General features: G+C 47.6%; 59 protein-coding genes and 1 pseudogene (1 of these 60 running past the window's edge). 34 read left to right on the top strand and 26 right to left on the bottom strand.

All coding sequences use genetic code 11. The features are described from left to right. The 14 genes in view from IT393_03260 to IT393_03195 are tightly spaced (at most 30 nt apart) and all read right to left on the bottom strand, a layout consistent with a single transcriptional unit that may run on beyond the window. Nucleotides 1–703: the 5' portion of a site-2 protease family protein gene (locus IT393_03260; GenBank protein MCC7201671.1), read on the bottom strand. The gene continues 428 nt to the left of window position 1, outside the view; the window shows 703 of its 1,131 coding nt (coding positions 1–703); the start codon lies at nt 701–703; its stop codon lies beyond the left edge, outside the window. Next, nucleotides 704–1,648 (bottom strand): tetratricopeptide repeat protein, encoded by a 945-nt coding sequence (locus tag IT393_03255; GenBank protein ID MCC7201670.1) that lies wholly within the window; start codon nt 1,646–1,648, stop codon nt 704–706. A 17-nt stretch (nt 1,649–1,665) separates the two neighbouring features. Next, on the bottom strand, nt 1,666–2,142 hold the full coding sequence (locus IT393_03250) for a cytochrome c-type biogenesis protein CcmH (GenBank protein ID MCC7201669.1): 477 nt from the start codon (nt 2,140–2,142) through the stop codon (nt 1,666–1,668). After that, the gene (locus IT393_03245) at nt 2,139–2,693 is read right to left on the bottom strand and encodes a redoxin domain-containing protein (GenBank protein MCC7201668.1); all 555 of its coding nucleotides are present in this window, start codon (nt 2,691–2,693) and stop codon (nt 2,139–2,141) included. The genes IT393_03250 and IT393_03245 overlap by 4 nt, the downstream gene beginning before the upstream one ends. Further along, entirely contained in the window at nt 2,693–4,645 is a 1,953-nt protein-coding gene (locus tag IT393_03240) for a heme lyase CcmF/NrfE family subunit (protein MCC7201667.1), read from the bottom strand. The genes IT393_03245 and IT393_03240 overlap by 1 nt, the downstream gene beginning before the upstream one ends. Before the next feature lie 30 nt (nt 4,646–4,675). Beyond that, nucleotides 4,676–5,128, bottom strand: a complete 453-nt coding sequence (locus IT393_03235; GenBank protein MCC7201666.1) for a cytochrome c maturation protein CcmE — start codon at nt 5,126–5,128, stop codon at nt 4,676–4,678. Between the two features lies 1 nt (nt 5,129). Then, nucleotides 5,130–5,633: a cytochrome c maturation protein CcmE gene (locus IT393_03230; protein MCC7201665.1), complete on the bottom strand. Its 504-nt coding sequence runs from the start codon at nt 5,631–5,633 to the stop codon at nt 5,130–5,132. After that, a complete protein-coding gene (gene ccsA, locus IT393_03225; GenBank protein MCC7201664.1) occupies nt 5,630–6,337 on the bottom strand; it encodes a cytochrome c biogenesis protein CcsA in 708 nt (235 codons plus the stop codon). Before ccsA ends, IT393_03230 begins: the two co-directional genes overlap by 4 nt. 6 nt (nt 6,338–6,343) lie before the next feature. Beyond that, complete coding sequence (locus IT393_03220) at nt 6,344–7,021, bottom strand: heme exporter protein CcmB (protein MCC7201663.1); 678 nt, start codon at nt 7,019–7,021, stop codon at nt 6,344–6,346. Then, nucleotides 7,008–7,685: a heme ABC exporter ATP-binding protein CcmA gene (gene ccmA / locus IT393_03215; GenBank protein ID MCC7201662.1), complete on the bottom strand. Its 678-nt coding sequence runs from the start codon at nt 7,683–7,685 to the stop codon at nt 7,008–7,010. Before ccmA ends, IT393_03220 begins: the two co-directional genes overlap by 14 nt. Before the next feature lie 6 nt (nt 7,686–7,691). Next, nucleotides 7,692–8,864: a geranylgeranyl reductase family protein gene (locus tag IT393_03210; GenBank protein ID MCC7201661.1), complete on the bottom strand. Its 1,173-nt coding sequence runs from the start codon at nt 8,862–8,864 to the stop codon at nt 7,692–7,694. Then, nucleotides 8,861–9,625 carry a prolipoprotein diacylglyceryl transferase gene (gene lgt, locus IT393_03205; GenBank protein MCC7201660.1) on the bottom strand — a complete coding sequence of 255 codons (765 nt, stop codon included), beginning with the start codon at nt 9,623–9,625 and terminating at the stop codon, nt 8,861–8,863. The genes IT393_03210 and lgt overlap by 4 nt, the downstream gene beginning before the upstream one ends. Nucleotides 9,626–9,628: 3 nt before the next feature. Beyond that, the gene (locus IT393_03200) at nt 9,629–10,366 is read right to left on the bottom strand and encodes a sulfite exporter TauE/SafE family protein (GenBank protein ID MCC7201659.1); all 738 of its coding nucleotides are present in this window, start codon (nt 10,364–10,366) and stop codon (nt 9,629–9,631) included. 2 nt (nt 10,367–10,368) lie between these two features. Next, a complete protein-coding gene (locus IT393_03195; GenBank protein MCC7201658.1) occupies nt 10,369–11,400 on the bottom strand; it encodes a cytochrome c biogenesis protein ResB in 1,032 nt (343 codons plus the stop codon). A 126-nt stretch (nt 11,401–11,526) separates the two neighbouring features. Between IT393_03195 and IT393_03190 the strand changes: the two genes are divergently transcribed. The 6 genes from IT393_03190 (at nt 11,527) to IT393_03165 (ending at nt 17,897) form a co-directional block, all read left to right on the top strand. Beyond that, nucleotides 11,527–12,534, top strand: coding sequence for an AI-2E family transporter (locus IT393_03190; GenBank protein ID MCC7201657.1), 1,008 nt, complete (start codon nt 11,527–11,529; stop codon nt 12,532–12,534). A gap of 9 nt (nt 12,535–12,543) precedes the next feature. After that, nucleotides 12,544–14,601 carry a thioredoxin domain-containing protein gene (locus IT393_03185; protein MCC7201656.1) on the top strand — a complete coding sequence of 686 codons (2,058 nt, stop codon included), beginning with the start codon at nt 12,544–12,546 and terminating at the stop codon, nt 14,599–14,601. 182 nt (nt 14,602–14,783) lie between these two features. After that, nucleotides 14,784–15,827 (top strand): porin, encoded by a 1,044-nt coding sequence (locus tag IT393_03180; GenBank protein MCC7201655.1) that lies wholly within the window; start codon nt 14,784–14,786, stop codon nt 15,825–15,827. A gap of 51 nt (nt 15,828–15,878) precedes the next feature. Then, nucleotides 15,879–16,331: a hypothetical protein gene (locus IT393_03175; GenBank protein ID MCC7201654.1), complete on the top strand. Its 453-nt coding sequence runs from the start codon at nt 15,879–15,881 to the stop codon at nt 16,329–16,331. A 35-nt stretch (nt 16,332–16,366) separates the two neighbouring features. Beyond that, on the top strand, nt 16,367–17,428 hold the full coding sequence (locus tag IT393_03170; GenBank protein ID MCC7201653.1) for a hypothetical protein: 1,062 nt from the start codon (nt 16,367–16,369) through the stop codon (nt 17,426–17,428). Nucleotides 17,429–17,444: 16 nt separating this feature from the next. Further along, nucleotides 17,445–17,897, top strand: a complete 453-nt coding sequence (locus IT393_03165; protein ID MCC7201652.1) for a hypothetical protein — start codon at nt 17,445–17,447, stop codon at nt 17,895–17,897. 21 nt (nt 17,898–17,918) lie between these two features. On the opposite strand, the gene IT393_03160 is transcribed toward IT393_03165, so the two are convergent. The 5 genes from IT393_03160 to IT393_03140 form a co-directional block, all read right to left on the bottom strand. Continuing rightward, nucleotides 17,919–18,749 (bottom strand): radical SAM protein, encoded by an 831-nt coding sequence (locus IT393_03160; GenBank protein ID MCC7201651.1) that lies wholly within the window; start codon nt 18,747–18,749, stop codon nt 17,919–17,921. Between the two features lie 90 nt (nt 18,750–18,839). Further along, a complete protein-coding gene (locus IT393_03155; GenBank protein MCC7201650.1) occupies nt 18,840–21,143 on the bottom strand; it encodes a vitamin B12-dependent ribonucleotide reductase in 2,304 nt (767 codons plus the stop codon). Between the two features lie 313 nt (nt 21,144–21,456). Beyond that, nucleotides 21,457–22,332, bottom strand: a complete 876-nt coding sequence (sucD, locus tag IT393_03150) for a succinate--CoA ligase subunit alpha (protein ID MCC7201649.1) — start codon at nt 22,330–22,332, stop codon at nt 21,457–21,459. A gap of 27 nt (nt 22,333–22,359) precedes the next feature. Continuing rightward, nucleotides 22,360–23,529 carry an ADP-forming succinate--CoA ligase subunit beta gene (sucC, locus tag IT393_03145; GenBank protein MCC7201648.1) on the bottom strand — a complete coding sequence of 390 codons (1,170 nt, stop codon included), beginning with the start codon at nt 23,527–23,529 and terminating at the stop codon, nt 22,360–22,362. Nucleotides 23,530–23,772: 243 nt separating this feature from the next. After that, on the bottom strand, nt 23,773–24,384 hold the full coding sequence (locus tag IT393_03140; protein MCC7201647.1) for a hypothetical protein: 612 nt from the start codon (nt 24,382–24,384) through the stop codon (nt 23,773–23,775). Between the two features lie 180 nt (nt 24,385–24,564). On the opposite strand from IT393_03140, the gene IT393_03135 reads away from it, so the two are divergent. From IT393_03135 to IT393_03085, 11 genes are all read left to right on the top strand, one after another. Beyond that, nucleotides 24,565–25,167, top strand: coding sequence for a TetR/AcrR family transcriptional regulator (locus IT393_03135; protein ID MCC7201646.1), 603 nt, complete (start codon nt 24,565–24,567; stop codon nt 25,165–25,167). A gap of 1 nt (nt 25,168) precedes the next feature. Beyond that, entirely contained in the window at nt 25,169–26,362 is a 1,194-nt protein-coding gene (locus IT393_03130) for an efflux RND transporter periplasmic adaptor subunit (protein MCC7201645.1), read from the top strand. Further along, a complete protein-coding gene (locus IT393_03125) occupies nt 26,359–27,561 on the top strand; it encodes an ABC transporter permease (GenBank protein MCC7201644.1) in 1,203 nt (400 codons plus the stop codon). Before IT393_03130 ends, IT393_03125 begins: the two co-directional genes overlap by 4 nt. A gap of 1 nt (nt 27,562) precedes the next feature. After that, a complete protein-coding gene (locus IT393_03120) occupies nt 27,563–28,273 on the top strand; it encodes an ABC transporter ATP-binding protein (GenBank protein MCC7201643.1) in 711 nt (236 codons plus the stop codon). 175 nt (nt 28,274–28,448) lie between these two features. Beyond that, entirely contained in the window at nt 28,449–28,994 is a 546-nt protein-coding gene (locus tag IT393_03115; GenBank protein MCC7201642.1) for a cupin domain-containing protein, read from the top strand. 1 nt (nt 28,995) lies between these two features. After that, entirely contained in the window at nt 28,996–31,038 is a 2,043-nt protein-coding gene (gene hyfB, locus IT393_03110) for a hydrogenase 4 subunit B (GenBank protein MCC7201641.1), read from the top strand. Then, a complete protein-coding gene (locus IT393_03105; GenBank protein MCC7201640.1) occupies nt 31,035–31,985 on the top strand; it encodes an NADH-quinone oxidoreductase subunit H in 951 nt (316 codons plus the stop codon). The genes hyfB and IT393_03105 overlap by 4 nt, the downstream gene beginning before the upstream one ends. Nucleotides 31,986–32,075: 90 nt before the next feature. Beyond that, entirely contained in the window at nt 32,076–32,741 is a 666-nt protein-coding gene (locus IT393_03100) for a formate hydrogenlyase (protein ID MCC7201639.1), read from the top strand. A 183-nt stretch (nt 32,742–32,924) separates the two neighbouring features. After that, nucleotides 32,925–34,373 (top strand): hydrogenase 4 subunit F, encoded by a 1,449-nt coding sequence (locus tag IT393_03095; GenBank protein ID MCC7201638.1) that lies wholly within the window; start codon nt 32,925–32,927, stop codon nt 34,371–34,373. Nucleotides 34,374–34,710: 337 nt separating this feature from the next. Then, nucleotides 34,711–36,372 carry an NADH-quinone oxidoreductase subunit C gene (locus IT393_03090; GenBank protein MCC7201637.1) on the top strand — a complete coding sequence of 554 codons (1,662 nt, stop codon included), beginning with the start codon at nt 34,711–34,713 and terminating at the stop codon, nt 36,370–36,372. Nucleotides 36,373–36,914: 542 nt separating this feature from the next. Beyond that, nucleotides 36,915–37,433: a hydrogenase gene (locus IT393_03085; GenBank protein MCC7201636.1), complete on the top strand. Its 519-nt coding sequence runs from the start codon at nt 36,915–36,917 to the stop codon at nt 37,431–37,433. A gap of 27 nt (nt 37,434–37,460) precedes the next feature. Here IT393_03085 and IT393_03080 read toward each other — a convergent pair whose 3' ends face one another. From IT393_03080 to IT393_03060, 5 genes and pseudogenes are all read right to left on the bottom strand, one after another. Continuing rightward, entirely contained in the window at nt 37,461–38,480 is a 1,020-nt protein-coding gene (locus IT393_03080; protein MCC7201635.1) for a Fic family protein, read from the bottom strand. A gap of 88 nt (nt 38,481–38,568) precedes the next feature. Next, complete coding sequence (locus IT393_03075) at nt 38,569–39,642, bottom strand: hypothetical protein (GenBank protein ID MCC7201634.1); 1,074 nt, start codon at nt 39,640–39,642, stop codon at nt 38,569–38,571. A gap of 302 nt (nt 39,643–39,944) precedes the next feature. Further along, entirely contained in the window at nt 39,945–40,235 is a 291-nt protein-coding gene (gene cas2 / locus IT393_03070) for a CRISPR-associated endonuclease Cas2 (GenBank protein MCC7201633.1), read from the bottom strand. 9 nt (nt 40,236–40,244) lie between these two features. Beyond that, nucleotides 40,245–41,278 (bottom strand): annotated as a pseudogene (cas1c, locus tag IT393_03065) (type I-C CRISPR-associated endonuclease Cas1). Then, complete coding sequence (locus tag IT393_03060) at nt 41,275–42,102, bottom strand: Bro-N domain-containing protein (GenBank protein ID MCC7201632.1); 828 nt, start codon at nt 42,100–42,102, stop codon at nt 41,275–41,277. The pseudogene cas1c and the gene IT393_03060 overlap by 4 nt, the downstream one beginning before the upstream one ends. Nucleotides 42,103–42,556: 454 nt before the next feature. Here IT393_03060 and IT393_03055 point away from each other — a divergent pair, with 454 nt between their 5' ends. The 10 genes from IT393_03055 to IT393_03010 all read left to right on the top strand — a co-directional run bounded on the left by IT393_03055 (nt 42,557) and on the right by IT393_03010 (nt 51,208). Beyond that, nucleotides 42,557–43,228: a carbonic anhydrase gene (locus tag IT393_03055; protein ID MCC7201631.1), complete on the top strand. Its 672-nt coding sequence runs from the start codon at nt 42,557–42,559 to the stop codon at nt 43,226–43,228. Between the two features lie 101 nt (nt 43,229–43,329). Further along, nucleotides 43,330–44,256, top strand: coding sequence for a thioredoxin-disulfide reductase (trxB, locus tag IT393_03050; GenBank protein MCC7201630.1), 927 nt, complete (start codon nt 43,330–43,332; stop codon nt 44,254–44,256). A 142-nt stretch (nt 44,257–44,398) separates the two neighbouring features. Continuing rightward, complete coding sequence (locus tag IT393_03045) at nt 44,399–45,943, top strand: TldD/PmbA family protein (GenBank protein ID MCC7201629.1); 1,545 nt, start codon at nt 44,399–44,401, stop codon at nt 45,941–45,943. Nucleotides 45,944–46,034: 91 nt separating this feature from the next. Next, entirely contained in the window at nt 46,035–47,537 is a 1,503-nt protein-coding gene (locus IT393_03040; GenBank protein MCC7201628.1) for a TldD/PmbA family protein, read from the top strand. A gap of 59 nt (nt 47,538–47,596) precedes the next feature. Further along, nucleotides 47,597–48,097: a hypothetical protein gene (locus IT393_03035; GenBank protein MCC7201627.1), complete on the top strand. Its 501-nt coding sequence runs from the start codon at nt 47,597–47,599 to the stop codon at nt 48,095–48,097. 2 nt (nt 48,098–48,099) lie between these two features. Then, nucleotides 48,100–48,399, top strand: coding sequence for a UPF0175 family protein (locus IT393_03030; protein ID MCC7201626.1), 300 nt, complete (start codon nt 48,100–48,102; stop codon nt 48,397–48,399). A 187-nt stretch (nt 48,400–48,586) separates the two neighbouring features. Beyond that, a complete protein-coding gene (locus IT393_03025) occupies nt 48,587–49,090 on the top strand; it encodes a YhcH/YjgK/YiaL family protein (GenBank protein ID MCC7201625.1) in 504 nt (167 codons plus the stop codon). 147 nt (nt 49,091–49,237) lie between these two features. Continuing rightward, a complete protein-coding gene (locus IT393_03020) occupies nt 49,238–49,846 on the top strand; it encodes a hypothetical protein (protein ID MCC7201624.1) in 609 nt (202 codons plus the stop codon). A 190-nt stretch (nt 49,847–50,036) separates the two neighbouring features. Beyond that, nucleotides 50,037–50,465 (top strand): rhodanese-like domain-containing protein, encoded by a 429-nt coding sequence (locus IT393_03015; protein MCC7201623.1) that lies wholly within the window; start codon nt 50,037–50,039, stop codon nt 50,463–50,465. Between the two features lie 26 nt (nt 50,466–50,491). Continuing rightward, the gene (locus IT393_03010) at nt 50,492–51,208 is read left to right on the top strand and encodes an NAD-dependent deacylase (protein MCC7201622.1); all 717 of its coding nucleotides are present in this window, start codon (nt 50,492–50,494) and stop codon (nt 51,206–51,208) included. Here IT393_03010 and IT393_03005 read toward each other — a convergent pair. Continuing rightward, on the bottom strand, nt 51,201–52,133 hold the full coding sequence (locus tag IT393_03005) for a glutathione S-transferase family protein (protein ID MCC7201621.1): 933 nt from the start codon (nt 52,131–52,133) through the stop codon (nt 51,201–51,203). The two genes, IT393_03010 and IT393_03005, sit on opposite strands and share 8 nt — an antisense overlap. 181 nt (nt 52,134–52,314) lie before the next feature. Here IT393_03005 and IT393_03000 point away from each other — a divergent pair, with 181 nt between their 5' ends. The 4 genes from IT393_03000 (at nt 52,315) to IT393_02985 (ending at nt 55,049) form a co-directional block, all read left to right on the top strand. Beyond that, nucleotides 52,315–52,542: a hypothetical protein gene (locus IT393_03000; protein ID MCC7201620.1), complete on the top strand. Its 228-nt coding sequence runs from the start codon at nt 52,315–52,317 to the stop codon at nt 52,540–52,542. Next, complete coding sequence (locus tag IT393_02995) at nt 52,539–52,763, top strand: DUF2283 domain-containing protein (protein ID MCC7201619.1); 225 nt, start codon at nt 52,539–52,541, stop codon at nt 52,761–52,763. Before IT393_03000 ends, IT393_02995 begins: the two co-directional genes overlap by 4 nt. A 69-nt stretch (nt 52,764–52,832) precedes the next feature. Continuing rightward, nucleotides 52,833–53,729 carry a polysaccharide deacetylase family protein gene (locus tag IT393_02990; GenBank protein ID MCC7201618.1) on the top strand — a complete coding sequence of 299 codons (897 nt, stop codon included), beginning with the start codon at nt 52,833–52,835 and terminating at the stop codon, nt 53,727–53,729. 9 nt (nt 53,730–53,738) lie between these two features. Next, nucleotides 53,739–55,049: a M48 family metalloprotease gene (locus IT393_02985; protein MCC7201617.1), complete on the top strand. Its 1,311-nt coding sequence runs from the start codon at nt 53,739–53,741 to the stop codon at nt 55,047–55,049. 106 nt (nt 55,050–55,155) lie between these two features. Here IT393_02985 and IT393_02980 read toward each other — a convergent pair whose 3' ends face one another. Further along, nucleotides 55,156–55,806: a methyltransferase domain-containing protein gene (locus IT393_02980; protein ID MCC7201616.1), complete on the bottom strand. Its 651-nt coding sequence runs from the start codon at nt 55,804–55,806 to the stop codon at nt 55,156–55,158. A gap of 113 nt (nt 55,807–55,919) precedes the next feature. On the opposite strand from IT393_02980, the gene IT393_02975 reads away from it, so the two are divergent. The 3 genes from IT393_02975 to IT393_02965 all read left to right on the top strand — a co-directional run bounded on the left by IT393_02975 (nt 55,920) and on the right by IT393_02965 (nt 57,460). Further along, on the top strand, nt 55,920–56,099 hold the full coding sequence (locus IT393_02975) for a hypothetical protein (protein ID MCC7201615.1): 180 nt from the start codon (nt 55,920–55,922) through the stop codon (nt 56,097–56,099). 417 nt (nt 56,100–56,516) lie between these two features. Continuing rightward, nucleotides 56,517–56,789 carry a hypothetical protein gene (locus tag IT393_02970; GenBank protein ID MCC7201614.1) on the top strand — a complete coding sequence of 91 codons (273 nt, stop codon included), beginning with the start codon at nt 56,517–56,519 and terminating at the stop codon, nt 56,787–56,789. Further along, entirely contained in the window at nt 56,759–57,460 is a 702-nt protein-coding gene (locus IT393_02965; protein ID MCC7201613.1) for a hypothetical protein, read from the top strand. The genes IT393_02970 and IT393_02965 overlap by 31 nt, the downstream gene beginning before the upstream one ends. Nucleotides 57,461–57,671 lie beyond the last annotated feature (211 nt).

Here is a 57,671-nt window from a genome sequence, read left to right as displayed (position 1 = left end):
ATCCCTCATCAGCCGCCTGCTGAAGGAACATTCCCACGAATATAAGCCAGAGGCCGCTTATAAACACACCATTCAGCAAGTCCCACAATCCGCCGACAATCAGCAGGATGGCAAAACCTTTGCCTATCCTGCTTGTTATAAGTGTCGCCCTGTTCAGGTTATTGGTGCGCTTCCAAATGAATGCCCTTAGCATACGCCCGCCGTCAAGGGGAAAACCTGGTATAAGGTTAAATACGGCAAGCATCATGTTTGTGTATGCAAGGAAATATGATATTGCCAGTACAGGGGATGTAGCCATATCCCGCTTAAACACGAATACTATAGTCCAGAATATTCCTGATATGAAAAGGCTCAAGGCAGGTCCTGCTGCAGCAATCTTAATTTCTCCTGAAGGGGTGCGGGATTCTCCAACCATTTGAGCTATGCCGCCGAACACAAAAAGGGTTATGCTCTTAATCCTGATGCCCTGTTTTTGTGCAACATAGGAATGAGATAATTCATGCAGCAGTATGGAGGAGAATAAGATGATGGCTGCGATAAAAGCCATCATCCACCTGATCCATGGCTCGTAGTATGGTCCAAGATAAGGAAAGTAGCTGACAGCAAGTGTATATACAACAAGGGAAAATACAATAAACCAGGTGTAGTTTACATATATGGGTATACCCAGGACCCTGAAAAGTTTAAAACCGGCGGTAAGCATTTAGAGATTCCCGCTCTTTAGCTTTCTGAGTGCGTCCTTTACGAATTCCGAGTCTTCACTGCCTGGCGGGAGATTTTGAATTGCCCCCTCCCAGTTCTTTACTGCCTCATCATACTGCTTCAGATGTGCAAGGGCAAGCCCTTTATAGTAGAGGGCAGCCGGTAATCCGGGGGAGAGCAAAAGTGCATGATCGAGATATTCTATTGACTTGTTATAGCTGTCCGGATTGCCCGGGGCAGCTGACTGAATAAGCAGGTATCCCATGCTGTAATAGGCCTCTATATTATTGGGATCAAGCTCTATGACCTTGCTCCATGCCTTCCGGGCCTCTTCCGGCCTTTGAATTGTCATATAGGACCGTCCGGCCATAATCTGGCCATCGAGGTCATTTGGGTTTTGCCTGAGCTTTCGTTCCAGTCTGGCGACCATTTCGACGGGGCCTGGTGTACCTTCCATTGAGACGGCCCCGGGATTCTCCATCATGGCTTCCAGGTTTTGTTCCTGAATTTTCACAGAATGATAATAATAGACTGCGGAAGCGCCCCCTGCGATAAGAAGGATAAGTATCGTCAATACTGCTATATTCATGGCCCGGAACCTGGCAGATGGCTCATTGTCATTTGCCAGGCCTTTGCGTCGTTCAGGCGTTTCATCTTCTGCTGCTTCTATGCTGTCTATCCGGTCAAGTATTTCAGCAAGACGGTGTTCTTCCATATCCCTGAGCCGTTTATAGTCGGCCGGAGAGAGTTTTCCGCCCTGGATGTCAGCCTCCAGATCCCTGATTGATGCGAGTATGTTCTCTTTTTCTGTTTCCAGATCTGCTGCTGCGTCTCCTGTTGCGGCGTCAGCCTGAGACAGGGGCTGACGCCTGCTATTTCTAAATAGCGGCCATGCAATCAGGAGCAGTACAATTATTATAAGCACTGCTGCATAAACAATGAACATTTTCTAATGCGCCTCCATTATTTGTCGAAAGATTTCAGCTCTTCTTCGATTCGTCTGCGGTGTGCCTCATCCAGTGCAGGCATTTCTTCAACGCTGGTATCCTTTGTCCCTGAGACCCAGCGGCGCATAACAATGTAGAGGATGACCCCTCCAACGATAAGCAGGACGAACGGGCCTGCCCATAGGAGCCAGTTCAATCCGGACTTTCGTGGTTCGAGCAGTATATAGTCACCATAGCGGCTTTGAAAATATGCCTGGATCTCTTCCGGGCTTTGGCCCTGCGCAAGCCGTTCCCTGACCACCTCTCTCATCTGCTTTGCCAGGTCAGCTTTGGAGTCCCAGATGGATTCATTCTGGCACACTGTGCATCGAAGTGTTTTTGCCACATCCCTTGTCCTTGCATCCAGGTCAGTCTCATCCCTTATTTCAGCCCTGATGACGGTTGCAGCAGTGAACAGAAGGAGGAATGAGACAATCCATATAACTTTCTTCATGAACGTTGAGGCTCCCTGCCCTCTAAGAGAGGGCGTATGATTTGTTCAGTCATTTGTGAATAGACAGGCCCCATTATCGGACCGACATACTTGAAACGAATAATTCCCTGTCTGTCTATAACAAATGTTTCAGGCACCCCATATACACCATAATCAATTGCGATTGTGCCTTTGATATCCCTTACATGGGGATAGGTGCTGCCGAAGGAACTGAGAAAGGCTATTGCATCCCCTGGCTGGTCCTGGTAATCAATGCCAAGCATTACGAAATCAGGATGACTCCTGAACTGTCCATTTATGGAGAGGAGTGCCTGATGCTCCAATCTGCATTCCTGACACCATGATGCCCAGAAATTAAGGACTACTACCTTCCCTTTGTATGAACTGAGGGAAAGGTTTTCGCCGGTCTGGACATCCGGACCTGAAAATGGGGGTGCCTCTTTTCCGACAAGTACTGAGGGGATGCTGCGCGGGTCACGGCCGAGTCCTGCGTAAAAAAGCCCTATGATCCCGATAAGGGCAATAATAATTGCGACATGCCACCCTTTCATTATGAATCCCTCCGCCTTCTCTTAAAGAGTATCAGGACTACACCCAGACCCATGATCCCGCCGCCATACCAGATCCAGTGGATTAAAGGATTCTGAAAGGCCATAACCGTGATCCATCCCTCCTCTGTGATTTCACTGAGTGAGAGGTATAGATCTCCCATACGGCGAGGTTCGATGGCAGCCTCTGTCGTCGGCATTTGAGAACCGCCCATATATTGGCGCTTCTGGGGCCGCATCTCTGCTACAAAACGATCTTTCTCATAGACATTAAACAGGGCCTCAACACCGCGCCAGTTGATTCCTGCCGCATCCTGAATCCCCAGGAACTTGTAGGAGTAGCTTCCAAGCTTGAACTCATCTCCTGGTTTCAGCATAACGGTCTTTTCCAGTTTGTAGGCAGATGATCCGACTATTCCGAGTATGAGGACCAGGACTCCAATGTGGGTTACAAGCCCGCCGTAGCGCCGCTGATTGTGGTGCCATGCCTTATAAATGCCGGCTGGAAGACTTACTCCGGAATGACTTGACCAGTAGGAGCTGGTTTTATACAGGTCAATTATGATTGTTGCGGAGACAAAACAGGCAATAAACACTATAATCAAAGGATAAGCCATTCTAATGCCAAAGATGGCGAAAATAGCTGCACTGGCCAAACCGGCTATTAATGGTATCAGAAAGTTCCTGCGTATGTTTTCCGCTGAGGCCTTACGCCAGGCGATCATTGGCGCAATCCCCATCAGAATAAGTATAATCAGGACGATGGGCATGAAGACCTTGTTGTAGTAAGGGGCGCCAACAGTTACCTTTGTCCCGTACAGGGTGTCAACGAGCAGGGGGTATAGTGTTCCAAGAAATACAGTTGCAGTAGCTATGAGCAGGAAAAGGTTGTTGAATAAGTAAGCTGACTCGCGGGATACGATAGAATCCATTTCGATTTTTGTCTTTAGCAGGTTTGACCGTATGATGAGAGTGCCGAAGGAGAAGAGCAGTACAGCGGACATAAAAATCAGTATATACACACCTCTTCCGGGATCATTTGCGAAGGCATGAACAGAAGAGAGTATCCCGCTTCGAACAAGGAATGTCCCAAGCAGAGAGAGAGAGAATGTCACGATAATCAAAAAGAGGTTCCAGACCTTGAACATCTTACGCTTTTCCTGAACCATCACAGAGTGAAGATATGCGGTTCCGACCAGCCACGGCATAAAAGATGCGTTTTCAACCGGGTCCCACGCCCAGTACCCTCCCCAACCCAATTCGTAGTAGGCCCAGTATCCTCCCATCAGGATGCCGAATGTCAGCATGATCCAGGACAGGAGTGTCCACCGGTGGGTTGACCGAATCCATTCTTCCCCCAGCCGGCCGGAGAGAAGGGCTGCCATGGCAAAGGAAAATGGAATGGAAAAACCTACATACCCGAGATAAAGAAAAGGCGGATGAAACACCATGCCCGGGTCCTGCAGCAGGGGATTCAGATCCATGCCTTCAGAAGGGGCGGGAAATATGCGCTCAAAGGGACTCGACAGAAATACAATGAGTGCAAGGAACCCGGCTGTTACTGCGGACTCGATAGCTATAAGGTACGGGATAGTTGCAGGGTGTTTCTTCCAGTGGATCCATGCGGCAAGGGCGGCAAAAGCGCTAAGGATCCATGTCCAGAACAGCAGAGAACCCTCATGTCCTCCCCAAAGGGCTGCAATTGTATAGAAGACAGGCAGCCGGCTGTTGGAGTTCATTGCAACATATTTCACCGAGAAGTCGCGCATCAGGAAGGAGTAAATAAGGGTTCCGCAGGCAAGTGAAATCAGGAGGAAGTTTACTGTGACAATCTGCCGTCCGGCCCGTATCAAGCTGTTATTTACTGTCCAAAGGCCGGCAACAGGGATGATTATTCCGGCTATGGATACCATTAGTGCAGTGATTACAGCGAAGTAACCGAGCTCTATCATCATACTGTGTATTTCCAGTGTTGCATAAATTATCTATTCCTGCAGTGATTTTATAAAGTCCTTCTTTGGCAGCTCCACACCTGCCCGTTTCATCTCTATTGGCATATAGTCTTCTGAATGTTTGGCCATAATCATATTGGAGTGAAAGATTTTGCCGGAGTCCCAATAGCCCTCTGCAACAGCCCCGGTCCCCTCCTTGAAGAGGTCCGGAGGCACACCTTCAAAGGCTACCTGGATTGTCTCAGCACCGTCAGTGAGGTCAAAGTTCATACGAAGGGTATTGGGAATGACTTTCAGGCTTCCCATTACAACCATTCCTCCTACCCGAACCTTCCTGCCGTAATAATCAGGGGAAAGCGTACGGATCTCCGATGGGGTATAAAAATAGATCAGATTTTCCCCGAAGTTTCCAAGCGCAAGATATCCAAGCGCTCCTGCAATAATGAGAATGCTTACGCCAATGCCAATCTTTCTGCCTTTTGTCAAACTACATGACCTCCGGTTCGTAGAGCTTTGCCTCTTTAACCTCTGTGTATAGTAAGCGAAGCTTTCGTTCCATCAAAAACAGGAAAAGGCAGGTTGGCAATATGCCCAGCAGATACGAAACTGCCACAAATCCGTAGTTGGGAACGAGGGAAAGGGCCTCGCCTTCAAATTCTGCTGTTTTGGTATTCATCCTTCCGGTAACTACAACTACCTTGAGGTCTCTTAGTGAATCGGTGTCCTGACCGTGGTAGCGGACAATAAGGCTCCTGTTGTTACCCTGAAGACTGAATGACGCACTCAGGCCGTCATCTTCCCTGGTCAGACTGCCACCCTGGATCATCCCGCTTATCCGCACTGTTTCATTGGAAGGGTGCTCAAGAATCTGATCCGGTGTGAGACTGGCCACATCCCGCAGATATCTCTGGTATCCCAAAACAGCAATTGTAAATATGACAAGGAGTATAATACCCCATCTAATGTAAAACAAAGTCTTTACCCTGCTCATAGATGCGCCTGACTCAGAAAACGTCCTTTCTTGGCTTCGAGGAGGTGCCCCAGGTAAAGCATCCTGGTCCGGACCATTACCATGTAGGTAAAGAGCAGGTAGAATCCGATAGTCATCACAATCAATGGTATCAGGATTTCCTGTGAAATGGCAAGCCCCCTTTGAGAGACAGAGAGTGGCTGATGAAGAGTTCTCCACCATTCTACAGAGAAATAAACTATCGGCAGGTCTATAAAACCGACAATGGCGAGTATTGCGGCATAGCGGGCCTCTTTATCCCTGTCATCCATAAACACCCGCAGCATCAGATAGGCCACCAATATCAGGAGAAGGACTAAGGCGGATGTCATCCGTGCATCCCATGACCACCAGGTATTCCATGCCGGTTTTCCCCAGATGGACCCGGTAACCAGTTCTCCGGCAGTAAAGAATACCCCAATACCGGCAGTTGCATGGCTGAGGTTGTCGATCACACTGTCTTTTTTCCACAGGTACCAGATGCTTCCAATAAACAGCACCAGATATGAAAGGAGCGAGGTTTGGGCAAATGGTACGTGGACATACATTATTCTGACGATTTCTCCCTGATAGTAATCCGGCGGAGAAGAGATGAGGGACATATACAGTCCAACTGCAAGAAAAATGGCTGTTGCAAGTCCGAACCATCCTTCAAGGCGTCTCATCCACTGAATCAATTTATTCATTTAAACCTAATCCTCCAGTATAAACTCAAATAACCAGTACGACACAATCAGAAAAACAATATCGAATACAGTAAGCAGCTGCAGCCACTGCTGATAAAGCTTTAGCGGGTCTCCATTCAGCGCGCCCTTCGTTGCCTCAACCGCACCTATAATTACCGGGACAACAAGCGGGAGCAGCATCAGCGGGAACATAACCTCCCTTGCCTTGATCTGAACCGTCATGGCTGAGAGAAGGGTTCCCATGGCCGAAAGGCCAAGCGTGCCAAGGAAACATATTAACATAATCATAGGGATCTGTCCAAGTATGTCGAGGTTAAAAAAGATGATAAACAGGGGGAAAAGGATGATCTCGACAATGAACATAAATAGAAAATTCCCAAGCAGCTTCCCAATGTAGACAGCCCCCTTCGGTATCGGGGCCATAAGTAGGTTTTCCATGCAGTCGTTCTGGGTTTCCACCAGAAAGGATTTCCCCAAACCGATGATTCCTGTGAAACTGAATGCGATCCATAAAATCCCCGGTATTATTTCTGCTGCAATTTCCTGATCCATTGACAGGCTGAAACTGAATATCAGGATTACAATCAGCGCGAAAAAAAACATTGATGAGATGTTTTCACGACTCCGTATCTCGCTTAACAGGTCTTTCCAGACGATCCACCGGATTACTTTAAAAAATATCATGTATCTCTTTCAACAGTTGTACCGGAATCTCGCTGAGTATTCCCTGTGTCAGGACGCCGGCGCGATGGGCTACTTCAGCGGTGCGTGCCCGGTCATGAGTCGTCATAAAGACTGTTCCGCCTGATCTGGTAATTTCACTGAGATAATTATTGACCATCTGCTGTCCCTTTTCATCAAGTGATGCGTATGGTTCATCCATCAGCAGTACCTGTGGCCGGATAAGGATTGATTTTGCAATGGACAGTCGCTTTTTCATCCCTGCAGAAAAATAACGGGTTCTGAGCTCCGAGAATGCACCTATTCCAACCCGGTCGAGTGCGAGCTTAATTTCACGGTCAGATGGGCCTTTCCCGCGGAGGCCGGCAGCAAAACGAATATTTTCGACAGCGCTCAGGTCATCATAGAGATAAGAACCATGGGCTATCAGAAACAATGACTCCCGCACCCTGATTTTCTCGCGGACCCCATCGTGCCCGTCAATTATGAACTGACCACCTGAAGGACGATGGATGGTTGCAAGGATCCTGAGCAGTGTTGTCTTTCCTGCCCCGTTTGGGCCAAAAAGTGCGTAGCATTCACCGGGGTTGATTTCAAGGGAAATGTCCTTCAGTACTTCATAGTGACGGTATGCCTTGCAAATGGAAATGCACTGTATAGCTTTCATAATCAGCTAACGAAACAAACGTACAATACCTTTCTTGATTGCTGTTTTGACAAGCGATCCACCTATGGCCTTTAAATCCTTCATAAATAGCTCATACCTGCTCTTGCCTCTGAGAACATTGAAGTACATCTCTGCGAGCTCCGGCCTCTCAGTCAGTATGTCATACCAGACCCTCGGAAATGCATAAACAAATTGTGAGACCTTCTGCGCTGCCCTGAACTCAGGGTATAACTCATTGCTGAGAAGTTTGTCGTATCTGCTCAGGTCGGTGTTCCCATTGCGAATACTGTCAGATATTACTGATGATGCGAGTTGTGCGCTTCTGATCGCATAATATATCCCCTCTCCGAAAAAAGGGTCTACGAGATTGCCGGCGTCACCGGTCAGAAGGACTCCCCCTTTTGCAAGTAATTGCTGATTCCTGAAGAGGGGGAGCGGGTAGCCCCTGCATGAAAATCTATTTAATCCGGACAATGCAGCATGTCCATTAATAAAGGTATCAAAGAACTCTTTAGGCCTCTTTACGACACCCTTAAATCCTGCGATGCCTACAGACAACATCCCCTTTTTGGGGAAGACCCATGCATACCCGTATGGTATGACCCCAAAATCTATATGTACATAATTTGAATGCTGATCAAGCACTGTCTGGTCTACCTCAATCTCTGCCTCTATTGAGGCGGCTATGGTCCTGACGGATTTTGGGTGAATATATTTGCGTACTGCCCCATTTACTCCGTCAGCCCCAACTACATATCTTCCTGAAAAGGTTTCCCCATTCGTAAATACATCATATCCGGATTTATTATCAGCGATACCCGCCACCTTTTTACCTGTTAGAAGTGTAGCCCCTGCCTTTACAGCCTCATAAGTCAGCCGGGAGTCGAACTTATCACGCATTACCATATACGCCACCGGTTGTTCAGACATGAGGCGGGTGCCCTCTTTATGTCCATAGCTGAAGTATGCGCCGTTGACCGTGGCCTCTATTAGGTCACTGATATCTATGTCAAGGATACGGTTAATCTTAAGTGAAAGGCCGCCTCCGCAGGGTTTGTACCTTGGGAGCTTGTCCCGTTCGAGGATAAGGACACTGTGGCCTGCCTTTGCAAGTTTATAAGCGGCTGTGGCGCCTGCAGGACCGGACCCTGCTACTATAACATCGTATACCTGCATCATAAAGTACTGACTGCTTTGCTCCTGTATCTGTAGAGAATAATTCCCAAAACAATTATTACGACACTAACAGCATGAGGAACTGGTATCAAGTTGAATAATAATAACGAATCTCCCCTGAAGAATTCAAGGAAAAATCTTATTACCCCATATCCTATTAGATAAGTGATAAACAGCTGTCCGTCAAAGGGTGTCTTTTTCCTCATATACCACAAAACCAGAAAGAGTCCGAAGCTCATCAATGATTCATATATCTGTGTCGGGTGAAGCCGTATGCCAGAGGGGGCAATGGAGTCAGGGTTAGTAAAAATTATACCCCATGGAAGGGTTGTGGGTCTGCCAAAGCAGCATCCATTCATGGCGCAGCCTATCCTTCCGATAGCTTGCCCAAGCGCTATCGAAGGTGCAAGAACATCAGTGAATTTCCAGACAGGAAGCCCCTTTTTCCTGCAGTACCAGATACCGGCAAGCACTCCCCCCAGCACTCCGCCGTGAAGCGATAGCCCCCCCTTCCAGATGGCAAGTATCTCCATCGGGTGAGAAATAAACCATAAAAGATCAGCGAAAAGTACATAGTATAGACGCGCCCCTATGATTGCTGCAACAAGGAGATATGAAAGAAGGTCATAGACCACGCCATACTGAAACCCCTTTCTCCTGGCCTCTTTTTCACCGACTATCGCCCCTGCGATAAAGGCAAGGGCAATCATGACCCCATAATATCGTATCTCAATAGAACCTATTTTTATGAGTATAGGGTGCATTTCTTACTCAAGGCTCCACCCGATTCCATGTTTCTGAAACCAGGAAGTGAGATATGTGAATGAATCTGTAAATATCATTATCCCTACAATGATGAGGAATGCCCCGCTAAGAATCGTTATCCACCTCATGTAACGGGAGAGGACCTTAAATGTCGCCAGAAATGAATTTATCGCAAGGGCCGAGATGAAGAGTGGCAGTCCAAGTCCAAGAGAATATACAGCCAGGAGCCCCATGCCTTTAGTGATAGATCCGGTCGTGCTTGCATACAGAAGGATTGAACCGAGTATAGGCCCGACGCATGGTGTCCATCCTGCCGCGAATGCCATTCCTACCAGGAACGAACCTATAAGACCTGCTGGTTTGTTCTCTATATGAAACTTTTTCTGAGCAGACAGGAAGCTTAATTTAATTACACCCATTATGTATAATCCAAACAGTATAATGAGGATGCCGCCTGTTTTCTGAACAATATCCTGGTATGAAAGAAAGACCGCGCCTATATAAGTTGCAGAGGCGCCAAGGAGAACGAATACAGAAGAAAATCCGGCTATAAATGCAAGGGAGTTGGTGATAGTTATATACCGTACCCTGTTTTTTTCTTCAGTTGCTGTAATGTCTTCAAAGGTCAGTCCTGTTATGTAAGTTACAAAAGATGGTACCAGCGGCAGGACACAGGGTGATACAAATGACAGGAATCCTGCTGAAAAAGCAACAAAGACAGATATGTGAGAGTAATCCATTGTCAGCCTCCTCTGGTACGTTGATGCCTTAGTATATCACAAATCAGGTTGTCCATTTCCCTTTCAAATCCTGTAATATCCTTATTTGACAGTCCGCCAATATAAATTACTGAACTGTTTTCAGAAGGTTCGATCCTGACCCAGAGCCTCCTGTGGAATATGAAAAAGGATGTAAAAAGTCCGGCCATCAGAAGGCCGCTCCCCACCCACACAATATTCACACCAGGGTCTTTCGCTATCTGAAGAAGTGCTGCATCATTAAATACATTGCCGCTTTCCCTGCCGGTTATTTGCATAAACTCGCCATCAGAATGATATTCTGTCTTGCCGTAACTGCTCTGATAAAACCATATGCCTTTGTAATGCATAGGTTCATTTACCTGGACAGTTCTGGTCAGAACGGTTATTCCGTTGTCAATGATGGAGAGGGTGCTGAAGTAATCTTTAATCTTGCCATTTTCATAGTAGTCTACCCAGAACTTGTCAAGGACGACTGAGAAGTTACCATGGGGCACATTAACAGGCATGCCTTTATAGACAGGGAGGGGACTCCTGAATCCGGTTGCACTGCTTAATGCAGCCCCTGTCAGAATGAGGAAGATGCTGACATGGCTTATTACCGGCCCAAGTCTGCCTATGGCACCTTTTGTTGCAAACATGGAGATTTTGTCGTGGTAATTTTCAAACCAAATTTTATACTTCCTCTTCCTGAGGGATGCTTCAACTTGTCTGTTTGCTTCATGCACAGTTCCTTCGAAATGTAATGATGTGTGATGCCTGAAGTTCAGTATAAGGTTATGGGTGAAATCGCAATCAACATTAGAATATGTCCTCCATATGGAAGGCAGCCTCTTTGAAAGGCAAACGGCAAGGTTTACAGCCAGCAGCACGAGGAGACCTGAGAACCACCAGCTATGGTAGACGTCGTTTATTTCCTGATCAACAAAAGTTCCTGCTATTGAACCTGCAGCCAACAAAAAAAAGATTGCAACCGCTAATCTGATTGAACTTAAAAAGTTATAAATTTTCCGCACTTACGCGTAGAATAAACCATGAGGTATCTGTTGTCAAGGAAGCCGCCCGAGATGCCGCCTGTGATGATTCATTTGAAATTTAGGATTGTATCTGATACCCTGTTTCCTGTCACCAGGGGGCTGGCTGTGGAGATAGACCGCAAGAAAGTTACCGCCGTAGTCCTTGTTGTTATATCTGTCCTTGTATTATATGGTGCACACCTCGTATTTAAGCCATTCTATAAGGCCATACTCTGGGCAGTGATAGCCGGAGTGACCTTTTGGCCTCTTAATAGAAAACTCAGACTCGTCTTCAGAGGAAAGGGGATGCTAAGTTCACTGATTAGTGTTGCATGTGTGCTCCTCTTTTTCCTTGTACCTTCTGCCTTCATTATAACATCTCTTGTTACACAGGTTTCTTATATGTATGAGAAGGTCTATCCTCAGATCCCTTTTATTTTGGACAGGATATCGCAACTTGTCCCTGTAGAAGATGCAGGCCTGAAAGAAAGTATAATATCTGGTTCAAGAGATGCAGGCAAGTTTATCGCCGGCTATGTGAGTTCAGCGACAGGTGATGCGCTTTCTATCCTGTTTCAGATGAGTGTTGCCGTACTTATATTGTATTTTATTTTCCGGGACGGAGAGAGTTTTATAAAAAAACTCATGGATTCGCCGCTTGTACCTTCAGCGGATGTTGAGATCTTTGTCAGAGAGACAGGGGAAGTCATCAGGGCGGTGATCTATGGAGTAGTCTTCACCGCAATGCTGCAGGGGCTGCTTGGTGGAATAGGCTTCTGGGTTACGGGTCTTCCGGCGCCGGTGCTTTTCGGCGCAATCATGTTTATAACGGCCATTGTCCCCTTTGCAGGCACGGTCATTGTGTGGGGACCAGCGTCCATTTATTTAATTTACTACGGCATGACAGGAAGAGGGATATTCCTGATTATATGGGGAATACTTGCGGTTGGGATGATAGACAATTTTTTAAGGCCATATTTCATAAGCAAGAGGCTCGGATTTCATGTGATCCTGTCATTTATCGGTATAATAGGAGGTATGTCTGCCTTTGGATTTGCAGGGATCTTTTTAGGGCCGCTGCTGCTTACCCTTTTGATAAGATTGATTGAGAAATATTCAGGTCTCAATGCATGAGGATATCCTGTGGTGAATTATAAATACACAAACAGATTGATTAACGAGACCAGCCCGTATCTCCTTCAGCATGCCCACAATCCTGTAGACTGGTATCCGTGGGGGGATGAGGCATTTCAGAAGGCCAGGGCGGACGATATGCCAGTTCTTCTGAGCATAGGATATTCTGCATGCCACTGGTGCCATGTTATGGAGAAGGAGTCTTTTGAAGATGAAAAAATTGCCGGCCTGATGAACAGGTTATTTGTAAATATTAAGGTTGACAGGGAAGAGTTCCCGGATATAGATGAGCTATATCAGTATGCGATGCAAATCCTCGGCAGAGGGGGTGGCTGGCCTTTGACAGTATTTCTTACACCGGAGAGGCAGCCCTTTTTTGGAGGTACATACTTTCCGCCTGAAGAAAGGTATGGACAACAGGCCTTTCCGGATGTCCTTGCCGCAGTCTCGGATGCGTACAAAAGCAGAAAATGGGCGCTGGAAAGTACGATTGAGGATTTGACCGGTGTCTTAAAACGGATTACTTTAAAGAGTCCGTCGGGTGATGGACTGAAGATTGCTGAGGCGGAGTCTGCTGCATCATCTATTCTCAGGGATTATGATCCTTCTCACGGTGGTTTTGGTTCAGCCCCCAAGTTCCCGTCTGCAATACAATTGTCATTGCTCCTCAGGCTATACAGGAGGAATAATGACAGCATGATACTTGAGGCTGCAGAGAAGACACTTCATCAGATGGCTGAAGGCGGAATATACGACCAGCTTGGAGGCGGATTCCACCGTTACTCTGTTGACGAAAGGTGGCAGATACCTCATTTTGAAAAAATGCTCTATGATAATGCGATAATCTCAAGGATTTACCTTGATGTCTTTAAGATTACCAAAAATCCATTTTACAGGCGAATTGCCGAAGAAACCCTTAATTATCTGCTGCGTGATATGAAACATCCTGAGGGGGGATTCTTTGCGTCTGAGGATGCTGACAGTGAAGGGGTGGAAGGAAAATTCTATGTCTGGTCCCAGGATGAGATATCAGCATGCCTTGGTGAGGATTCGGATGTGGTGATTAGATATTTCGGAGTTACAGATGAAGGAAATATTGAGGGTGGAAACGTATTGCATGTTGACAGGGGGCTGAAGGCCCTCGCCCATGAATTTGACAGACCGGACAATGAGCTCCTTTGCATAATTGCAAAAGGAAAAGAGAAACTGTTTGCAGAGCGGGGGGTGAGGGAGAGGCCATTTCAGGATACAAAGGTGATAACAAGCTGGAACGGACTGGCAATATCTGCCTTTGCTGATGCGTACAGGACTACAGGTCTCAATCAATATCTTGATGTTGCTGTAAGATCATCCGATTTTATTATATCCAATTTATGGTTAAGGGATGGTAGACTCCTTCATGTCTGGAAGGATGGGTCGGCAAAGATCAGCGGAAACCTGGATGATTATGCATTCCTTGCGTCAGCTCTCATTGATATGTTTGAGGTGACTTTTGATCGAAAATATCTCCAATTGGCGGAAGAAATGACAGATTCGATGATTAATATCTTCATGGATCATGACGGTGGTGGTTTTTTCAGTGCAGCAGCTGATCCTGACAGACTGTTTTACAGGCTTAAGACAGGCACTGATCAGTCAATACCTTCCGGAAATGGAATTGCTGCCATGAATCTGCTGAGGCTTTCTCTATACAGGGATAACATAAGGTACAAGGCATTGGCTGAGGAGACGATAAGGCTGTATTACAATGAAGCTTTATCGTCTCCCTTTAAGTATGCCTCAATACTTTCGTCTGCCATGTTTAATCTTGCTTGTGTTACAGAGGTTACTGTCATTGGAAACAGAGACAGCGAAAGAGCAAAGATGATGTTGAGTAAAATAAGAGAGTCGTATGCCCCTGAAATGGTAATTTTTCTTATTGATGAGACAAATCAGGGGGAAGAATGCGCACCTCAATTTTCAAGAGGCAAGCGTCAGGAGACTGGAAAAGTCACTGTCTACATTTGTAAAGACTTTGCGTGTTCTCCACCCCTCACTGAACCGGATACCTTAGAATCGTTTTTGTGAGTCCACAATAGAGCTGCTTGCTGCAGCATAGCTGGTCAATAATGTGCTTAATTGACGTAGTGTCATGACATATTCTAATTTATTGATTTTTTTCATTAAATCGGGTTATTGTGTTGAATGATTTTTGTTGAATTTGATATTTTAGTTGTGTTAGAAATAATTGAGGAGGAAAGCGCATGAAAATGATTGCACAAATTGTCTCATTGCTGGCACTGATATTTGTTGCTGGTCTTCCCTGTGTTTATGCCTTTGAATTTAAAGGGTTTGCCGATGTTTCCTTCACAAAGAGCACCAAAGATGCTGATGCGCATAGAAACGGGGATTTTGCCTTTGGTTCCCTTGATCTGTATGTAGCGGAGGTTGTGGAAGATGTGGAAATATTGATTGAGACATTAATTGAAGAAGGTGATGAACTGGATATTGAGCGGCTTACGATTGGATATACCTTTAATGATGCAGCAAAGCTTCGTATGGGCAGGTTTCATACTCCTCTTGGTTTCTGGAATACTGCCTATCATCATGGTGTCCAGCTTCAGCCAACGATTGAAAGGCCGAAGTTTCTGACATTCGACGATGCCGGAGGCATCCTTCCCACTCACGTTGTAGGCGTGAATCTGCTGGGCCGTGTGAATACGAGGGCAGGTGCTGTAGACTATTCTGCTATGCTGGGCAACGGACCCATGATTGACCTGGGCAAAGCTGTGCTTACCCCAAACAATACTTCTGACAATAACATTGGCAAGTCGGCGGCCTTTAATGTTTCCATATCGCCGTCTGTGATAGCAGGGCTGAAGCTTGGTGTCTCCGGACATATTGCTGAGGTAACCAGTAATGATGATCCTGTTACTATAGACGTTGACCAGACAATATATGCCCTGTCCGCAGTCTATACAAAAGGCCCCCTTGGTATGGCTGCAGAGTACTTCAGGATTGAAGATAAAAGTAAATCGGCGGGTGATTTTACGAACACGGCCTATTACGGATTGATAAAATATTCGATAAAAGAGAAGTGGGAGCCTTACTTAATGTATGAAAAGCTTTCAGTTGGAGACGATGATCCCTATATGAGTGTATTACAGGCAGGCATAGATAATAAAGAAATGACCCTGGGGCTGCGCTATAACATTAGCTACAGGAGCTCCTTGAAGGGGGAATACAGAAATATCATTGATGAGGGTGGAAAAGACTGGGACGAAGTTGCACTGCAGTGGGCCCTTGCATTTTAGCTGATCCTGGTTGATGGCTTAGATATACGGTTTGCAAACAGGAGGGTATAAATGACTAATGTTAAATTTGGTCTTTTGTCCGGACTTATTATATTGCTGTTGTCAGGGACGATCTATGCAAGTGCCTACGCGAGGGAACTTGCTATCATAGCCAATAAAGATTACCCATCTGATTCAATCTCTGCCACTACTGTAAAAGATATTTACCTTGGCGAAAAGACATCGGAAAGGGGAATAAAAATAAAACCCATGGAGCAGAGGGATGAGGAGATAAAGTCCAGGTTTATAGAAAGGGTTCTGGGTAGTTCAATGGACGGATATAAGGCTTACTGGATAAAGAAATTTTTTCAGGAAGGTGTGATGCCGCCTGCAGTAAAAGGGACACCCTCTGAGGTGCTTACTGTGATCAGTCAGACCAAAGGGGCTGTCGGCTATATCTGGATTGATGATGTTAAGAAGGACTCAGGGGTAAAGGTATTATTAAAGATAGAGGTAGGGAATTAATTGATGCAGTATGCCAAAGAGAGAACGGAGAAGATATGAGGCGAGTTTTGCAGGCATTCATTATGGTTATCACTATTTCCGCACAGGCTTTTTCCGTCAGCCATGCCTTTGAGTTTAAGGGGTTTGCCGATACCTCTTTAACCAAGAGTACAAAGGATGCAGACAGCGACAGGTACAGAAACGGCAGTTTTGCTTTTGGCGCAGTTGATCTTTATTTTGCAGAATCACTGGATGAAGTGGAGCTCCTTTCGGAGTTGATAGTGACTACCACAGGTAGTATAAATGCAGAGAGGCTTTACCTGGGCTATGTTTTCAGTGATCAACTGAAATTACGGGTTGGCAGGTTCCATACACCACTCGGTTTCTGGAATACATCGTACCACCATGGGAAACAACTCCAGCCCACAATCCTGAGGCCGGAGGCGCTCAGGTTCGAGTTCGAAGGGGGCATCTTTCCTGCTCACTCAGTTGGAGCCTGGGTTACCGGACGTTCAAGGACTTCAGCCGGGTTGCTGGAATATGGTATCCAGGTTGCCAACGGGCCAAAGATTGTATTGTCAGGCAGTAATAAGGTGCTTAATCCTAATAATACCTCTGATAATAATATTGGGAAGGCCGTCAGTTTTAATGCTGCCATATGTCCGGTTATGATAGAGGACCTCAAGGTTGGCGTGTCAGGCCATTTTTCCAGAGTGAAAGATGATACTGCAACGCCCCCCTTAATGGCTGATGTCAATCAGGAAATATATGTAGCTGCCTTTACATATTCTCCGGGTAATGTCAATTTGGCGGGAGAGTATTTTAACATTGGCAACCGAGCAGAATCAGATAAGAACTACAACAGTAGCGCGTATTTTGGGTTGATCACATATAATCTTACAGAAAAATGGGTTCCGTATATTTTATATGATAAAATGTTAATAAATGAAAGTGATCCATATTTTCAGACACTTAATACTAAGGATGTTACCAAAACCACGCTCGGGGTCAGGTATAATATTTCCTACATGAGTTCTTTAAAAGGAGAGGTTAGGGCTGTTAAAAGGGATAACAAAGACTGGAATGAATTTGCGTTACAGTGGGCCATTGCCTTTTAGCGAACCTGGTGTTTAGATGAAAGATGCAAAATTCATATTTGTTGCCGGATCAACCGCATTGATTTTGTCAGTTATTCTCTGTGCAGATGTCTTTGCTCGGGAACTCGCCGTTATAGCAAACAGAGAATATCCAATGAATTCAATCTCTGTCTCTGTTGTGAAGGATATATATTTGGGTGAAAAGACAATAGACGGGAATATTAAGATTAGACCCATGGAGCAAAGAGATGAGGCAATCAGGAAAATGTTTATAGAAAGGGTGATGGGGAGTACTATTGATGGGTATAAGGCATACTGGATAAAGAAGTTTTTCCAGGAGGGCATTATGCCGCCCGCAGCCAAAGGGACATCTTCTGAGATGATTCAGGCTATTATGAAAACCGCCGGGGCTCTTGGTTATGCCTGGATAGATGATGTCAGAAATGAAGCAGGGATTAAGGTGTTAATGAAGATGGAAGTTGGGAATTAAGTTTAACGTATTAAATTGAAGTCAGGGGAATATCTCTGCAGTCAAACCTGTGGTTTCCCTGACCTCCAGTGCAATTGAATCAAGCTCACCCTCTGTCAGGGGGGTGACATATTTTTCGGCAGGCGGTCTTGCTACAGTGTATAACTGCACCAGGCGTATCCTCCCGCCATGATCCACTATCTCTTTCAGCCTTTTACAATATAAAGTGATCTCATCAGGGGGAGGAGGCGTACCCTCAATCCTGCAGAAACAGCTTTGGATGACGACAGGATGTTTCCTTGATGTCAGGATTATATTGCCCAGTATATCTGAATACTCAATGTTGCTTCGTGATATCTTCCTGAAGAAATCCTCACTGCCTGCATCCAGCTTGGCCCATACCTCTCCGTTGTATCTGTACATCAGGTCCACTGCATCCTGAACCTTTAAACGGTTCAGACAGGAGGCATTTGTTATCAGCACGAGCCTGGTTTCATCCTGTTTGACCTTAATGATCTCTTCAACAACTTCGTAGAAATTTGTAAAAGTAGTGGGTTCTGCGTCGCCGGAAAGCGCAATGTCCGAGAGGTGTCTTAATTCTATTGGTATCTTGTCAAACGGTTCTATGGAATACAATCTGCCGGAAATTACTGAATCAATAGTCTCTTTTAACTCTGTGCTGATGCATTTGATATCTACCTTTAATTGAGGGACGTAACTGGTCCGGTCAACCTGACAATAGATACAGTCAAAGTTACACACCCTGTCAGGATTGAGGTTTATACCTATAGATATACCCCTGGACCTTCTCGAAAGGACAGCATAGACATACTTGTTCCGTGCAAAGGTGCGGCTATGGTCTGCATACAACATATTCTCAGAATAGCCTGTCAGGACAAGCAGTGTCAAGCCTGGAAGAAAAGAGGAAAGGAGATAAATCTGACCCTCTTTTCCCTGGTTAGCTTAGTAGCACTTGGAGTGGCCGCAGAAATGGCACTTCTCACACCCTTCTGAGAACTCCATCTCGCATCCGCAATCAGGACATGCAGACCCAATACGCCTGTCAAACTGAAAATTCACTTCAGGCCCGGCATTTTCCTGTTTAGCCATCATGTACTCAAGCACTGCCTTTGAAATCGCATCAGCGCATGAGTGAATTATGTTCTTGCCAAGTCCATACGGTTGATTGCATCTTATGCCGATCAACTGTCTTATAATGGATTGTGGTGATACGCCGCTCCTGAATGCAAGGGATATAAGCCTTCCAATAGCCTCATTCTGGGAGCCCTCACACCCGCCTGCCTTTCCCATGTTGCAAAACACCTCAAAGGGCCTTCCGTCTTCATCTTCATTGATAGTTACATAAAGGTCGCCGCAGGATGTCTTCATCTTATTTGTAACGCCGGTTGTGGTCTTGGGCCTTGGTCTTGGTTCGATAACAGGAAGCGACGGCCTGGTCTCCCTGCGGTCATCCTGCTGAGTAATTTCCGGCGCCTGTTTGATATTTATCTCTGTCCTGGCCTTGTCCCCACTCTTTCCTACATTCATTACCTGTTCAGAGCGGCTGCCATCCCTGTATACTGTAATCCCTTTACAGCCGAGTTTATAGGCGAGGACATAGGCGTCTTTAACATCATCTATTGTGGCGCCTAAAGGCATATTGATTGTTTTTGAAACCGCGCTGTCCGTGTATTCCTGGAATGCAGACTGCATACGTACATGCCATTCGGACGAAACATCATGGGCCGTAGCAAAAATAGTCTGCCATTTTGCCGGTACTTCGCTAATCCCCCGTACCGATCCATGGTTTGCTATTATCTTATTGATAAGCTCTTCGCTCCAGAATCCCTCAGACATGGCGGTTTCTATGAATGATTCCTGAACATATGGAAGGTGCTCTCCTCCCATTACATTCTTATACCATATAAGACTGAACTCAGGTTCACAACCTCCGGATGTGTCTGCAATCATGCTAAGAGTCCCTGTAGGGGCGACTGTAGTAATATAGGCATTTCTGAGCCTCTTCCCCTGTTTCTCATATGCTGAGCCCTTCCAGTTGGGGAATACACCACGTCTGTCCGACACCCTCTCTGACTCACTGTGTCCCATGTCCCTGATAAACCGCATTACATTGCGGGCGCACTCTATCCCTTCTGTTGAGTCATATGCTATTCCAAGTTTATAGAGCATCCTTGCAAAACCCATTACCCCAAGGCCTATCTTACGATTTGCCTTTGTAACCTCCTCTATCTGTGAAATAGGGTAGTGGTTCATATCAATAACATTATCGAGGAAGTGAACCGATGTTCTGACTGTCCGCTCAAGCCTGTCCCAGTCAACAACAGCCCTCCCATCCATGTGGGTTACATGAACCTCAAGATTTATACTGCCGAGGTTGCAGGACTCAAACGGGATAAGAGGCTGTTCGCCGCATGGGTTTGTAGCCTCTATGCCGCCTGCGTGTGGAGTCGGGTTTGCCCTGTTTGTCGTATCTATGAAAAACAGCCCCGGCTCTCCGTTTTTCCATGCGTTATTTGCTATCTTGTCAAATATCTCCCTTGCGCGGAGTTTTGAGACCGGCTCCCCTGTCCTCGGACTTAACAGGTCATACAACTCATCTTTTGCAACAGCCTCCATGAATTTATCAGTAACAGCCACACTTATATTGAAGTTTGTCACATCACTCTCATTGATCTTACAATCTATGAATTCTGTTATATCAGGGTGGTCTACCCTCAGTATGCCCATATTTGCACCGCGCCTTGTTCCACCCTGCTTTACAGCCTCAGTTGCATGGTTAAATACCTTCATAAACGAGATAGGGCCTGAGGCAATGCCGCCTGTAGTACGAACCACATCGTTCTTTGGTCTCAGCCTTGAAAAGGAGAAGCCAGTCCCGCCTCCGGACTTGTGTATGATAGCGGCCTGCTTTACGGATTCAAATATTCCATCCATGGAATCTTCTATAGGAAGGACAAAGCATGCAGATAACTGCTGAAGTTCCCTGCCCGCGTTCATCAGAGTGGGTGAGTTTGGCAGGAATTCCTTTTTAACCATGAGCTGGTAGAACTTTTCCTCACTCTGTGCCGCACCTGCATTGCTGTCATAGATGAAGTCTGCCTGGGCTATGTTCCGCGCAACCCTCCTGAACATCTCTGCAGGTGTTTCTGTTACCTGTCCCTTGTCATTCTTTGCAAGGTACCTTTTCTCAAGGACTTTGATTGCGTTCTGGGAAAAAACCGGGGCTAAAACTTCTCTTGTGGGCATAAGAGACCTCCTGTAAAAGAAAATAGATTAATTTATGAAAAAATATGTGGGTGCTCGCGCTCAGAATAGTTAAAAAATCAAATCCTAAAATGCGAAAAAAAGTTTACACCTGTTTGGATTTCTTGTCAAGGGGAAAAAACTACATATTGCGATTTATTTATTCGATATACCCATTATTTTGTGGATACATGGTGGAAAATGTGCGGATAATCTGTGGATAGGTTGTGGAAAAATATGCAGCGCCGGCCTGTCTGGCCGGCTTTCAATGAGGTAATTAAGCACGGGGTTATTTTATTTGTCCTATTATGTGATATTACGATTTCTGAAGTGACTCAGCTACTGTCTGACCGATTAAGGCCGGGTTACGCACGACATTAATGCCGGCCTTTTCCATGGCAGCCATCTTTTCTGATGCTGTCCCTTTTCCGCCGGATATAATGGCGCCTGCGTGTCCCATGCGCCTTCCTGGTGGTGCCGTGATGCCTGCAATAAAGCCGATCACAGGCTTTGAGACATTACTCCTGATAAATTCTGCAGCATGCTCCTCTGCGTCGCCGCCGATCTCACCTATCATGACAATGGCATCTGTCTCTTTGTCGTTCTGGAACATCTCAAGGAGGTCAATGAAGTTTGTTCCATTGACAGGGTCACCTCCGATACCAATGCAGGTTGATTGCCCTAGGCCGACCTTTGTTATCTGCCACACCGCCTCATAAGTAAGTGTGCCGCTTCTTGATATGACACCAACGCGTCCCTTTTTATGGATGAAGCCGGGCATTATCCCTATCTTGCATTCCTCGGGTGTGATAATGCCGGGACAATTGGGTCCGATAAGCCTGCTGTTCCTTCCAGCCATGAATCTCTTTACCTGCACCATATCATTGACAGGGATCCCTTCAGTAATACAGACCACAAGCGGGATGCCTGCATCAACAGACTCCATGATGGCATCTCCTGCAAATCCGGGAGGAACAAAGATCATTGAGACATTGGGTTTCGTTGCTGCAACTGCCTCACTCACGGTATTGAATACAGGCACACCCTCAAAATCCATGCCCCCTTTGCCCGGGGTAACTCCGGCAACTATATTGGTGCCATACTCCATGCAGGCACTCGTGTGGAATGAACCCTCCTTGCCTGTGATCCCCTGTACCATAAGCCGTGTAGATTTATTGACAAGTATACTCATTTTGATATCCTCTCATTAATTTACAGATTATTTACTGCTTCCAGCCAGCTTAACGATCTTCTGTGCCCCTTCCCATATGGTGGATGCGACCTCGAGGTTCAGTCCCGAACTCCGGAGCATCTCAAGCCCTTCCTTCGCATTGGTACCATCCAGCCTTACAACAAGCGGCACTGTGAGTTTTACCTCTTTCGCAGCTTCCATGATGCCGCCGGCAATCCTCTCGCAGCGAACTATCCCGCCGAATATGTTAACGAATACACCTTTGACGTTCTTATCTGCAAGGAGTATCTGAAAGGCGTGCTTTACTGTCTCTTTTGATGCGCCGCCGCCTACATCGAGGAAGTTTGCCGGCTCACTCCCTGCGAGCTTTATAACATCCATCGTTGCCATTGCAAGCCCGGCACCGTTTACCATACAGCCTATGTTGCCGTTTAACTTGACATAGTTCAGCCCGTGTTTTGATGCCTCAATCTCAAGCTCTTCTTCCTCATCAAGGTCACGGAATGCCTTGATGTCCTCGTGCCTGAACAATGAATTGTCGTCGAAGCTGATTTTTGCATCGAGTGCAATTAGCCTGTTGTCCTTTGTAATGACAAGGGGGTTTATTTCAACGAGTGATGCCCCTTTTTCCACAAACAACCTGTACAGCTTCCCTGCCATTGATACAAACTGCTTAATGATATCCGGCTCCAGGCCAAGTTTGAAGGCCATATTGCGGCCGTTGAACTGCTGGAAGCCGGCACAGGGGTCAATGTATTCTTTAATGACCTTCTCCGGTGTCCGTGCCGCAACCTCTTCTATCTCCATCCCGCCTTCGAGGCTTGTAATGAAGACAGGCCGGCTGTATGTCCTGTCCACGAGGAGACTCAGGTAAAGCTCCTTCGCGATATTGACACCCTCTTCAACCAGCAACTTCCTGACACACCTGCCTTCAGGGCCTGTCTGATGGGTTACAAGCACCTTGCCCAAAATCTCATTGGCGAACTTTCCGACATCCTTCTTATCTTTGGCAAGCTTGACGCCGCCTGCCTTTCCCCTTCCACCAGCGTGTATCTGGGCCTTGACAACAGCAACATCAGTCTTGATTTCCTTGGCAACCTGCTCAGCCTCATCAACAGAGTATACGGCCTTTCCAAAAGGGACCGGTATCCCGTATTGCGAAAATAACGACTTTGCCTGAAACTCATGAATGTTCATATTTTACTCCTGTTGTCTCTTCCCAATTGAGATGGGAAATATTGGGATTAACCGCTTCCTGTGAGGGCAGATATTATCATTTGTACTGGAAGAAATCAAGAGGATTTGGGGGCGGGGGTGATGCCTGGATAAGTAGGCAAATCACCCCCTCTTGATTGTATTGTTTTGGCTGGGGCCTAATCTGGATTGTATGGCTATCGCCGGCGCCATCCTCTCCAGTTCAAACTTTCAAGCTTACCTTAATTATCTTCCGCTGCCTTTTCCACTTCCATTGCCGCTGCCTTTGGTGCCGCTGCCATCAGGCCCCAATCTCTTCTGATCCATTCCTCTGTCCATCGGATGCATGCCTTCATGCTCCATCGTCTTTTCCTGCATCCTTTTCTGCATCTGCTCTCTCTCTGTAAGGCGATTTTCGATGCGTTCCCGTACCCTGTCTCCGAACTCCTTATCATTCAGCTGAAGACGCTTTTGTTCCAGGTCCTGAATCTGTTCACGCATCGCAGAAGTCACCATCTCCTGTGCCTCTTTGTCAGAGAGCCCCCGTGACATGGCACGGTTCATATTCCTTAGCATCTCACCAAGGCATGTGCCTTTGCAGTTATTCTGCACCGCAGCCTGCACCATTTCCCTGATCTGTACGTGGCTTCCCTTGAGATTAAGACACTCCCTCAGTTCAGGATCCACGGCGTCAATCTCCTCCTGCGAGAGCCTGACCTGATCACGGAGCTGCTGTTTCAACTCAATAAGGTCTCTGTCATGGGTCCTGTCCCTGTCCTGCGCAATTGCCCCGGCAGGAATCAGAAAAGAAAAGATAATGCCGGCAATAATAAGACAACGGTATAATTGGTTTTTCATCTTTTTCCCCCTTTCAGGAATAAATTATCCATAAAAAAGTATGCTTATTATTAACTCCCGGTAAGCCAACTGTCAAGCCCTGGTGCTAAAAAATACAATATGCTTTGAGGCTGTCATATCTTGACACGATACACTCTGTGATATAAGATAGTAATTAATTACTATCTTTGGAGATCTGACATGCAGGCTAGTCCAAAATATCTTCCTGCTGATGAGCGGAGAGCAGCCACTGTTGATGCAGTAGTAGAACTGGCTGCAGAGCAGAACCCGAATGACATTACCACAGCGGCTATTGCCAAACGGATGAACCTCACTCAGGGGGCGATCTTCAGGCACTTTCCGGACAAGGACTCGATCTGGCAGGCTGTAATGGAGTGGGTTTCCGTGCAGCTACTTGCCAGGACAGATAAGGCGGTTCAAATGACCGCGTCACCCATCGCAGCACTGGAGGCCATGTTCATGACTCACATTGATTTCATATCCCGGCACCCGGGGGTCCCGCGGATATTGTTTGGCGAACTTCAGCATGCTGAAGATACGCCTGCCAAACGCATGGTCCAGACGCTTCTCATGCATTATAGCAAGCGCCTTCGAACGATAATCGGACAGGGAAAATCCCAGGGCGAATTGTCCGGGGATGTTGATGTGGATGCTGCTGCGTCTCTCTTTGTGGGTATGCTGCAGGGCCTTATCATGCAGTCACTATTGGCACGGGACATAAATCATATGCGTAGAGAAGCATCCGGAGTGTTCGCAATCTATCGCCGGGGTCTGGGGGCATAATATGGCAAGACTATCCATAAATATCAGAAAACTCTCTTTAGTGGCAGTGATAGTTCCCCTGCTTGTACTCTTAATATATGTTGCCTTACGTTCAGGGCCGCTTGCCCTTGTCCCTGTGACAGTGACGACAGTGGAAGATATCGCTGTTTCACCGTCCCTTTTTGGAGTTGGCACTATCGGGGCCCGTTATACCTACCGTATCGGCCCTACGATCCCCGGACGGATTAAAAACGTAAACGTGCATATCGGTGACAGGGTAAAGGCAGGCCAACTGCTTGGTGAAATGGACCCGGTGGATCTGGACGACCGTGTAGCTGCGCAGGATGCGGCTATCAGGCGGGCAGGGTCTGCAGTGCTGGCAGCAGAGGCCCATGAGCGTGACACCCTTGCCCGCTTTAACTATTCGGATACCCAGGCACAGCGTTACGAAAAACTTTTGCAGTCACAATCTGTAAGTGAAGAGGCAGTAGAATCGAGAAGGCAGGAACGCGATGTTGCCTGGGCTGGCCTTGCCTCAGCACGGGCGAATCTCGAGGCAGTACGACAGGAGCTTTTGGCTGCAAGGGCTGACCGTGAGGGTGTTATTAAACAACGGGTTAGTCTGCGGCTTTTCTCACCGGTGAATGGCCTGGTCACAGCACGCAATGCTGACCCTGGTACCACGGCTGTTGCAGGGCAGGCAGTAGTGGAGCTGATCAATCCTGAGTCTGTCTGGATCAATGTCAGGTTCAATCAGCTTGACTCCTCCGGCCTGCGGCCTGGTCTTCAAGCCCGGATCGTCCTGCGTTCAAAGGCCAGTCAGATTCTGCCCGGCAGGGTGCTTCTGGTAGAGCCCCTGGCTGATGCAGTTACCGAGGAGATTTTGGCGAAAGTTGTGTTTGATGATGTGCCGGAACCCCTGCCGCCTGTCGGGGAATTGGCAGAGGTCTCTGTAGGACTGCCCGGGCTTGCCCCCCTGCCGGTTGTGCCTAATGCAAGTGTGCACCGGGTAAACGGTGCTAAAGGTGTCTGGGTTACAGGTGATGGCGGCATTCGTTTTGCCCCTGTAAAGCTGGGTGCAACAGATCCTGACGGCAGGGTGCAGGTGCTCGATGGATTGAGTGCAGGGGATGAGGTGGTGGTCTATAGCCAAAAGGCGCTCAATGCCCGCAGCCGGGTCAGGATAGTTGAACGCCTGCCAGGGGTGTCAAAATGATAAACCTTGCAGGACGGGACATCATGCACTCGTGGGGGAAGTTTGTCTTCACAGGTCTTGGTCTGGGGTTGTTGATAGGCGTAACCCTTACAATGGCAGGGGTTTACCGCGGCATGATAGATGACGCCAAAGCCCTGCTTGATAACAGCGGCGCTGACCTCTGGGTAGTTCAAAAGGATACGCTTGGCCCGTATGCTGAATCATCCAGCCTGTATGACGATGTCTATCGCAGCATACTTGGCATGTCAGGGGTAGCCCGTGCAGCAAACACTACATACCTGACGATGCAGGTGCACCATGGAGAAAGCGATGTGAGGGCTATGGTGGTGGGGGTAGTGCCTGGCGGGCCCGGTGAGCCTGGACAGCCAGGCTATCTTGTTGATGGACGCCATATCACACGCGGTCATTATGAGGCAGTGGCTGACATGGCGACAGGGTTCAGGACTGGTGACCGTATCAGGATCCGCCGCAACGACTATACTGTAGTAGGGCTTACCAGGCGTATGGTGTCATCCGGCGGAGACCCGATGGTGTTTATACCGCTGAGGGATGCGCAGGAGGCCCAGTTCTTAAAAGACAACGACGCCATTGTTGGTCAGCGCCGCCGCACAGAGGCGAACCCGGCATTTAATATTCCAGCGGTACCCGGGCTGACGGATGCGGTGATAGCCTCCCAGGGCTCCAATCCTTATGTAAATGCCGTGCTCGTGCAGATCGCACCGGGCTATACCCCGGGGGAAGTGGCTGATCCCATCCGGCGCTGGCTGCGGCTTCAGGTTTACACACGGGAGCAGATGGAAGGAATACTCATCGGAAAGCTGATTGCTACGTCATCGCGACAGATCGGGATGTTTCTTGTAATCCTTGCCATAGTGAGCGCGGCTATAGTTGCGTTCATAATATATACACTTACACTTGGAAAGATCCGCGAGATAGCGGTGCTAAAATTGATTGGCACGAGAAATCGTACTATTGCGATGATGATCCTGCAGCAGGCGCTGGGCCTTGGCTTAATAGGCTTTGTCGTGGGAAGGATAGCTGCCACATTCTGGGCGCCTTACTTTCCTAAATATGTACTGCTTGAACCATTGGACTCTGTACGCAGCCTGGCTGCCGTGTTAATAATCTGTGTGATGTCGAGTGTGCTCGCCATCCGGGCCGCGCTCAGGGTGGACCCTGCGGAGGCGATCGGTGGCTGATATAAATGCAACAGGTATCCGGATCAGCGGCCTGCGCAAGCGATATGGCAAAGGGGAGACCGCTGTTGATGCCCTTAAGGGCGTTGATATGCAGGTTACAGCCGGTGAAGTAGTGGGGCTGGTCGGTCCTTCAGGTTCCGGCAAAAGCACCCTGCTGAAATGTCTTGGCGCAGTAATTGAACCCACTGACGGACAGATGACCCTCGGTGAAGCGGTGATATATGACAGGGGCTGGAAGATCCGCGACCTGCGTGCGCTGCGCCGCGACAAGATCGGATTTGTCTTTCAGTCGCCGTACCTGATCTCATTTCTTGATGTTACTGACAATGTCGCACTGCTGCCGATGCTGGCAGGAAAGTCCAATGCCGAAGCCCGTTCGAGGGCAATGGAACTGCTCGAAGCCCTTGACGTGGCGCACCGCGCCAAAGCCATGCCGTCACAACTCTCAGGGGGTGAGCAGCAGCGTGTGGCAATAGCCCGTGCATTGATCAACCGGCCGCCTGTTATACTTGCCGATGAGCCAACAGCGCCGCTCGACAGCGAGCGTGCACTGTCGGTGATCCGCATATTAAATCAGATGGCACGGCAATATGAGACCGCCGTCATAGTCGTCACTCATGACGAGAAGATCATCCCGACCTTCAGGAGAATCTACCACATCCGTGACGGCCGCACCCATGAAGAGGCCGGAGATGGCCGGCAGACAGAGTGACAGTTGTCACAGTGATTTTCACAAACCTTTTGTGGAACATTTCTACGATAATCGATGACTATTAATATTATGTAAGGTGTTAATAAATGACAAAGACAGAGGTGTGTTGCATCTAATGTGTCAAATATAACTTGACAAATGTAAATATAAAGCGTAAATAAAATATCTCTGTCAGATGATTAACCTCGGCAACAAGATCAAGAAACTCAGGGAGGATGCGAGGCTTTCTCTTCGGGACCTTGGAGAGAAGACGAATCTCTCTGCCAGTTTCATTTCACAGCTTGAGCTCGGGCAGGGATCTCCTTCCATTGCATCTCTTGAGAGTATTGCCAATGCCCTCAATGTACACATCACATACTTCTTCGACGACCCGTCCAGGGAAGACAGTGTTGTCATCAGAAAGTCTGAGAGAAAGAAGATATACAGTCAGGGGTCAAAGGCCTTTATCCAGCCGCTTGCCCACGAGTTGAGCAAGAAAAAGATAGAACCATTCATGCTTACCCTTGAAGAAGGCGGTGAAAGCGGTGAGCATCCTTATTCATCTCATCATGGCGAGGAGTTTGGAATCGTCATGAACGGTAAGGTCAGGTTCATCCTTGACAGTAAAGAATACACACTGTCAAAGGGCGACAGCGTCTACTTTAATTCGACGAGGCCGCATAAATGGGAGAATGCCGGAAAGAAAGAGGCCATGATTATGCTGGTGATTCCGGGTGTATGAGATGATATCGCCATTTTCGTTAATTTCAGCAGCGCTGATTATCTTTTTCTCCGTCGTATTAATAGCGCCGTTATTTTACCGGAACCAGCGGCTGTTGATATATTCTGTTTTCTCCCTGACAACCATTGCCTCTGTCCTGTCGCTTGTTGCGGGTATCTGGACGGTGCAATACGGCATAACCGAGTCCTGCATTGTATTGATGGGGCTCCCTGACCTCCCGTTTCACCTCCGGCTCGACCCCCTCTCAGGATTCTTTCTGACAATGATGGGCGCCCTTGGGTCTATTGTGTCTGTCTATTCTATCGGCTATGTAAAGGGTTTCCTGGGGCACAGGCCTGTGACGAGCCTTTCTATCTTCTACTCCCTCTTTCTTGCAGGGATGTTTATGGTGGTTCTTGCTGATGATGCATTTTTCTTTCTGATATCGTGGGAGGTTATGGCAGCTGCCTCATATTTCCTTGTCATGTTTGAAGACGAGAGGACAGAGAACAGGAGGGCTGCATTTCTCTATCTGGTCATAGCCCATATTGGGGCCATTGCCATCCTCCTCTCCTTCGGTCTTATGGCCGGTTTCGCAACAGGATTTGAGAGCTTCAACGGGTATACATTTGATGCTATGCGGAATGCTTCATTCCCTTCCGGCTGGGCGGCCCTGGTGTTCTTCCTTGCCTTCTTTGGTTTTGCAGCCAAGGCCGGTGTTGTTCCGCTGCATGTCTGGCTCCCTGAGGCTCATCCTGTCGCCCCATCTAATGTCTCGGCCCTGATGAGCGGTATTATGCTGAAGACGGCTATATACGGTATTATACGCGTGGCCTTCGATCTTATAAGAGATTTCCCCTGGTGGTGGGGGGCTGTGGTATTGATACTTGGTTTGATCTCAGCTCTGCTCGGGATCCTCTTTGCCCTGCAGCAGCAGGATCTTAAGAAACTGCTTGCCTATTCATCAGTGGAAAATATAGGCATCATCCTGATAGGGATAGGTTTATCCATGACATTCTCATCCTTCGATCTCCCTGTCCTGTCTGCCCTCGCGCTTACCGCCGGGCTTTATCATGCCATAAACCATGCGATGTTCAAGGGGCTGCTCTTCATGGGGGCAGGTGCAGTTCTTCATGCGACCCATGAACGCAATATGGAAGGGATGGGAGGGCTTATTCACAGGATGCCATGGACATCTGCCCTCTTCCTGACAGGCTGCATCTCCATATCAGCCCTCCCGCCGTTTAACGGCTTTGTCTCCGAGTGGCTGACCTTTCAGGCCTTCCTGCTCTCTCCTGCCCTTCCGGGTACGCTGCTCAAATTCCTGATACCGCTGGGAGCGGCGCTTCTGGCCCTTACCGCAGCCCTTGCAGCAATGTGTTTCGTCAAGGCGTTCGGCGTCACATTCCTTGGGCAATGGAGGGGGCAGCACCAGCAGCATGTTCATGAGGTTGACTGGTTTATGAAGGCAGGTATGGCGATGACTGCAATAGCATGCCTTTGCCTCGGAATCTTTCCAACAGCTGTCATTCACTGGATGGATATTATTGCAGGCCGGTTTGTCGGCGGTGAGCTGTCTGAATCTGCAGGCGCTTCAGGATGGATGTGGCTTACGCCCATTTCACATGAGAGGGCATCGTACTCCGGGCCGATTGTTTTATCGGGGCTTGTCGGGGTCGTATTGATAGTGTTTCTACTGCTGCACGCCCGCAGGAAGACCATTCATACGGGTCCGCTGTGGGACTGCGGTTTTGAAAAAGTGACTACGAGGATGCAGTATACATCAACAGCTTTTTCCATGCCTGTCAGGAGGATATTCGGATTTTATTTTCATATCAGGGAAAGGCGGGAGGCAAAACATATTCAGGAGCATAAGGCATTTGTTAAGAGTATCCGTTATTCACTGAAGACGAGGGATCGTTTCCTGGGATGGCTGTATCAGCCTGTTGCCGGTGCCTCTTTCTGGATTGCGAGGAAGACAGGAAAACTGCAAAAGGGGCGCATACAGGTATATCTCATATATTCCTTTGCAACGATCATCCTGTTGCTGGTGCTGCTGAGATGAGTGGAGTGATTGCTACTTATATCCTGGAAGTGGTACAGATAATATTGCTCCTTGCCGTTGCACCTGTGTTCATAGGATGGGTGAGGACATTAAAATGCTGGTTTCAGGGACGGACTACAGCAGGCATATTTCAGCCTTACAGGGATCTGGTCAAGCTATTTCACAAGGATATCGTCCTTGCAGAAAACGCATCGTGGATATTCAGAGTTACCCCATATCTCGTATTTGGTTTTACTGTATTGATAGGCGCTATTGTCCCTGTGTTGTCTGTGGACCTGCCATTGTCATCCACTGCGGATGTAATTGCCATTGTGTCGCTGTTTGCCATGTCGCGATTCTTCACAGCCCTGGCAGGAATGGATATAGGCACTGCATTCGGCGGGATGGGGGCGAGCAGGGAGATGACGATAGCCTCACTTGCTGAGCCTGCCATGCTTATGGCGGTATTTACCGTATCTTTGGCCAGTCAGTCAACGTCGCTATCGCAGATCGTTCAGGTCATTGCGCATGGAGATTTAGTACTCAGGCCGTCCCTTGCCTTCGCCCTCCTCGCGTTTATCTTTATTTCACTGGCGGAGACCGGCAGGATACCTGTTGACAATCCAGCGACTCATCTGGAGCTTACTATGATCCATGAGGCCATGATCCTTGAGTACTCAGGCCGTCACCTGGCGCTGATAGAGTGGAGCGGGATGATGAAGTTATACCTTTTTGCTGTCCTCGGAATCGCCGCATTCTTCCCATGGGGGATTGCAGGTGCAGGAAACTTAATGGCAGTTCCGGTGGCCTTCCTGGTATTGGTCGTGAAATTGGTTCTTGCAGGCCTTGGACTTGTACTCATAGAAACAGGCCTCGCAAAGATGAGGTTCTTCAGAGTCCCCGAGTTCCTTGGAAGCGCCTTTCTGTTTGCAACACTCGGGATGTTGTCATTTTTTATGCTGGAATAGGAAGCAATGAGCAATGAGCGGAAAGCAACGAGAAATTAGTTCCCCCCGTTACTAAAGGGGGGCAGGGGGGATTTAAACGGGGATTCAGATATGTCTACACAATTTGCAGCACAACTAAATAGTGTCCTTGCAGCACTGATACTACTGACCGCCTTTGGCCTCCTTGCTCAACGCAGGATCTACGGACTCCTGCACCTCTTTGCATGGCAGGGGCTGTTTCTATCTGTAAGTACGGCTATCGTTGGGTTTGTGGCGGGGCAGCATCACCTTTATATATCCTCTGTCCTTACCCTGCTACTCAAGGTCATTGCGCTGCCATATATACTCCACATCCTCATCATCCGCCTTCAGATACATAAAGAGGTTGAGTCGGTAATCAACATCCCTACCACCATGATGATGGGAATAGCCCTTGTGATCTTCTCATATTATCTGACTTCACCCATCAGGGAGTTGTCGAACCTTGTTACCAAGTCTACTATATCGGTAGCGCTGGCGACTGTTATGCTGGGTCTCCTGATGATGATTACAAGAAAACACGCCGTGACCCAGATCATAGGTTTCCTTGCAATGGAGAACGGTTTATTCTTTGCTGCAACGAGCGCGACTTACGGGATGCCGCTCGTGGTGGAATTAGGAGTGGCGCTGGACATCCTGATTGCGGCGTTTATATTCGGCATCTTCTTTTTCCATATAAGGACTACGTTTGAAAGTCTGGATGTGGAGCAGATGGCACGATTGAAAGAAGAAGAATGAAAACATTGTAGCAAACTGGAATGTATTCAGGTACATCCCAAGTCATTCCTGCGTAAGCAGGAATCCAGAACGATGCATGATTCTGGATTCCCACTCCCCGCTTAAATCCTGCGGGGAGTGGGAATGACATGAGAAAACCCTGTAGCAAACTATAGGGAATTATCAAGTAAAAGGTTATTAATTATGCTGATCTTACTTTTATTAGGCGTCTCATTTATAGCAGCGGCGATCCTCGCATTTGTCGGGGACAGGAAGTTTGCGCCTGAGATAAATATTGCCTGTTCACTGGCTACGTTTGCCGTAAGCGTTGCACTTGCTATTCAGGTCTATAATCAGGGCTCATTTATCGCAGGAGGGAAGTTTTTCTTCATTGATGCATTTAATGTGTATCTTGTTGTACTGACCTCTTTTGTTTCAATGACTACTGCTGTGTTCAGCCGGCGTTACATGAGGAGGGAGAGGGAGCACGGCCGCGTCGGCCAATGGGGCATGCGTTTCTACCACGCCATGTTTCAGCTCTTCATATTTGCCATGCTCCTCTGTCTTCTGACGAATAATCTTGGCGTCCTCTGGATCTCGATGGAGCTGGCAACACTTTCGACAGTGCTGCTTGTGTCCCTCTACAGGACGCCTACAGCAATTGAGGCAGCGTGGAAATATTTTATCCTCTGTGGTGTGGGAATAGCCCTCGCTCTCTTCGGGACAGTGCTGCTTTATTTCGCAGCAGAGAAGGTCCTCGGAGAAGGTGGAGAGGCATTGCTTTGGACTAATCTTAATATGGTGAGCGGACAGCTTGAACCTACAGTGCTTCAGTTGGCATTCGTGTTCCTTATGGTAGGATACGGGACAAAGGTGGGTCTTGTACCCCTTCATAACTGGCTTCCCGATGCACACAGCGAAGGGCCTACACCCATATCGGCAGTTCTTTCCGGTCTTCTGCTAAACATAGCCCTCTATGCCCTTGTCAGGTGCAAGGTGCTGGTGGATGGCTCATTAGGGACGAACCTGGCCGGGGCTGTCATGATGGGTTTCGGCATCCTCTCCATAATTGTTTCAGCCTTTTCCCTGCTTCGTCAGAAGGATATAAAGAGGATGTTTGCGTACTCCTCTATAGAGCATATGGGGATCGCGACATTTGCCTTTGGACTTGGGGGACCTATAGCAACCTTTGGTGCATTGCTTCACATGCTGGTACACAGCCTTACAAAGTCCTCCATATTCTTTACAGTGGGACATGCGGCACAGATGCATGGTACGCAGGAGATGAGTAAGATAAAGGGACTTGTTCGTGGTAATCCGCTTGTGGGATGGGGTCTCCTCTTTGGGGTTATGGCCATTGTAGGAATGCCTCCTTTCGGCGTATTTACCAGTGAGTTCCTGATCCTTACAGCAACGATGAAGGATGCTCCATATCTGACGCCGTTTCTACTGCTGGGACTCGGAGTGGCATTTGCAGCCATCTTCCGGCGCGTCCAGCCGATGGTCTCAGGGCTTATACCGCCGGATCAGCACAGAATTAAGGTGGCGCACATTCCGGTTGTTCTGCATATGGCGCTTGTCCTTGTAATAGGATTGTATATGCCGGATTTTCTGTCCAGGTGGTTTCATATGGCAGTGGAACTGTTAAAATAGGCAATGAATGGGAAGCAATGAGCAATGAGTAATGAGCAATGAGTAAACCGATGTAAGACAGTGTTTACAAAGGCAGATGAAAATCCCCCTTAGTCCCCCTTTTTCAAAGGGGGAAATCAGTTCCCCCCTTTAGTAAAGGGGGGATAGGGGGGATTTGAACCGGGTTTTCAGGTGAACCGTCATGAACCTCAGGTTCACCAAGGTTCATGAAAACGTCATTCCCGCGTAAGCGGGAATCCAGACCGAGGCCTGGTTCTGGATTCCAACTCCCCGCTTAAATCATGCGGGGACAGGTTCCGTGGGAATGAGGGTACTTAGGAGCATTTTCAGGTGAAATATGGATAACTTATTACATACCATCATCACAACATTAGGTTCCGATGCCAGCAGAGATGAGTTGGCTTATCCGGATACTATACCCGCATTTCTCGTTCCACTCGAAAGATTCATAGATGCCGCGAGGGCGATGAAGAAGGCCGGGGCAAGGCTTGCCGCCGAATGGGCGACAGACGAAACAAGAATGGGGAGAGCGGGAGGGGCGGGATTTGGCATCTATGCCTGTTTTTATCTGGATTCTGAGTATATCATTATCTATTGTCGCTTACCCGCTGAGGATCCAACATTCCCAAGCCTTACCAAAAAGTTTATCCCTGCCTCCCGTTTTGAAAGGCAGATGAGAAGCCTCATGGGGGTTATACCTGCCGGCCATCCTGATCCAAGGCCATGGATTAAGCACGAGGACTGGCCGGAGGATGCATATCCACTGAGAAAGGGATTCGATCCATCAAGGACGATGGAGCGCATAACTGGTGAATATCAGTGGATAAGGGCTGAAGGGGAAGGTGTTTATGAGATAGCCGTCGGACCTATCCATGCCGGGATTATCGAGCCGGGCCACTTCCGCTTTCAGGCAGTAGGAGAGGACATTCTCCACCTGGAAGAAAGGTTGGGCTATGTTCACAAGGGGATAGAAAAAAAGTTTGAGTCCCTGACCTGGGTGGAGGGTGCAAAGCTTGCCGGGCGTGTATCTGGCGATACCACCGTTGCGCATACACTTGCTTATTGCAGGGCATTGGAGGCAATGACAGGATGTGTGCCTCCCGGGCGTGCCTTATGGCTTCGAGCACTGATGCTTGAAATGGAGAGGGTAGCCAATCATTTTGGCGATATAGGCGCCATATGCAATGACGTTGCATTTGCATTTATACACCATCAGTTCTCTATTCTGAGAGAGACTGTGTTGCGGACAAATGACAAACTATTTGGTCATCGCTTTATGATGGACAGGGTCGTTCCAGGTGGAGTCTCTGTTGACTTAACAACAGAAGGGAAAGAGGAGATACTTAGAGAAGTGGCTCGGTTAAAGTCAGAGTTCGAAAGGCTCGTTATAATATATGATGGAAACTCATCACTCGAAGACAGGGTAAGGGATGCAGGCGTTCTCCCTGAGGAAGATGCAAGGGAACTCGGTGTGGTTGGCTTTGTAGCGCGGGCCAGCGGGATAGGTTTAGACTGCCGTGTTCAGAACCCGTTTCCACCATATGACCGGATAATCCCGAAGATGACAGTCCTGCATAGCGGTGACATTCATGCCCGCGTATGGGTTAGGATTGAAGAGATAAGGGAATCACTACGAATGATTCGTGAAATACTGGATAATATGCCGGAAGGCAGGATTGATCTTCCATCGGGTGAACCGATCATGAGAGTGCAGCCCACCAGGGAAAATGAAAATTCCCTCTCCCTCAGGGAGAGGGAAAGGGTGAGGGTGGGGGCTTCGGCAGAACGTACAGGATTTGCCGTAGTCGAGGGATGGCGGGGAGAGATTATATACTGGCTTCAGTCAGGTCCGAAAGGGGAGATCAACCGGTGCATGGTCAGAGACCCATCAAGTGTAAACTGGATTGCACTGGAACTTGCAATCCATGGGAATATCGTCCCTGATTTTCCGGTATGCAATAAGAGTTTTAATCAGTCATATTCAGGACACGATTTATAGTTGACGCCTCAAATGGACCTTTTTGAGCGTCAACTTTCGACGTTGCTTGAATAGGTAAATATGAAGAGGCACTTGGGGACACATCGCATTTGGAACGCCCGATGAGATGTGCCCCCATCACAAAGAGGCTTTTCAGGTGAACCGTCATGAGCCCCTCGACCAGCTCAGGGCTCACCAAGGGTCATGAAAAACGTCATTCCCGCGTAAGCGGGAATCCAGAACGATGGCTTGGTTCTGGATTCCCACTTGCGTGGGAATGACAGGTAGACAAGAGCATTATTGGATGATGTATCTGAAATATAATTTTTTGCGTCCTTTATATCTTTGTGGTAAATAATGGGAGTTTTCAGATGAACCGTCATGAGCCTTTCGACAAGCTCAGGGCTCATCAAGGTTCATGAAAACGTCATTCCCGCGTAAGCGGGAATCCAGACCGAGGCCTGGTTCTGGATTCCCACTCCCCGCTTAAATCATGCGGGGACAGGTTCCGTGGGAATGACGGGTACTTAGGAGTATTTTCGAGTGAAGCTGGGAGATAGAAAATGCTAAGAATTCTTCATCAAATTTTCAGGACAGGCATAGTTACCGAACCTCTACCAGCCATTGCAGAGGCAGAGATCGAGATAGTCGGTCAGGAACTAGAAGAGACCATACGCAGGTGTTTTCATGGGAGTCTGACCATCCGTGCAGTGGATGCCGGTTCATGCAATGCCTGCGAACTGGAACTCCATGCCATGAATAATCCTATCTATAACTGCGAGCGCTTCGGCATCCATTTCACCGCCTCTCCAAGATTTGCCGACATGCTCCTTGTTACAGGACCTGCTACGCGGAACATGGAGATTGCGTTACGAAGGACCTACAACGCAACCCCTCCCCCAAAACTGGTCGTTGCAGCAGGTGATTGCGGATTTAATGGTGGAATATTCGGTGAAGGCTATGCATCCCTCGGCGGCATAGGAAAGGTCATCATGGTAGATGCATATATAAAAGGCTGTCCGCCCAAACCGGTTGATTTGCTCAGGGGCATTCTTAGCGTTATCAGACCTGAGGCTGCCTGAGAATTATTTGGCCCCATGATGGACGGATCAGAGGAGGCGATATGTTGTAGCCCTGGTCCGGCCTTCACGGATGACGAGCCCTGCGTCTATCAGAGGTTTGATTATCTGACTGATGCGTGCCCTTGTAATAGAAAAGGCCTTTTCTATATCTGGCGACCTGACCCTCCCCTTGTCTCTTAAAAGCCGGAGTATATCTTCCTGCCGCTTCGTAAGCATTATTCGGGGAGCCCTTGTTGTAATCTGCAGCCCGACTATCCGTTCTTTTACCTTATTCAGTGTTGCCACTATTCCCTCTGCCACATATTCAAGCCAATAAGTGAGATCATCATCAAGGTCCCTTGCCTGCTGGATCTTCTGATAATAACGCTGCCTGTCCTGTTCAAAAAACTCGTCAAGGGCAAAAAGATGATGAGTATCAAAGCCCCTCGTGTAGAAAAGCCAGATGGCAAGCGCTCTTGAGATACGTCCGTTTCCGTCTGTAAAGGGATGGATGGAGACAAGCCGGTGATGGGCTATAGCTCCTGCGATGATGGGATGCAGGGTTTCAGATCCTTTGGAATTAATCCATTCTATGAGCTCCAGTGTTAGCGGACTGGCCTTATCCGGTATAGGTGGCGTATTGACAGTAATGCCCCTGTGGTCAACTATTCTGTTCTGACGAGTCTTGTAATGCCCTGATTGTTCGTCTGGCAGAGTCTTGCGGGTGAGCATCCGGTGAAGGCGCAAAAGGTCGGATTCTTTAATTGGCGTGCCGGTCTTCCTGTCCCATATCCAGTTCATGGCCGCAAGGGCATTAAGTATCTCCTGCCTGTCCCTGGCTCTCGCGCCGATTTCCTCTCCTCGGGCGAGTGCCTCCACCTCCGGTAGTGTCAGTGGGTTTCCCTCGATGGCGGTCGAGGAATGGGCAAGTCGTACCGATGTTTCACGTTGAAGGACCGGCAGCCACGTGACGTCAAGCAATGCAGAGTTGATCCATGCCCTGATCTCTGCTGCAAGAGTCAGAAGGCTAAGCAGCTCAGTGCTTATCCTGAAAACAGGTTTATACATACTGTAAATCATAGCTGTTTTGTAAAGTTTATGTCAAGGTTATTGTAAAGCCCGGCATCTCATAGGGATAACAATTTAAGGCAGGTGTTTATTTGCCGAATTGCATTTCAATCGTAGCCATAGCAGCATAGACGGCATGCCTGTGGCTTCTCTCATCTTCAGGCCAGAGCACTTCAGGGGAAACCTCGAAAAAAAGCCAGGGCCGGTAGAAATTCTGCCGATATCGTGACCCTACCCGGACATTTTGAACAGTCCACTCTGGATGATTCACCCCCCACATGCTCAAATCATAGGAAATTGCGCTCACGGGTGTCAATTGAGTGATAAGGCTGACACCGGTATTCCCGGTAATTCCTGCCATTCCACCGGTATAGGTTGCATAATTGTTCCACCGGATTAATGTAAATGTGGTAATCTCTCTCTCAATATCTATCTGCGATGTTTCAGTGAAATTTTCCGTATATCTCGTAAGAGCGGATTCGGTAAAGCGGATGAGGAAAACCTTGCCAAATGGCTTCGTGTACTGGTACCGTATCCTGATAAAGGGGTCGAGGGGCGCATTGATTATCATACCCGTATCAATACTGACAAGTGAACGAAGCCAGGTAACGAAGTCCATTCGTACGCCTACGCTGGCTTTTCTGATTCCCGTTGCCGGGTCAACTCCCGGATTGAAAGGCAGGCCTGGCTGGGTCGTGAATTTGTCAGCATCAGATCCCGAGACGATAAAAACCCTCGCCTTTTTCAGCAATTTCTCGAGTCGGGGCAGTCGCCACGAGGCACTGAAATCAGGGAGATATTCAAGGTTCTCCCCCTCTGTCCACCTGGCTGAATTTCTCAATTTGACAAAAGTGCCGGGCAGGAGATCCTCCAAAACATGTTCCTCACCAAAAAAACTATCAAACCATATTGCCGGCTCACAGAATTTTTGGGCCATGAAATTATGCGTCTGATCCAGCCATGTCTCTCCGCTAACTTCGGAGGCGGCGCATGGGCCTGTTTCCATCACTGGTTTCTCCGGTGTTACAGTGGTTGCCTCAGATTGATGCTCAGGAACGGTATTACTCTCCTGAGCAGTTGCAGTCTCAAAACCTTCACAGAGAAAAATGATTACTGAGAATGCCACGACCGTCATATAGATGCGAGGTTCTGGAATAATCACGTCTGTCCCCTTTTATTCTACAGTAATCGTATACCGGGGCACTCCTGATGTCTACAGTATCATTTAATAAATGCTTTGTTCTATTCTTTTTACATACCACGCCCCTGCACGAGTGGCGACGGTGTTCTTATAACTTATTGAACGCAAACAACTTTTTTTCCTATTTTGTGCGAATCCTTAAATTTAGTGTAAAAAAATATTAAGTTGTCAAAGAACTTTTCCATAACTCCGGAAAATAAATAACTTTTAAAGCTATGCGAACCCTGCAGGAAAATCCTGCGAACTTGAGGTTCGCAGATATATTAAATAATCAGCGGTCCTTCCTGATCAACAGGCGTCTTTGCGCCGACATGCTCCACCCGATGTTTCCAGTTAGAGCCAAGATAGTAAAATCTCAGGCTGTCTTTCTGCGGATCAATCTCAGAAATAAACCTATTCTTCAACATCGTCCACTGTGCCGGATCAACAATACATTCAAACACAGAATACTGAACCCTTTGTCCATAATCCATACATGCACGAGCCACCCTGCGCAAACGGCGCTGTCCTTTACCATCATCAGTAGCAACATCATAACTTACAATCACAAACATATCTTGTACTCACTTCCATATGAATGGAGGATAATTATCCATGTCCCCCCGCAGATAACGCGCCATTAACAATGCCTGCGTATGAAAAATCAGACCTATCGTCACTCTCTCTTTTAGAAAGGGATGCAATATTTCCTCCTGTTTCCGCTTCTGATAGGCCACCAGTACCGTCTTTCTCGTGTCATCATCCATCATCACAGCACCAGATTCTTTTTTCTGGAAACCCCTTCCCTGAACCTGGCAAAGATTTATCAATGAGATGGCAAGACGGTCAGCAAAGAAGGGGCGAAATTCCTCCATCATGTCAAGGGCAAGCCCGTATCTGCCAGGGCGGTCCCTGTGGAGGAAACCGACCGCAGGGTCAAGTCCTGCCGTCTCAAGCGCTGAACGTACATCATGCATTACAATCGTGTAGAGAAATGAAAGCATGCAGTTTACCTTATCCAGCGGCGGTCTGCGGCTACGTTCATGGAATTTGAAATCATCTTTCTGTGAAGTTACGAGATGGTCAAAGACACTAAAGTATGTATACGCCGATTCCCCCTCGATTCCCCGCAATACATCCAGCGTCTGATCAGAACTTAATCTCCTAAGATAACCTGAAAGTCGCTGTGATGCCTGTGATATTGCCTCTGCATCAATCTTGTCTGAATGATCTCTCAGTGCACGCTGAAGCACGGTCCGGCAGTTGGCGATCTTGCCCGTCAATACCGAGCGTGCTATGAATGCAGATTTATTCTGGTCATCTGCCCGGCGGTACTGTTCCCGCCGCAGAAGGACATTGCCGGATACCGGCCCCTGAATCTTTGCAAGATAAAACACCGTTTTCTGTGAGAAAACTGACAGCCACACTATTCTCAGCACAGAATCCCATCAGGTATGGGCTGCAGGATATCTGCCCGAAGCAGACAATGCCACCGATTGTGTGAACAGGTGTGCGCAGACGCACTTCATTATCCACCTTCACGACGACCGTTTCTCCTTCTTTGGAGAGATACGCCCCCCTGAGTGGTCACAAAAAGTGTATTTAGATGTTTCTTCATTTTCTACCCAATCTCTTCCGGCTTTCCGGTTCTGTCAAATAGTTATCTGGCGACACCACCTTCCTGCCGGTCTTCTTTTCAAGGTCTTTTCTTGCCTTGCCAGCCACTTCTCCACCTTTGCGTGCAGCCTGTTTGTTTTTGTGAAATCCCTTGGCATCATCAACCCTTGTTATCTCTGTTGTTGCGGCCTCGCCGAGCATTGAAAATATAAGTTCAAGGTCGGTCATGTGATCGCGCAGGTTCTGATGCCTCAAGCCCTTAAGATCCTTATGCTGGCCCGGGGTTATGCCGAATGCAGCCTTCGCAATCTCAGCCGTGAGTATCTCATATTCCCGTTTCTCTCTGACTTCCCGCTTTTTCCATTCATCTGTCAGTTCCTCACGAATAGCGATGCCGCGCATCCGCTTTTCTATCCAGTCATCAGAATAGCCCTTGGCCTTGTACAGTGCCCGTGTCCTTTTAGTAGCGAGCTCAGGGTCTTCTATCTCCTGTACCCGTTCGTAGCCTACCTTTGCCAGCCATAGTTTGAAGGGTTCTGCTTTGGGGGATGGGATTGACTGGATAATACGGAAAATGCCCTCCGTGTTAGCACAATTTATTTTCTGAGGTCCGCCATCCGTCTGAACTGGAAGGGGGGTGGCAATTTGCCCCCACCCTTTGGAAAGTTCTTCATCCCTGCGACGCATATCTTTTATATAGCCGCTGGGGTCAACTGAGTCTGTAAGTGCAGATACAACGTCTGCAATGACAAACCACCATTCTTTTTTATGTAATGTTCTCCTGGTTTTTTTACCCTTGAAAACCGCCAAATGTGTTTCAGTCATGTTACCCCCTTCTCCTTTCTATCAGGAAAGCGCAAGCCTGAATCAATTGCTTCTGCTCCGCTACGGTAAGTAATGAGCTTTTCCGCAATGGTGACATCTCCCCCCCCTTCAAGCTCAATATTATGGCGAAAGTAGTCGGCATATGGGTCAGTAATTTGTTTATTATTGAGTTATCGTAGCAGGAAAGGGAAATGATGTAAATACGAACAATGTGGTCAATTTGGTTCGGGTTTGTTTATCGTATATGTATGTTTCAGACCACTATAAGCGAGACCATAAAACTTGACATAATCAGCAACAATCTATTATAACTAAGTGTCTCAGTTCACAAATACGGTCATGCACCGATAGTTCATCAACTTATTTTAAACCAAGGGAGGAGAATGTTATGAAGAAATTTGGTAAAGCTGTGCTTGGGGTGAGCATTGCAGGAAACCTGGTCCTGGCAGGTCTTATGTTGTCGGGATTTACAGGGCCCAATGTCCTGACATCATTTAATGATGATGTGAATAAGCCTGTGATTGCAAAATCGGCATTTGTCCACCAGCTTGCATCAGTGATAGGTGATGTCAATCTTGGTGAGAGGGTTTATGTGGCGCCTGCTGCATCTATAAGGGGTGATGAGGGGCAGCCTATCCATGTTGGGAATGACAGCAATGTGCAGGATGGCGTGGTCCTCCATGGACTTGAGACGATGGAAGAGGGGAAGGTAATAGAGAAGAATCAGGTTGAGGTCGGCGGCAATAAGTATTCTGTTTATGTTGGCGACAGGGTCTCTATGGCCCATCAGTCACAGGTTCATGGCCCTGCGCTTGTCGGCAGTGATTCCTTCATCGGGATGCAGGCCCTTGTGTTCAAGGCCACACTGGGAGACGGCGTTGTGTTGGAGCCTGGGGCAAAGGTAGTCGGTGTGAAGATTGCTTCTAACAGATACGTCCCTGCAGGCAGCGTAATAACAAAGCAGGCTGATGCAGATGCACTTCCTGAGATTACGGATACCTATGCGTTCAAGGACCTGAATAAGGCGGTTGTTCATGTAAATATCCAGTTTGCTGATGGCTACAATGGCAAGAAGCCGGCGCATCACGGCGAGCAGGATAAGAAGGACGAGAAGCACGGACATTGATTAAGAAGCAATGAGTAATGAGTGGAAGGCAATGAGTAAGAAGCAAAAACAAAAAACAATGAATATGAGGCAGAAGGCGTTGAATAATGATGGGGGCAGTAATGAGTGACGATGTACGTAATGTTATTATAATAGGTTCAGGGCCAGCGGGGCTTACAGCAGCCATCTATGCAGCAAGGGCTGACTTAAAGCCCCTTGTGATAGAGGGTTCTCAGACCGGCGGCCAGCTTACAATAACGACTGATGTGGAGAATTATCCTGGTTTTCCAGACGGGATAATGGGGCCTGAGCTTGTCATGGATATGAAAAGACAGGCGGAACGTTTTGAGACGGAGTTTGTCTCAGGTGATGTGATGTCTGTAGATTTTTCCAAATCCCCGTATACGATAAATACCGGTGACGCCTCTTACAGGGCAAGAACCATCATTATTGCGACAGGGGCGTGTGCAAGGTGGCTTGGGATAGAGTCTGAGAGCAGACTTCGCGGCAGCGGCGTCTCAGGATGTGCTACCTGTGATGGTTTCTTTTTTAAAGGTATGGATATCGTAGTGGTGGGCGGCGGAGATACGGCAGTTGAAGAGGCTGTTTTCCTGACAAGATTTGCCAATAAAGTAAGTTTAGTTCACAGACGGGATCAGTTGCGTGCATCAAAGATAATGCAGGAGAAGGCTGCTAAAAACGAGAAGCTCTCTTTCATATGGGACTCGGTAGTTGAAGATATCCTTGGCGTGGATGCCGGGCATGTGACAGGGATACGGCTTAAGAATGTCAAGACCGGTGCTGTATCAGATGTCCCGTGTGATGGTGTCTTCATAGCGATAGGTCATACACCGAATACAAAGATATTTGAAGGCAAGATCACACTTGATGATAAGGGTTACATTATTCTCAAAGAGAGGACATATACAAACATCCCTGGCGTCTTTGCCGCAGGAGATGTTGCAGACCCATACTACCGTCAGGCAATTACTGCCGCAGGGATGGGATGCATGGCTGCGATAGACGCGGAGAGGTTTCTGGAGGGATGAATATGTCATTCCCGCGTAAGCGGGAATCCAGAACCAGGGCTTGATTCTGGATTTCTACTCTCCGCTTAAATTCTGCGGGGACAGGTTCCGTGGGAATGACGGGTATACAGGGATTTTCGAGTGAAACAAAGAGGTCTTTATATTGATAAATAACCTTGGTGACCTTAAACACAAGATCAGTGAGTTTTTTACTTCATATACTATTGGCCTCATTGACTGCCTTTATGCGGATATCCGCCTTGAAATAAGTGACACCCGCTGGGCATCTGCAGAAGATGGAAAGCCCAGGTCAGCAGGCAGGGATGAGGGCGGTTCACTCGGCATCAGGGTGATTGCAGGGGGTGAGAAGAAGGCTCCCGGCTATTACGGCGTTATATTCAGCATTAAGGATTTATCCCGCATAAATGAGATTATAAAAGATGGTTTGGACCACGCCCATGCACGTGCTGTTGCAAACAGCAGGCATAAGAGCAGAGTGGCGTCATCCATAGAAGGACTCAGCAGCATACTCTACAGTACATCTCTCGCCGGTGTGGAAATCCACAGGGATACAATTCCGGCGGTCTTTAAGATATCACCTGAAACAGTTTCTCCTCAGGATATTTTGTCCCTTGTTGAAGATACATCAAAAATCGTCAGGGATGTATCTGCAATCCGGTTTAATGACATAACTGCATATACCCAATCAATCGGGACGCTCTTTGCCAGCACAGAGGGCGCCCTTATTGATCAGTATTATGCGTACAGTCAGGGTAATATATACGTTGTTGCATCAGGAAAAGAGGGTCAGCAGGAGCTTTATGAAAGCATCGGTGACCAGCGCGGGTGGGAGGCTGTCAGCGGCGGCGTCAATGCGATGGGGCTGAACTTGCCGGATTTTGCCCTGCGAGTTGCCAGGGATGCCGCAGAGTTATCTGATGCAAAGATGCTGAAGACTACAGAGAAAGAGGCTGTAGTGGTTACAGACCCCTATTTCAATACGCTGCTGTCGCATGAGATTATAGGACACCCTATGGAGGCAGACAGGGTGTTGAAATACGAGACCGCCTATGCAGGCAGGAGCTGGTTTTTCAAAGGTCTTAATGACAACTATATAGGTAAAATGGTGACTTCTCCTCTGATAACTACATATTCTGATCCTGCCCTTCCGGGCTATGGTCATTATGTGTATGACCATGAAGGTACAAAGGGGAAGAAGGTTGTTCATATTGAGAAAGGTATTTTGAAAGATTTTATGAACAGCAGGCAAACAGCGTCTTTGCTTGGCATGACGCCGAATGGATCTTATACAGCAACCGATGCATCTTTGGTCCCTTTGATCCGTATGTCTACTACCGTATTTGCAAGTGGCAATACCGATCCAATGAAGATAATCGGCGATGTCAGTGACGGCTATTATCTGTGGGGGATGCACACACCTTCAATTTCAGAGTCGAGGGAGAACTTCACTATATCTGCCATAAAGACATACAGGATCCATCGGGGTGAGTTGAAGGAGCTCTACAGGGGCGGCGGCATCAGTGCAGACAGCATGAACTTCCTGATGAGTATTGATGCGGTCGGCAACGACTTCAGGATCTACCCCATTGCAAATTGCGGCAAGGGACAGCCGATGCAGACAAAGAGGCTTGGAAACGGCGGGCCTACCTTGAGGGGCAGGGCCAGGGTCGTCGGCGGTGGAGGATAAAATCCCCCTTGGTCCCCCTTTTTCAAAGGGGGAAATCAGTTCCCCCCTTTAGTAAAGGGGGGAGAGGGGGGATTTAAACGGGGATTTTTAGATGCAAATTGCCACATTAAAAGAAATCGCAGCCATTGGCCTTGCCTACATTCGCACACTTCCTGATGTTGCAGATGCCGAGATCTTTGTCAGTTCCATATCGCATCTCCTGACACGGATAAACTTTACATCATCCATCCCTTGCAACGGGTTAGAGGAACCCAAATCCACATTGTCTTATGGAATAGGCGTACAGATTGTGTTTAAAGACGGAGACCGAAAGAGGATCGGATTCGGCAGTCAGGCTGCTGATATTACCCTGGACGGTGTAAAAGAGGCCGTAGAGAAGGCAAGGCTCTCAGCAGTTGAGGACCCGGACTTCCATTCCCTTCCACCCCCGTCTGCTCATCCTTTAATGAGACCTGACTATCATGACAATGCCATTATGAATCTTGGAGATGAAGGGTTTGTGGAGCTTGGCTGGAGGGCGCTTGAAGGGGCTATTAAGACATTCAGGGAACATAATATTACGGCGTCAGTGATCATTGGTGGTGATGTAAGCATTGTCCAGGAGAAGATGGCCATAGCCTCTACCACAGGCGTTAACGCATATGATGAGGCTGCCAGTGCCTCTGCATTTATTACGGCGATGATAGAATCTGACAATGCCAAGGGAAGCGGATACGAAGTAGAGATGAGGCTTGGAGGATTTGCCCCTGAAAAAGCAGGCAGCAGCGCCGCAATGAGCGCAATTAAATCACGGCATGGCCGCAGTGTGTCATCCGGCAAATACAACCTCATACTCGGGCCACAGCCTGTTGCAGACCTGCTCGGGAACATCATTTTACCCTCACTTAATATTGCTGTTGTAGATGCCGCAAGCTCGGCATTCGCGGGCCAATATGGTAAAGAGGTTGCAGACAGGCGTATATCCATCTATGACGATGGCGCTCTAAACGATTATCCCATGAGCCGCAGGTATACTTGTGAAGGACTTGCAACAGGAAGGACTGAACTGATAAAGGCCGGAGTGCTCACGGGTTATCTGTCAAATAATTATTACAGGAATAAGGTCTTAAATGACAGTTCTGCCAATGACAAGATAGGTGCGGATCCGACAACCATAGAGAGTGCACTGATACCCCGCAACGGTTTCCGATCAGGTGAATCAATGCTCAGATGCTTCAGGGGAAGGCCGACGATTGTTCCGACAAATGTCATTGTAGAGACAACAGGTGCTATTCCTTCAGATGAACTTGTACGCACGGTCGGAGATGGTATATACATCGGCCGCATCTGGTATACGTATCCTATAAACGGTCTCCTTGCCGGAGATTTTACATGCACTGTAATAGGTGATTCATATCTTATCGAAAACGGCAGGATAGCCGCGCCCTTAAAGCCCAACAGCATCAGGCTGGCCGACAATATACGCAACCTGCTGAATCAGGTCACAGGTGTCACCTCTGACAGGAAGCCCACACTCCTCTGGGGCTCACCGGAGGTCATATACTCACCGGAGATTGCGGTCAGAGACATCAATGTCTTTTCCATTGGCGGGTAGTCCAGTAGTAATAACTGGAATGAGTTGACAATTGTAATACAAATGCATACAATTAAGGCATGATTGTATTTGATGCCTCAGCTTTAATCCTGCTTGCACGGATTGAGATTCTCGAACTCTTTTTATCAAATTTTCAGGGCAAGGTTTTGATCCCGTATAGTGTTAAGTCAGAGGTTTTGATGAAGGACAAAGGGGGAATGCCATTGATAGAAGAATTGATAAGAAGCAAAAAGATTCAAGTATTGTCCATTAAAGGTGGGATACGGATTGAAAAAGTTATGAGTGATTTCAATATCGGCAAAGGAGAGGCTGAAGCGATTTGCCTTGCTTTGGAAAATGACGTTAGTGTGGTTGCAACAGACGATAGAAACGCCATGAGGGCTTGTAAAATGCTTCATCTTGAATTTATTACTGCGATTACTGTTCTTATAAGGGCTTTTGAAAAGGGACTCATTGATAGAGATGAAGCACTTATTAAATTACAAAGGCTTTCAAAAATCAGCAGATACAGCAGAGTAATTATAGAGGATGCAAAAAAAAAGATGAAAGGAGGCGATTAAACATGGCCACGAAGACACTGAGTATAAGGATTGAGGATGATGATTACCGCTTTCTTTCCTCCCTTGCAAAAGAGGAAAGGGAGGATATATCAAAGGCTGTAAGAGAACTTGTTGATCTCGGCAGGATTATGTTTGCGATTGAAAAGTACAGGAAATCAGAGGCATCAATTGAGAAGGCTGCTAACCTGGCAGGCGTATCTATCGCTAAGATGATGGATTTGTTTCAGGAATATGGAGTAGAAATGAACCTTGAATATGAAGATTATTTAAAAAGCTTAAAGGCTATTAAGAGAATATGGTAGCTGATTATGGCTTCCGGGAACTGGGTGTATTATGCTGGCCGGACGGAGTAGATATTACCCCGGAAACATTGTACAGTGAGGCGACAGGGGAGCCATTACCTTCATGGATGAGAGAAGAGGCAAATGAGCAACTTGTCCGAACTTGATTCTTAAATCTGTAATAAGTAGGGCTTCTGCACGGAATATAATGATTGTTACTGATCTCAGGAGTATAGATCACCAGGCTTCAATGACGCCTGTCATCAAAAAGGCGATTGAATTCCTGCGCAGGCCGGATATCCTTAATATGGCTGACGGCAGGGTTGAGATAGAAGGAGGGCAGGTCTTTGCAAATATCCAGAGGTACGAGACTGTAATTGCAGATGTGCCAAAGATTGAATATCACAAAAAGTATGTTGATATCCAGTATGTTGCATCAGGCGAGGAGGTTATTGGCTGGGCCCCTGCTGACGAAGTAACTGTGACTGAGGCATATGATGCGGACAAGGATATCTGTTTCGGAACGATTCTAAAAGATAAGCTGACACTCGTATATATGCACGCCGGACAAGTAGCCGTGTTTTATCCGGAAGATGGTCATGCACCAAGACTTGCTGCTGGAGCACCATCCCACGTCTTGAAGATTGTCGTTAAAGTGGCGGTTGTATCCGAAGTGGCACAAAAGCAACCATCATTCGTTCCACACCCTTGAAACGCAGACCGACGACAGTCTGCAAATCGATGTTTTAAGAAAAAGGTGCGAAAGGTCTTACGGGGGATACAGGGGACGATTATGACAGCAGGAACCATTATAAAGACCTATAAATAGGCATAACCTATCCCCAAAATTGGAGGGAAAATGTTTATAAGGCGTAATCTTTTCTTTATTTTTCTTGTTATGTTAATAATCTTCCCAGCCAAAGGGATGGCCAAAACGCCTGAAACTCATAAGAGGAGCAACTGGTATATTGGTTTTGGACTCGGGGCGGGACTTGATGCCCGTTACACGATCGATGGCAATGAGATAACATTTGATGACTGGTTCAAAGGGGTAGACACGAAAGACACACGAGTAGCCTTAAATTTTAAGGTCGGTGCGACCCTCAGCCCAAAAACCCTTTTAGGTTTTGATGGAATAGCTGTTGGGCAGATGGGGAGCTATGCCGGCTCGGACCTTCAACTCCAGATCAATAATTATTTTCTAATGCTTACCCACTTCCCAATTGAAGAAGGTTTATTTGTACGTGTGGGGGGAGGGCTTTCAAACATAATGTATAAAGTTGGGGGAAGTACGAATGTCGTGCCAGGCTATGGACTCCTTGGAGGCGTTGGCTATGCCTTCTGGATCGGGAAGAGCTTCAATCTTACCTTGACTCTTGATCACTCACGACAATTCTATTATGGTAGTGTTGGAGAACCCGATACGTCGCAATTTACAATTGCATATCTCGGGTTTGACTGGTACTGATTCTGATCCTTTCTTAAAATGGTGATTATGTTATTGTGTTCATTACAACTCTGTTACCGTTTGTTCAAAAAGTGAATTATTTGATTTACTTCATCTCCCTTGGTTGCCAGAGCCCCCCAGGGACTTTGACTTTTTTGTAAGTGAAAAAGATATTTACTTATAAACAAAAAGACCTTATTATAAAATAACGATGGAACACAGAATTAAAATAATCTTTATCCTGATCCTATCCATATTTCTTGTCTATGGCATCAGGCATTTTGTGTCTGCCGGTCCAAAAGAGTATGAGGATATTTCTGTGTCTGACTTCTACGGCAGATTCAAAGATAATCCCGGGATATTCCTCCTCGACGTCAGGACTCCGGAGGAGTACCGTGATGTCCATGTTCGGGGGACAAGCCGTCTCATTCCGATTGAAGAACTGGAGAGGCGTATTGATGAGATGAAAGGTCTTGAGGAGAAAGAGATCTACGTTATATGCCGTTCGGGCCGAAGGAGTGTAACGGCAAGCAAGCTTCTTACAGGCCATGGATTTAAGAAGGTGTTTAATATAACCGGCGGCGTTATGGAATATAAAAAAATGAACTACCCTGTTGAGCAGGGAGGCCCCATTCCGTAATTGACTGATTCGCAGCAATCAGAAAAGTGGACAAGACTGCCCGCGTACGCTCACGCATTTCAAACGCATCATCTATCACAGTCCTTACAGGTGCAGGTATATCTGCCGACAGCGGTGTGCCGACTTTCCGTGGAAAAGACGGCCTCTGGCGGAACTTCAGGGCAGAGGAGCTTGCAACACCGGATGCGTTCAGGAGAGATCCCGTGCTCGTGTGGGAGTGGTATAACTGGCGCCGGGAGATTATTGCCACTAAGGATCCGAATGCTGCACATCATTCGCTGGTGACACTGGAAAGTCATGCCAGCTCCTTTACACTGATTACCCAGAATGTGGATGGCCTCCATGGGAAGGCCGGCTCAAAGAATATCGCTGAGATACACGGGAATATATGGAAGACAAGGTGCACGGCGTGTGGTGATGTATCACATAATTTTGATGTCACGATAAATATTCTTCCATATTGCAGGAAGTGCAATTGCCTGTTAAGGCCCCATATCGTCTGGTTCGGTGAATCCCTGGACCCGGCAGACATTACAAAGGGCATGGATGCCCTGCACTCATGCGAGGTACTCCTCGTCATAGGCACATCAGGTGTTGTCCAACCCGCCGCCTCCTTTGTATCAGCAGCCAAAGGCGCAGGGGCGTATGTTGTAGAAATCAATATAGAGGAAACTCCGAACTCTTATCTTGTTGATGATGTGCTCACAGGACGGGCATCCGATGTGGTGCCATTACTCACCTGACGACATCACGCCCGTGCGAAGAGTTTAAATCAAGTTCAGGCCCGACTGGTACGATGCCAGTAGGATTGATGTCAGTATGGGTGATGTAGTAGTGCCGCTTAATGTGGTCAAAATTGACCGTCTCTGCAATCCCGTCGTACTGGTATAACTCCCTTAAATATCCATAGAGGTTTGGGTAATCAATGATCCGCCGGATGTTGCACTTAAAATGGCCATAGTAGACCGCATCAAAGCGGATCAGAGTTGGAAACAGCCGCCAGTCAGCCTCAGTAATCTGACTGCCCACCAGGTATCTGTTTGTCCTGAGTCGTTTCTCGATCATGTCCAGTGCATCGAACAGCGCCCGGACTTCCCGTTCATAGGCATCCTGTGTGGTTGCAAATCCTGCCTTGTATACGCCGTCATTTACATTCGTATAAACAAAGTCATTTATCTCATCAATCTCTGACCGGAGCGGTCCGGGGTAAAAATCAATCTTGCTCCTGGTGAATGTATTGAATTCGCTGTTAAACATGCGCATGATATCATCGTCAGCGTTTGAGACAATCCGGCCTGTCTTCTTATCCCAGAGTACCGGGACTGTAACCCTGGCGTTATAATAAGGGGCTGTGGCCCTGTATGCCTCGCTTAGGAACTGAAAGCCATTGACAGGGTCCTCGCTGTAGCCCGGCCCATTTCGAAACGCCCATCCACGCTCATCACGTATCGGATCAACGACCGTCATGCCGACGACTTCTTCAAGCCCTTTTAACCTTCGCATGATAATAGTACGGTGCGCCCATGGGCAGGCAAGGGATACATAGAGGTGATAGCGGCCTGATTCAGCGGGATAGCCGCTTGAGCCGTCCTGTGTCACCCACTTCCTGAACTGGTCTCCCTGCCTGACGAACTCACCTTCCTCATTATGTTCTTTGGGGAATATCATCTGCCTGCCTGACCTCCTCACTACATTCCGACTTCTGTAATAAATTATAACACCTTTACAATCTTTACTCCATCTGAAGCTACAGCATTGAGCGCGCTAAAGGATTGGTTATAAAATGTTGTCCTTGACATGAACTGCCGGTCCATTATAAAGTCTTGATGGTTGTTATAGGGGGCACACTGTGGAGATAAAGATCTCGCGTCATGCCAAAAGACGTGCTAAGCTATACAAAATTCCTGAATCAACGATTTTGAACCTTCTGACCAGTATAGACTTTCACAAGGGAGAACATGAGATATTAAGAAATGTCACGGGCTTTAAGTATCCTTTGAAAATTGTTGTCTCCGTTGAAGGAGACACTGTAACGGTAATAACAAATTATCCCTTAAAGAAAAGGAGGAAAAAATGAAGGTACATTATGATGCCGACGTTGATGCCGTTTATATCAAATTAGGCAATCAGAAACCTGACGGAGTTATTGAGATTGCTGAGGGCGTTAATTTAGATACAACATCTGAGAATAAAATTGTTGGCATAGAAATTCTTAACGCTTCCAGGAAGATGAACATTAAAACGATTCTCACGTATGAACTTGATCTTGACAAGAAAGTGATTCAGAAGTCTGCATAGTAATGTTCTTGAGCAGGCTAACTATAATGCTGTAATATGTTCGCGCCTGACAGGGAATTACTCAAAATAATGACACATCATATTCATAAGATTCTCTGCGTAGTATTTATCATCCAACTCGCCATTATATTTTCCGCCTCATCAGGCAGCCCTGAATCTGTTTCACCTACTCCCAAAGGCAGGGTCATGGTCCTTGAATATCACAAGATTGACTATCCTGAAGCCGCATGGACACGGACGCCTGAGAATTTCAGGAAAGACCTGCAGAGGTTTTACGATAAAGGGTATCAGCTCATCAGGATGGATGATTTTCTGGAAAACAGTATCCGCGTTAATAAAGGGAAGACACCACTCATCCTTACGTTCGATGACTCATCACCCGGACAACTCAGGTTCCTCCCTGATGGAAAGGGCGGTTACAGGGTGGATCCAAACTGTGCTGTCGGGATACTCGAATCTTTTTATGCAACACATCCTGACTTCGGGCTTGCTGCAATCTTCTATGTCCTGCCTGCTGCGAATCCGCCGAATAAACTCTTCAATCAGCCTGAGTATGCACAGGAAAAGCTTCGCTACCTCGTTCGAAAAGGCTTTGAGATCGGAAATCATACGCTGTGGCATGCGACACTGTCAAAACAAAGTCCGGAAGGTGTCCGGCGTCAGCTTGCACTTGCCGTGAAGGCAATCCAGGAGGCGGTTCCGGGATACCAGGTTAAATCCCTTTCCCTTCCAATGGGGATTTACCCAAAGGATACAGGCACACTCCTGAATGGTTCATACGAAGGTGTATCATATCAGCATAAGGGTGTGATGATGGTCACAGGCGGTCCAGCGGTTCCGCCCTCTGACAAATCCTATAACCCTCTCCGGATACCACGGATCCAGGCCATTGAGAGTGAACTTAATTACTGGCTGCGCTATTTCGATAAACACCCTGAAGAGCGGTATACGGGACAGGTGAGATAGTAATCAGATATGAAGAGTCTGACTTTTATTAAGTCTATTTCCTTATATGCGTCCATTATCCTTCTTATCATCTTTATAAGTTCATGTGCCACGAATCCTGTTACAGGTGAAAAGGAATTTGTCCTGATATCTGAAGAAGAGGAGTTGAGTATCGGCACCCAAAATTATCCTGTAACCACACAGATGAACAACGGCCCTTTCATGGATGATGAGCTCCAGAAGTATGTAAGCAACGTTGGAAGACGCCTTGGTGCGGTAAGCCACAGACAAAACCTCCCATTTGAATTTAATGTGGTCAATTCCTCTGACTATAATGCATTCTGTCTACCAGGAGGAAAGATCAGCATCACAAGGGGGCTCCTGATGAACCTTGAAAACGAGGACCAGCTTGCAGGGATACTTGGACATGAGATAGGTCACGCAACTGCAAGGCATTCTGCAAAGCAGATGAGCCGGGCAACCATCACCACAGCACTCCTTGTCAGCCTCGATGCAGTGCTCGCTGTCAAGGATATAAAAAACAGGGAGTTGTACAGCCTTGGCTCAAACTTCGGCGCCTATCTGATGCTCATGAAATACAGCAGGGATCAGGAGCGGCAGTCTGACGACCTCGGCCTTATGTACATGGAAAAGGCTGGCTATAATCCAGCAGGACTTAAACAGTCCATGGAGATCCTGCAGAGGGCACACAAGAGCGAGCCTTCAAAACTTGAAAACCTGTTTATGACCCACCCATTGACAACGGAAAGGGTAGATGCCATCAGCAGGGAATTGAACACGACATACAAGGGTTCTGCATCAAGGGGGTTTAAGACAGATGAGTTCAGCAGAAAGACCGCGCATCTAAAGGACCTTAGAGATGCCTATGCCCTTTACGATAAGGGTGATGCGGCCATTGGAAAGAAGGATTACAAGACTGCCGAAGGCGAATACAGAAAGGCGCTTGAGCTCCACAAGGATGCAATATTTTATTCAGGCCTTGCCTTTGCATTGCTTAAGCAGGATAAGACAGAGGATGCAAGGATCGCAATAGATGCATCTGTCAGGATAGAGCCTGATCTCTTTGGTTCAAGGTTTCTGGCAGGCGCCCTATATTACAAATCGGATAAATATCAGACGTCCCTTGACCACATGCTTGCTGCTGACAGGCTTATCCCTGATGTTTCGCAGGTGAAACTCTATATTGCAAGGTGTTACGAAGGGCTTAATAACAGGGAAGAGGCAGCGACATATTATAAAGATACTCTAAGGCTTGACCAAAATGGTGAGGCAGGAAAAGAGGCACGGGGAAAATTGGTTAAATGGGGTTTAATAAAGTAGGACTACAGAAAAGTGTCTTGGACGAGGACAGAGTGCGAGATGGCAAAAGACAGAGAAATGGTGAATTAGGTAATGCAGGATGCCGCTGCGACGGATGAATACCGGATTACAATCTGCTCCCCATCAGGGCTACGAAGCCGCCATCTCCATGACCTTCACGCACAGGGTCGCACCCAGTCATCACTTTTGGATCAGTGAAGATGGTCTGACATACCTGGAAATCTGAAAAGCCCGCCGCTTTCAATGAATCCATCACCTGAGCGGTGGAATAAAAAGCAGCGTCTCTGTAGAATTTGCTTGATTCTTTCATGGCTTCATACTTTCTGCCAAGGGGAGATTCTCTGTCAATAAAGCCGATGATGAGGCGGCCTCCTGGTTTTAATACCCGCCTTATTTCTTTAATTGCTGCGGGCGGGTCAGTCAAAAAGCAGATGACTGTAACCATTAAGACATAATCAATTGTGCTTTTCGCAAAGGGCAGCGCCTCTGCCAATGCCCTGATCACAGATAGCCCCCTTGAGCGGGCAATATAGGCCATCTCTTTAGATGGCTCTATGCATGTCTTGATTCCATATGGCAGAGAGAACCGTCCGGTCCCTGCGCCTATTTCAATCCCGGTGCCGCTGTGAGGGATTAACCTGCGGATTGCCTCAACCTCTGACTGGTAAGCGAAGATATTCCCGGTAAACCATTGATCATATTCTGAGGCATGTCTGTCGAATATAGCAATATTTGGCTGTGAAAGGTTGCTTTTCATCCCAAAATACTCCTCTGTGCCCGTCATTCCCACGGATTTATCCCCCTTTGTGTTTCGACGGTGCATGAAGGTTTATCTGGTAATATACTCCACATGGTCGAAATTTGCGATAGATGTTCTCTGCTCAGGCAGCGTCGTCAGCCACAGTCACAAGCTTCATAACCAGATGCTTTCCAAACGCCTTTGCCACCTTTGAGGGACTGATCACTGAAGACAGAGTCAGGATGATCCTCTCCTGGAGGTATACAGGCGATCGGGAAAACCAGCAGGTCTTATCCTTACGAGATGCCTGAAAAATAGAGGAAGGCGGACATTAGAATATCATGAGGCAAACGCAAGCCCCCGTATCTATGCCTGCTGTCTCAATATGTTGCATACACCCACTCAAACACCACAATCTAAATTTCTGTTGACTGCATAATCTCACCCTGCTATCTTATGCTCAGAAAAGCAAATTCCTATTGTGGGCTTTATTGAGAAACAAACAGACTCGATATGTAACGTCTTTCGTACTGCTGACACTAAGTCTTCTGATTTGCCACACTGGTTGTTCCTTCGTTCGCGACCTTGCTCCAGTTCATGTCGCCGATCCCATATCAGCATGCGAACGTCTTCGTACGTCTTATCCAAGCAAACACGGACTGATCTTGTTCGAGGATCTATCATCCAAGATCAGGTCAATCCCCTGGTGCTTTCCCAGAACTGCAGGAATGGGCGTATATGGTTACAATGTGAACGTTCACGTAAGTGATCCTGGTACACTCACGCTGGTCCTGTCAGATATAAGGCCTCCCAAGCTGTTTGCTGCTGTCAGTATCGCGGCCACTTGTGCGGGGGGTGACGTAGGCCAAAGTTATGTCAGGCTTGGATATGGCACACAGTGGTCAATAGCTGTAGTGCCGGGAGACTATTGCATTTCACTGATCAAGTCGGGCAACGACAAAGAGGATGTGTGGTTTACGCTAACCGTATCACGACCGTGATCCTTACTTCTTTCTTAGTCGGCTCGGGATACAGTCCTCCATCTGTTCCGGAACTTGATCGTTACGTTGTCAACCTTGGAGACATTCAGCGGACGAGTAGCCAGGAAGATGTAAGAGTCATCCTTGGTGAACCACCGTTCGTGCATGATACTTATGGTATTGGCAGTCTCCAGTACACAACATGGCGGTATCCGATCCGGAACGTAGCCGCTGTTCCTCTTCCTGCTGGCGCACAAGCCCAAAGGTGGGTGATTCCTGCGGTGGAACTGAGAATCTGGTTAGGCGAATCTGGCGTAGTAGACAAGTGGGGGTTCTATCATCCCATCGAACACTCCCCTATGCAGATTAGGGAAAGCATTGAGGAGGCTGACTATCGCCTCAGGAAGGTATGCAAACCGCCTACGAGGATCGAGCTCGCAAGACTGTTGAGGCAAGGCGCAACAAGAGAAGACGTGCTGAAGGGGATGCACTGGTTCGAGGGGTTGGTCTCTGCAGGGCTTGAGCGGAGCCAAATGCGAACCTTGAGAGAGGGGCAACGAGAAATCCTCATCTATTATGCAGATCACCCGAGCCCTCTTTATATTCCGCCCTATTATTTGGAAGTGACTTACTATGGTAAGGGAGACGCCGGCACTGGCTGGCACTTTGAGGGTTGGGGCGCATGCAAGTAGGTCTGACTATCCAATTTGGATGTGTACCAATGCGATCAATACTGCGTTTGGGCGCACCTCACACGTCTGCTGCTCGAAGAGAAACGTAAGCGGTTAGTTAACCGCACCCCTCAGAATTTCATGTTAGTGATGATGTCACGATCCGCATACTGCGGCAACAGCGCTTTGTAATCTTTATCACTTTGAGCCACAGGCAGGTTGTTAAAGAGAT

The organism is Nitrospirota bacterium (assembly GCA_020851375.1).
GTDB lineage: Bacteria > Nitrospirota > 9FT-COMBO-42-15 > HDB-SIOI813 > HDB-SIOI813 > RBG-16-43-11.
The sequence above is the reverse complement of the archived record's forward strand: the minus strand, read 5'-3'. Positions and strand labels throughout refer to the sequence as shown.

Bases quoted from the DNA above. Each gene is read 5' to 3' on its own strand.
- IT393_03245 (MCC7201668.1), bottom strand. From the start codon at position 2,693: ATGAAAGGGTGGCATGTCGCAATTATTATTGCCCTTATCGGGATCATA.
- cas2 (MCC7201633.1), bottom strand. From the start codon at position 40,235: ATGTTTGTGATTGTAAGTTATGATGTTGCTACTGATGATGGTAAAGGA.
- IT393_03020 (MCC7201624.1), top strand. From the start codon at position 49,238: ATGTTTATAAGGCGTAATCTTTTCTTTATTTTTCTTGTTATGTTAATA.
- sucD (MCC7201649.1), bottom strand. From the start codon at position 22,332: ATGAGTATACTTGTCAATAAATCTACACGGCTTATGGTACAGGGGATC.
- IT393_03125 (MCC7201644.1), top strand. From the start codon at position 26,359: ATGATAAACCTTGCAGGACGGGACATCATGCACTCGTGGGGGAAGTTT.
- IT393_02990 (MCC7201618.1), top strand. From the start codon at position 52,833: ATGACACATCATATTCATAAGATTCTCTGCGTAGTATTTATCATCCAA.
- IT393_03255 (MCC7201670.1), bottom strand. From the start codon at position 1,648: ATGTTCATTGTTTATGCAGCAGTGCTTATAATAATTGTACTGCTCCTG.
- IT393_03250 (MCC7201669.1), bottom strand. From the start codon at position 2,142: ATGAAGAAAGTTATATGGATTGTCTCATTCCTCCTTCTGTTCACTGCT.
- IT393_03135 (MCC7201646.1), top strand. From the start codon at position 24,565: ATGCAGGCTAGTCCAAAATATCTTCCTGCTGATGAGCGGAGAGCAGCC.
- IT393_03025 (MCC7201625.1), top strand. From the start codon at position 48,587: ATGATTGTTACTGATCTCAGGAGTATAGATCACCAGGCTTCAATGACG.
- IT393_03105 (MCC7201640.1), top strand. From the start codon at position 31,035: ATGAGTGGAGTGATTGCTACTTATATCCTGGAAGTGGTACAGATAATA.
- IT393_02980 (MCC7201616.1), bottom strand. From the start codon at position 55,806: ATGAAAAGCAACCTTTCACAGCCAAATATTGCTATATTCGACAGACAT.
- IT393_03060 (MCC7201632.1), bottom strand. From the start codon at position 42,102: ATGACTGAAACACATTTGGCGGTTTTCAAGGGTAAAAAAACCAGGAGA.
- ccmA (MCC7201662.1), bottom strand. From the start codon at position 7,685: ATGAAAGCTATACAGTGCATTTCCATTTGCAAGGCATACCGTCACTAT.
- lgt (MCC7201660.1), bottom strand. From the start codon at position 9,625: ATGCACCCTATACTCATAAAAATAGGTTCTATTGAGATACGATATTAT.
- IT393_03210 (MCC7201661.1), bottom strand. From the start codon at position 8,864: ATGATGCAGGTATACGATGTTATAGTAGCAGGGTCCGGTCCTGCAGGC.
- IT393_03035 (MCC7201627.1), top strand. From the start codon at position 47,597: ATGATTGTATTTGATGCCTCAGCTTTAATCCTGCTTGCACGGATTGAG.
- IT393_03040 (MCC7201628.1), top strand. From the start codon at position 46,035: ATGCAAATTGCCACATTAAAAGAAATCGCAGCCATTGGCCTTGCCTAC.
- IT393_03160 (MCC7201651.1), bottom strand. From the start codon at position 18,749: ATGTTGTATGCAGACCATAGCCGCACCTTTGCACGGAACAAGTATGTC.
- IT393_03240 (MCC7201667.1), bottom strand. From the start codon at position 4,645: ATGATGATAGAGCTCGGTTACTTCGCTGTAATCACTGCACTAATGGTA.
- hyfB (MCC7201641.1), top strand. From the start codon at position 28,996: ATGATATCGCCATTTTCGTTAATTTCAGCAGCGCTGATTATCTTTTTC.
- IT393_03175 (MCC7201654.1), top strand. From the start codon at position 15,879: ATGACTAATGTTAAATTTGGTCTTTTGTCCGGACTTATTATATTGCTG.
- IT393_03140 (MCC7201647.1), bottom strand. From the start codon at position 24,384: ATGAAAAACCAATTATACCGTTGTCTTATTATTGCCGGCATTATCTTT.
- IT393_03155 (MCC7201650.1), bottom strand. From the start codon at position 21,143: ATGCCCACAAGAGAAGTTTTAGCCCCGGTTTTTTCCCAGAACGCAATC.
- IT393_02970 (MCC7201614.1), top strand. From the start codon at position 56,517: ATGGGCGTATATGGTTACAATGTGAACGTTCACGTAAGTGATCCTGGT.
- IT393_03095 (MCC7201638.1), top strand. From the start codon at position 32,925: ATGCTGATCTTACTTTTATTAGGCGTCTCATTTATAGCAGCGGCGATC.
- IT393_03090 (MCC7201637.1), top strand. From the start codon at position 34,711: ATGGATAACTTATTACATACCATCATCACAACATTAGGTTCCGATGCC.
- ccsA (MCC7201664.1), bottom strand. From the start codon at position 6,337: ATGAATAAATTGATTCAGTGGATGAGACGCCTTGAAGGATGGTTCGGA.
- IT393_03220 (MCC7201663.1), bottom strand. From the start codon at position 7,021: ATGATATTTTTTAAAGTAATCCGGTGGATCGTCTGGAAAGACCTGTTA.
- IT393_03130 (MCC7201645.1), top strand. From the start codon at position 25,169: ATGGCAAGACTATCCATAAATATCAGAAAACTCTCTTTAGTGGCAGTG.
- IT393_03100 (MCC7201639.1), top strand. From the start codon at position 32,076: ATGTCTACACAATTTGCAGCACAACTAAATAGTGTCCTTGCAGCACTG.
- sucC (MCC7201648.1), bottom strand. From the start codon at position 23,529: ATGAACATTCATGAGTTTCAGGCAAAGTCGTTATTTTCGCAATACGGG.
- IT393_03115 (MCC7201642.1), top strand. From the start codon at position 28,449: ATGATTAACCTCGGCAACAAGATCAAGAAACTCAGGGAGGATGCGAGG.
- IT393_03230 (MCC7201665.1), bottom strand. From the start codon at position 5,633: ATGAGCAGGGTAAAGACTTTGTTTTACATTAGATGGGGTATTATACTC.
- IT393_03170 (MCC7201653.1), top strand. From the start codon at position 16,367: ATGAGGCGAGTTTTGCAGGCATTCATTATGGTTATCACTATTTCCGCA.
- IT393_02975 (MCC7201615.1), top strand. From the start codon at position 55,920: ATGTTCTCTGCTCAGGCAGCGTCGTCAGCCACAGTCACAAGCTTCATA.
- IT393_03200 (MCC7201659.1), bottom strand. From the start codon at position 10,366: ATGGATTACTCTCACATATCTGTCTTTGTTGCTTTTTCAGCAGGATTC.
- IT393_03165 (MCC7201652.1), top strand. From the start codon at position 17,445: ATGAAAGATGCAAAATTCATATTTGTTGCCGGATCAACCGCATTGATT.
- IT393_03085 (MCC7201636.1), top strand. From the start codon at position 36,915: ATGCTAAGAATTCTTCATCAAATTTTCAGGACAGGCATAGTTACCGAA.
- IT393_03005 (MCC7201621.1), bottom strand. From the start codon at position 52,133: ATGATATTCCCCAAAGAACATAATGAGGAAGGTGAGTTCGTCAGGCAG.
- IT393_03015 (MCC7201623.1), top strand. From the start codon at position 50,037: ATGGAACACAGAATTAAAATAATCTTTATCCTGATCCTATCCATATTT.
- IT393_03180 (MCC7201655.1), top strand. From the start codon at position 14,784: ATGATTGCACAAATTGTCTCATTGCTGGCACTGATATTTGTTGCTGGT.
- IT393_02985 (MCC7201617.1), top strand. From the start codon at position 53,739: ATGAAGAGTCTGACTTTTATTAAGTCTATTTCCTTATATGCGTCCATT.
- IT393_02995 (MCC7201619.1), top strand. From the start codon at position 52,539: ATGAAGGTACATTATGATGCCGACGTTGATGCCGTTTATATCAAATTA.
- IT393_03030 (MCC7201626.1), top strand. From the start codon at position 48,100: ATGGCCACGAAGACACTGAGTATAAGGATTGAGGATGATGATTACCGC.
- trxB (MCC7201630.1), top strand. From the start codon at position 43,330: ATGAGTGACGATGTACGTAATGTTATTATAATAGGTTCAGGGCCAGCG.
- IT393_03055 (MCC7201631.1), top strand. From the start codon at position 42,557: ATGTTGTCGGGATTTACAGGGCCCAATGTCCTGACATCATTTAATGAT.
- IT393_03080 (MCC7201635.1), bottom strand. From the start codon at position 38,480: ATGTATAAACCTGTTTTCAGGATAAGCACTGAGCTGCTTAGCCTTCTG.